At 37.5% G+C, this 57,671-nt stretch carries 47 protein-coding genes and 1 tRNA gene (2 of these 48 running past the window's edge); 34 read left to right on the forward strand and 14 right to left on the reverse strand.

Going from position 1 to position 57,671, the window contains the following annotated elements; genetic code table 11:
- The 7 genes from P8O16_RS06420 to P8O16_RS06450 all read right to left on the reverse strand — a co-directional run.
- On the reverse strand, nucleotides 1-829 hold the 5' portion of the coding sequence (locus tag P8O16_RS06420) for a hypothetical protein (RefSeq protein WP_300312184.1). The gene continues 338 nt to the left of window position 1, outside the view; 829 of the gene's 1,167 nt are visible here — the first part of the coding sequence; the start codon lies at nucleotides 827-829; its stop codon lies beyond the left edge, outside the window.
- Nucleotides 826-1,962 carry a hypothetical protein gene (locus tag P8O16_RS06425; protein WP_300312187.1) on the reverse strand — a complete coding sequence of 379 codons (1,137 nt, stop codon included), beginning with the start codon at nucleotides 1,960-1,962 and terminating at the stop codon, nucleotides 826-828. The genes P8O16_RS06420 and P8O16_RS06425 overlap by 4 nt, the downstream gene beginning before the upstream one ends.
- Nucleotides 1,959-3,152: a DUF4221 family protein gene (locus P8O16_RS06430; RefSeq protein ID WP_300312190.1), complete on the reverse strand. Its 1,194-nt coding sequence runs from the start codon at nucleotides 3,150-3,152 to the stop codon at nucleotides 1,959-1,961. The genes P8O16_RS06425 and P8O16_RS06430 overlap by 4 nt, the downstream gene beginning before the upstream one ends.
- A 157-nt stretch (nucleotides 3,153-3,309) precedes the next feature.
- Complete coding sequence (locus P8O16_RS06435; RefSeq protein WP_300312193.1) at nucleotides 3,310-4,011, reverse strand: gluconate 2-dehydrogenase subunit 3 family protein; 702 nt, start codon at nucleotides 4,009-4,011, stop codon at nucleotides 3,310-3,312.
- A 3-nt stretch (nucleotides 4,012-4,014) separates the two neighbouring features.
- Complete coding sequence (locus P8O16_RS06440) at nucleotides 4,015-5,757, reverse strand: GMC family oxidoreductase (RefSeq protein ID WP_300312195.1); 1,743 nt, start codon at nucleotides 5,755-5,757, stop codon at nucleotides 4,015-4,017.
- Nucleotides 5,758-5,879: 122 nt separating this feature from the next.
- Nucleotides 5,880-6,788 (reverse strand): 1-aminocyclopropane-1-carboxylate deaminase/D-cysteine desulfhydrase, encoded by a 909-nt coding sequence (locus tag P8O16_RS06445; protein ID WP_300312198.1) that lies wholly within the window; start codon nucleotides 6,786-6,788, stop codon nucleotides 5,880-5,882.
- A gap of 4 nt (nucleotides 6,789-6,792) precedes the next feature.
- Nucleotides 6,793-7,830: a sugar-transfer associated ATP-grasp domain-containing protein gene (locus tag P8O16_RS06450; RefSeq protein WP_300312201.1), complete on the reverse strand. Its 1,038-nt coding sequence runs from the start codon at nucleotides 7,828-7,830 to the stop codon at nucleotides 6,793-6,795.
- Between the two features lie 257 nt (nucleotides 7,831-8,087).
- Here P8O16_RS06450 and P8O16_RS06455 point away from each other — a divergent pair, with 257 nt between their 5' ends.
- From P8O16_RS06455 to P8O16_RS06470, 4 genes are read left to right on the forward strand one after another with little or no spacing between them, the layout of a single operon-like run.
- Complete coding sequence (locus tag P8O16_RS06455; protein WP_300312204.1) at nucleotides 8,088-8,960, forward strand: 3-keto-5-aminohexanoate cleavage protein; 873 nt, start codon at nucleotides 8,088-8,090, stop codon at nucleotides 8,958-8,960.
- Between the two features lie 9 nt (nucleotides 8,961-8,969).
- Nucleotides 8,970-9,812 (forward strand): glycosyltransferase, encoded by an 843-nt coding sequence (locus P8O16_RS06460; RefSeq protein ID WP_300312207.1) that lies wholly within the window; start codon nucleotides 8,970-8,972, stop codon nucleotides 9,810-9,812.
- Nucleotides 9,813-9,826: 14 nt separating this feature from the next.
- Entirely contained in the window at nucleotides 9,827-10,522 is a 696-nt protein-coding gene (locus tag P8O16_RS06465) for a hypothetical protein (protein WP_300312210.1), read from the forward strand.
- A gap of 16 nt (nucleotides 10,523-10,538) precedes the next feature.
- Complete coding sequence (locus P8O16_RS06470; RefSeq protein ID WP_300312211.1) at nucleotides 10,539-11,567, forward strand: ATP-grasp domain-containing protein; 1,029 nt, start codon at nucleotides 10,539-10,541, stop codon at nucleotides 11,565-11,567.
- Here the strand turns inward: P8O16_RS06470 and P8O16_RS06475 are convergent.
- Nucleotides 11,557-12,243 (reverse strand): arylesterase, encoded by a 687-nt coding sequence (locus P8O16_RS06475; RefSeq protein WP_300312213.1) that lies wholly within the window; start codon nucleotides 12,241-12,243, stop codon nucleotides 11,557-11,559. The two genes, P8O16_RS06470 and P8O16_RS06475, sit on opposite strands and share 11 nt — an antisense overlap.
- Before the next feature lie 244 nt (nucleotides 12,244-12,487).
- On the opposite strand from P8O16_RS06475, the gene P8O16_RS06480 reads away from it, so the two are divergent.
- The 4 genes from P8O16_RS06480 (at nucleotide 12,488) to P8O16_RS06495 (ending at nucleotide 17,938) form a co-directional block, all read left to right on the forward strand.
- Nucleotides 12,488-13,165 carry an ABC transporter ATP-binding protein gene (locus P8O16_RS06480; protein ID WP_300312216.1) on the forward strand — a complete coding sequence of 226 codons (678 nt, stop codon included), beginning with the start codon at nucleotides 12,488-12,490 and terminating at the stop codon, nucleotides 13,163-13,165.
- Nucleotides 13,158-15,680, forward strand: a complete 2,523-nt coding sequence (locus tag P8O16_RS06485; RefSeq protein WP_300312219.1) for an FtsX-like permease family protein — start codon at nucleotides 13,158-13,160, stop codon at nucleotides 15,678-15,680. Before P8O16_RS06480 ends, P8O16_RS06485 begins: the two co-directional genes overlap by 8 nt.
- A 185-nt stretch (nucleotides 15,681-15,865) precedes the next feature.
- Entirely contained in the window at nucleotides 15,866-16,225 is a 360-nt protein-coding gene (locus tag P8O16_RS06490) for a hypothetical protein (RefSeq protein ID WP_300312222.1), read from the forward strand.
- A gap of 462 nt (nucleotides 16,226-16,687) precedes the next feature.
- The gene (locus P8O16_RS06495; protein ID WP_300312225.1) at nucleotides 16,688-17,938 is read left to right on the forward strand and encodes a phage integrase SAM-like domain-containing protein; all 1,251 of its coding nucleotides are present in this window, start codon (nucleotides 16,688-16,690) and stop codon (nucleotides 17,936-17,938) included.
- Nucleotides 17,939-17,952: 14 nt separating this feature from the next.
- Here P8O16_RS06495 and P8O16_RS06500 read toward each other — a convergent pair whose 3' ends face one another.
- The 3 genes from P8O16_RS06500 to P8O16_RS06510 all read right to left on the reverse strand — a co-directional run bounded on the left by P8O16_RS06500 (nucleotide 17,953) and on the right by P8O16_RS06510 (nucleotide 19,900).
- Nucleotides 17,953-18,135, reverse strand: coding sequence for a hypothetical protein (locus tag P8O16_RS06500; RefSeq protein WP_300312228.1), 183 nt, complete (start codon nucleotides 18,133-18,135; stop codon nucleotides 17,953-17,955).
- A gap of 76 nt (nucleotides 18,136-18,211) precedes the next feature.
- A complete protein-coding gene (locus P8O16_RS06505) occupies nucleotides 18,212-18,736 on the reverse strand; it encodes a hypothetical protein (RefSeq protein WP_300312231.1) in 525 nt (174 codons plus the stop codon).
- Nucleotides 18,737-18,910: 174 nt separating this feature from the next.
- A complete protein-coding gene (locus P8O16_RS06510) occupies nucleotides 18,911-19,900 on the reverse strand; it encodes a WYL domain-containing protein (protein WP_300312234.1) in 990 nt (329 codons plus the stop codon).
- Nucleotides 19,901-20,054: 154 nt separating this feature from the next.
- Between P8O16_RS06510 and P8O16_RS06515 the strand changes: the two genes are divergently transcribed.
- From P8O16_RS06515 to P8O16_RS06595, 17 genes are all read left to right on the forward strand, one after another.
- Nucleotides 20,055-22,601 carry an N-6 DNA methylase gene (locus P8O16_RS06515; protein ID WP_300312236.1) on the forward strand — a complete coding sequence of 849 codons (2,547 nt, stop codon included), beginning with the start codon at nucleotides 20,055-20,057 and terminating at the stop codon, nucleotides 22,599-22,601.
- Nucleotides 22,588-23,742 (forward strand): hypothetical protein, encoded by a 1,155-nt coding sequence (locus P8O16_RS06520; protein WP_300312239.1) that lies wholly within the window; start codon nucleotides 22,588-22,590, stop codon nucleotides 23,740-23,742. Before P8O16_RS06515 ends, P8O16_RS06520 begins: the two co-directional genes overlap by 14 nt.
- 47 nt (nucleotides 23,743-23,789) lie before the next feature.
- Nucleotides 23,790-27,044 (forward strand): STY4851/ECs_5259 family protein, encoded by a 3,255-nt coding sequence (locus P8O16_RS06525; RefSeq protein WP_300312241.1) that lies wholly within the window; start codon nucleotides 23,790-23,792, stop codon nucleotides 27,042-27,044.
- Nucleotides 27,034-33,189 (forward strand): DEAD/DEAH box helicase, encoded by a 6,156-nt coding sequence (locus tag P8O16_RS06530; protein ID WP_300312244.1) that lies wholly within the window; start codon nucleotides 27,034-27,036, stop codon nucleotides 33,187-33,189. The genes P8O16_RS06525 and P8O16_RS06530 overlap by 11 nt, the downstream gene beginning before the upstream one ends.
- Nucleotides 33,190-33,373: 184 nt before the next feature.
- A complete protein-coding gene (locus P8O16_RS06535) occupies nucleotides 33,374-34,954 on the forward strand; it encodes a class I SAM-dependent DNA methyltransferase (protein ID WP_300312247.1) in 1,581 nt (526 codons plus the stop codon).
- A complete protein-coding gene (locus P8O16_RS06540) occupies nucleotides 34,951-36,057 on the forward strand; it encodes a restriction endonuclease subunit S (protein WP_300312250.1) in 1,107 nt (368 codons plus the stop codon). The genes P8O16_RS06535 and P8O16_RS06540 overlap by 4 nt, the downstream gene beginning before the upstream one ends.
- A gap of 16 nt (nucleotides 36,058-36,073) precedes the next feature.
- The gene (locus P8O16_RS06545; RefSeq protein WP_300312253.1) at nucleotides 36,074-36,718 is read left to right on the forward strand and encodes a hypothetical protein; all 645 of its coding nucleotides are present in this window, start codon (nucleotides 36,074-36,076) and stop codon (nucleotides 36,716-36,718) included.
- A gap of 85 nt (nucleotides 36,719-36,803) precedes the next feature.
- Nucleotides 36,804-40,232: a DEAD/DEAH box helicase family protein gene (locus P8O16_RS06550; RefSeq protein ID WP_300312256.1), complete on the forward strand. Its 3,429-nt coding sequence runs from the start codon at nucleotides 36,804-36,806 to the stop codon at nucleotides 40,230-40,232.
- 37 nt (nucleotides 40,233-40,269) lie between these two features.
- Nucleotides 40,270-41,208 (forward strand): hypothetical protein, encoded by a 939-nt coding sequence (locus P8O16_RS06555; RefSeq protein ID WP_300312259.1) that lies wholly within the window; start codon nucleotides 40,270-40,272, stop codon nucleotides 41,206-41,208.
- Nucleotides 41,205-41,375 (forward strand): hypothetical protein, encoded by a 171-nt coding sequence (locus P8O16_RS06560; RefSeq protein WP_300312261.1) that lies wholly within the window; start codon nucleotides 41,205-41,207, stop codon nucleotides 41,373-41,375. The genes P8O16_RS06555 and P8O16_RS06560 overlap by 4 nt, the downstream gene beginning before the upstream one ends.
- 69 nt (nucleotides 41,376-41,444) lie before the next feature.
- A complete protein-coding gene (locus P8O16_RS06565) occupies nucleotides 41,445-42,059 on the forward strand; it encodes a hypothetical protein (protein WP_300312263.1) in 615 nt (204 codons plus the stop codon).
- Nucleotides 42,060-42,354: 295 nt separating this feature from the next.
- Nucleotides 42,355-43,062, forward strand: a complete 708-nt coding sequence (locus tag P8O16_RS06570; RefSeq protein ID WP_300312265.1) for a tetratricopeptide repeat protein — start codon at nucleotides 42,355-42,357, stop codon at nucleotides 43,060-43,062.
- 320 nt (nucleotides 43,063-43,382) lie between these two features.
- A complete protein-coding gene (locus P8O16_RS06575; protein ID WP_300312267.1) occupies nucleotides 43,383-43,799 on the forward strand; it encodes a terminase small subunit in 417 nt (138 codons plus the stop codon).
- Between the two features lies 1 nt (nucleotide 43,800).
- Nucleotides 43,801-44,631, forward strand: coding sequence for a hypothetical protein (locus tag P8O16_RS06580; RefSeq protein WP_300312269.1), 831 nt, complete (start codon nucleotides 43,801-43,803; stop codon nucleotides 44,629-44,631).
- 69 nt (nucleotides 44,632-44,700) lie between these two features.
- Nucleotides 44,701-44,988 (forward strand): helix-turn-helix domain-containing protein, encoded by a 288-nt coding sequence (locus P8O16_RS06585; protein ID WP_300312271.1) that lies wholly within the window; start codon nucleotides 44,701-44,703, stop codon nucleotides 44,986-44,988.
- On the forward strand, nucleotides 44,988-46,544 hold the full coding sequence (locus P8O16_RS06590; protein WP_300312273.1) for a phage/plasmid primase, P4 family: 1,557 nt from the start codon (nucleotides 44,988-44,990) through the stop codon (nucleotides 46,542-46,544). Before P8O16_RS06585 ends, P8O16_RS06590 begins: the two co-directional genes overlap by 1 nt.
- Before the next feature lies 1 nt (nucleotide 46,545).
- Nucleotides 46,546-47,973, forward strand: a complete 1,428-nt coding sequence (locus tag P8O16_RS06595) for a DUF6371 domain-containing protein (RefSeq protein ID WP_300312276.1) — start codon at nucleotides 46,546-46,548, stop codon at nucleotides 47,971-47,973.
- Nucleotides 47,974-48,256: 283 nt separating this feature from the next.
- Here the strand turns inward: P8O16_RS06595 and P8O16_RS06600 are convergent.
- The 3 genes from P8O16_RS06600 to P8O16_RS06610 all read right to left on the reverse strand — a co-directional run bounded on the left by P8O16_RS06600 (nucleotide 48,257) and on the right by P8O16_RS06610 (nucleotide 49,497).
- Nucleotides 48,257-48,338 (reverse strand) — tRNA-Leu (locus P8O16_RS06600).
- 89 nt (nucleotides 48,339-48,427) lie between these two features.
- Nucleotides 48,428-48,727 (reverse strand): putative quinol monooxygenase, encoded by a 300-nt coding sequence (locus P8O16_RS06605; RefSeq protein WP_300312278.1) that lies wholly within the window; start codon nucleotides 48,725-48,727, stop codon nucleotides 48,428-48,430.
- Nucleotides 48,727-49,497, reverse strand: a complete 771-nt coding sequence (locus P8O16_RS06610; RefSeq protein ID WP_300312281.1) for an SAM-dependent chlorinase/fluorinase — start codon at nucleotides 49,495-49,497, stop codon at nucleotides 48,727-48,729. The genes P8O16_RS06605 and P8O16_RS06610 overlap by 1 nt, the downstream gene beginning before the upstream one ends.
- Before the next feature lie 105 nt (nucleotides 49,498-49,602).
- Between P8O16_RS06610 and P8O16_RS06615 the strand changes: the two genes are divergently transcribed.
- From P8O16_RS06615 to P8O16_RS06655, 9 genes are all read left to right on the forward strand, one after another.
- Nucleotides 49,603-50,589, forward strand: coding sequence for a PhoH family protein (locus P8O16_RS06615; RefSeq protein ID WP_300312284.1), 987 nt, complete (start codon nucleotides 49,603-49,605; stop codon nucleotides 50,587-50,589).
- Nucleotides 50,561-50,995: a GNAT family N-acetyltransferase gene (locus P8O16_RS06620; protein WP_300312287.1), complete on the forward strand. Its 435-nt coding sequence runs from the start codon at nucleotides 50,561-50,563 to the stop codon at nucleotides 50,993-50,995. The genes P8O16_RS06615 and P8O16_RS06620 overlap by 29 nt, the downstream gene beginning before the upstream one ends.
- A 29-nt stretch (nucleotides 50,996-51,024) precedes the next feature.
- On the forward strand, nucleotides 51,025-51,585 hold the full coding sequence (locus P8O16_RS06625) for a DUF3575 domain-containing protein (protein ID WP_300312290.1): 561 nt from the start codon (nucleotides 51,025-51,027) through the stop codon (nucleotides 51,583-51,585).
- An 85-nt stretch (nucleotides 51,586-51,670) separates the two neighbouring features.
- Complete coding sequence (locus P8O16_RS06630; RefSeq protein ID WP_300312293.1) at nucleotides 51,671-53,608, forward strand: ComEC/Rec2 family competence protein; 1,938 nt, start codon at nucleotides 51,671-51,673, stop codon at nucleotides 53,606-53,608.
- 62 nt (nucleotides 53,609-53,670) lie between these two features.
- Nucleotides 53,671-54,447: an enoyl-CoA hydratase-related protein gene (locus P8O16_RS06635; protein WP_300312295.1), complete on the forward strand. Its 777-nt coding sequence runs from the start codon at nucleotides 53,671-53,673 to the stop codon at nucleotides 54,445-54,447.
- Nucleotides 54,448-56,370: an ATP-dependent DNA helicase RecQ gene (locus P8O16_RS06640; RefSeq protein WP_300312297.1), complete on the forward strand. Its 1,923-nt coding sequence runs from the start codon at nucleotides 54,448-54,450 to the stop codon at nucleotides 56,368-56,370.
- Entirely contained in the window at nucleotides 56,363-56,956 is a 594-nt protein-coding gene (locus P8O16_RS06645; RefSeq protein WP_300312299.1) for a hypothetical protein, read from the forward strand. Before P8O16_RS06640 ends, P8O16_RS06645 begins: the two co-directional genes overlap by 8 nt.
- Nucleotides 56,957-57,508 (forward strand): NUDIX hydrolase, encoded by a 552-nt coding sequence (locus P8O16_RS06650; protein WP_300312301.1) that lies wholly within the window; start codon nucleotides 56,957-56,959, stop codon nucleotides 57,506-57,508. It abuts the gene before it with no gap.
- Between the two features lie 3 nt (nucleotides 57,509-57,511).
- Nucleotides 57,512-57,671 carry the 5' portion of a thioesterase family protein gene (locus tag P8O16_RS06655; RefSeq protein WP_300312304.1) on the forward strand. Its footprint extends 278 nt past the window's final position, so only the first 160 of its 438 coding nucleotides appear in the window; its start codon is at nucleotides 57,512-57,514; its stop codon lies beyond the right edge, outside the window.

Below are 57,671 nucleotides of genomic sequence, written 5' to 3' on the forward strand. Positions count from 1 at the left end.
TAAAGTTGAATTGACCACTAATGGTTTTTTCCGAGGGATTTTTTTCAAGAAAAGTAGGGAATGGAATAGTTTTCACGGAAGCAGGGGTGTCCAAATTCGTCAGTGAGTATCCAAATAGTTTAGGCTCTGTTCGGAAATTAATAAAAAGTGTATCTCCTAGCAGTGCCAAATTAGAATAAAGCTCAAGTTGGCCATATTCTTCCGTTGCACTACTCAATTTGGAAGCTTGAGGAAAAGGAGTGAAAGATTGGAAATTTCCAGATTCTAAGTCTAGCACTTCAACTTGCTTTGATTTTTGCTGAAGCGCTAAGCCTTGCTGACCAAGATCTCCATAGCGACCTAAAAGACTCATGTAAACTTTATTTCCCTTCACAAAATGAGTTTCATTAGAAGGAATTAGCAATTGTGACATTCCGGTAAAGTCAGGATTATACTTCCTTAATAGCTCCCCTTGCAAAGAATACTGATAAATTCCCTGACTACTAGGAATCAAATAATTCTTATTATCAATAAATTTTGCAACCCCAGATCGATTGCCAAGGATATTTTCAGGTCCCTCGCCAGTTCGTTTATATTGATGTAGAATAGATCCGCTTGCATCAGTGACAAAAATACTATCAGTGTTTTGATCGATAAGTAGAAAATGAGATTCATCAGGACTGATATCCATTAGCGTCACATTCCCCAAATAATCTACCACCAAGGAATCATAGATTTCAAATTCCAGGTTTTGCTCTGAAAGGGGAGTGGTAGGAATTTCAGGTTCCTTGCTTTGGCAAGAAAACATCACCAGTGTAAGTGCAGCTAAAATTAGGAGTTGGTTTTTCATTTTTTTACCAATTGGAGTTTGTAAAAAGTGAGGTAGTCTTGCTCTTCGCCAAGGTATTCGTCATCTCGAAGGGCATAGAAAGGCTTTTCAAGAGACTCGATGTTAAGAATATGCTTAATGGAATTTGGAATGGTTATTTCATTTGACCAGACAGAATCAGCATTTATGAATTTTAAAATATGCCGTTGAAACTCTCCATATTTTGGGAAATTTTTTGGGTTTTTCAATTCATTTTGAGTAAAAATTTCCTCGCTAATCCCTTCAGTATAAGTGACGAAAATCCCATCGGGGCGAGGATAAAAACCTGAGATCCGACCATCTAGCATACGATACCTAGAGATGTATTCATAAGGCTTGGAGTGCTCTCCGTTGTCAAAGAAAACCGACGGAGAGAATGAAAAAGTCCTAATGTATTTGAATTCGTTAGCCATATCATAGATATGGATTAGAGGTTCATTATTCAAAACCAGATATAATTTATTATTGACTATTCCGAAGCGTAAATTTGCTCTTTCATAATATTTGTCAGTTGTATATCTAGAAGTCGAAGGCAATTTTATAATTGGTTCTGCTTCTCCACTTGTGAGATTTAGCTTCTCCAGTAGGAAATGATCTCTGAAGAAAAATGGATCATATTGATCTGCTCCATCCCTTCCAGGATACCAGGCGATTAGGTGGCCATTCCATGGTTCGAAATTTCTCCCAAAAGACATCCCCTCATTTGAGATTGACAGGAATGGCATATCAACTTGTTTACTCAGTGTAAGGTCAGGATTGAATTCATAAAGCCAGCTTAAGAAACTCATTCCATAGAGTTTTCCCCGTTCATCATAGCGCAGTGTCGTAGGATAAATTACTGCTCCGGGACCTTCTTTTGGATAAGATTGCTGATTTAGAATCTCACCTGTTTCGTCAAATTCTACTAGACTATTTGGTTTAAAATCAAAAATCACACCTTTTCCATTTCTGAATTCTCCACCACTAACGCTCCCCAGATAATCCACCTGAATAGAATCCAAAATCATCAGTTCCCACTCATTGGAATCTTCTTTTGCCAATGAACTCTTATCTGCTTCTCCACATGAAAATAGTGTAAGCGCAAGTGCAGCTATTTGTAAGAGTTGGTTTTTCATTTTTGTACCAGTTTGAATTTATAAATCCGAAGAAAATCCTCCTCTTCTTCTTCATTTGGAGCTTTTTCCATCCAGAGATAACCACCTCCCGAAGTAAAACCTGCTCGGTTTACGCCTTTTGGAAATGGAATTTCAGCTTCCAGTTTTAGAGTTTTTTGGTCAAAAATTAGGATCCCTTGTGGTAATTCTGCTTCCAGTTTTTCATAAAGTGCTCCCGCTTCTTCAGCTTTTCCTTGCTCCCAAAGTGCATCCGCCTCTTTCATTTTTTCAGGATCCATGCCAGGATAATATTGCGCTAAGATTTTCCCATCTACTAAATGAATATTTCGGATCGCTGGCGTACTCCCATTTAGGGTAACTGATCCTTCGGAAAACTCGGAAAAAGCCTTTGACTCCAATGGCTCATAACCGGGAATTGAAAAACTCACCATGGTATCAAGCACAGTTCCTTCAGGAGATAGGTCATACACATATAGCTTTTGCTCCGCTCCCAGACAAATGTAAAGTTTGCCATCTTTTGCCTCGAATGCAGGAGAATAGTCACTTTCATAGTAACCTGTACCATTTAAAAACATACTCCCTTCTTCAAAAGGAATGATTTCTTTGGCTGTATTTGATTCCGGATCGATAAGCTCTAGTGCCTTAAAAGAAGTATAAAATTTCATTTCCCCTTGGAAGCTGTCGTGAGATCTAACCGATTTGGAAAGCAGGTAATCTTTCCCATCTAGTTTTGTGGATTCGGTTGATTTACCTGGAAAAGTCATAAAACCCGCCATTCCGACGGACTCAGGGTGATCGATTTTTTGGATCATATTTCCTTCCAAATCATATAGAAAGATGCCCTTCATCCCCATCACCACGATTTGATCTGATTTAAACAAGCCGGGAACTTCCATCATAAACCCGTAAGCATCGGGAGTATCTTCTTTTTTAGAAAATCTAGATATAATTTCACCTTTTTCATCAGTGGTGATGAGATCGCTGCTGGCGAAATCATAAAACAGAAACTTGCTGGCATCAGGGCTTACATCAGCGATCAATGGATCTCCCAAAATCTCCAAATCCAAGGAATCCAATAGTTCCAATGTATAAGAAGGTGGAGCACTCTCTAAATCGCTTTCTGTGGATTTTCCACAAGAAGAGAACAGGCATACTGCTAAAATCAAAATAAAAAAAAATCGAGTTTTCATGCTATAGTTGGTTTGCCTAAATATAAAAAGCCAAACCGCAAACTAAAAGTAAAAACTAGTTTAAAAATCTGTTTTGCTAAAATCTTCTTTTTGATTCTAAGAATTAATTTAAGTCAAAAAAAAACCTTCGAGAGGTTGAACCCTCGAAGGTTGGTGATTAGATCAAGTTGCCATCGGCATCCCATTCCGCTACCCTTCCCCGATCCTCGGGTTTCAGGTAGAGGGACAAGTATTGCTCGGGGAGAGAAACGCCGTGTTTTTGCATTACTTCAGCTGGAACACCATCCCATACATTAGCTTTATTTCCCAGATAGTCCATGTATTTCCATCCGGCTTCAGTAGAGAAGAATCCCGTTGCAGCAAAATTCCGAACTAGGTTAAACCATTTTACTCCGCCTTCAAACTCAGGCTTTGCAGTGTCCGGCCAAGCGACATCATCAATGATTTCCATGATCTGATCTTGGTTGAGTTCTAGAAATGTCTTTCCAAACCGCTCATCCGCTTCGTAATCCAGCCACATCAAACCACCTCGCATAGGAGTCTGATTGGATGGCTGATCGATCATCATGAAGTCGATGAAGTCCACTGTTCCTACTTCGGAGGCAGCTGGGGATTCAGCATCTTTTGGCATTACGATATCTACAAGGATAGTCATCTTTTTCTTTTCTTCTTCCGTGAAAAAGTGCTCGGCCATCAGTTTTTGATCGCGAAGTACTTCCTCGTCAGTTCGACCTCCAATGGTACCACTTACTGGGGGAGGAGGGGGGATTTTTTGTGCATCGGGTGTACAATTGGTCAATAGTAGCCCCGTTCCGATTGAACCAGTGAATAGCAGTTTTAGATTTTCTCTTCTGTTCATGGCTTAGATATTTTTTTGTTTCAATTGCTCAATAATGAAATCTGATGTTCTCCAGCTCAAAGCCAAGATGGTCCAAGTTGGGTTCTTATCTGCCTGAGAAACAAATGTTCCCGCATCGACTACGAATACATTTTTACAATCATGTACTTGAGAATTAGAATTACATACAGAAGTCTTTGGATCATTTCCCATTCTGGAAGTGCCCACTTCGTGGATGATTCTCCCTGGAGCAGCAAGTCCGTATTTTGTATCGGCACCTGGTTTAGTTCCTAATAAAGTTGCACCAGCATTGGTCAAAATTTCTTCGAAGGTGTCCTGCATGTGTTTGGCTTGAAGAATCTCTTGATCGGTCCAGTTATAGTTGAATCGAAGTACAGGGATACCATATTTATCAACCACATTTGGGTCTATTTCGCAGTAATTATCATAGCGAGGGATACTTTCACCTCTACCTGACATTCCCAAGGTCGAGCCATAAAGTGAACGAATATCTTTTTTCAACCCTTCTCCATAGCCACCGTTGGGACTAGGCTTTCCAAACTCGTCTATCACGTACTTTCGCATGGTATTCATTCCCATTCCAGAGCCATAAGAAGGTTGACCCATTCCACCCCAATATTCGATGTGGTAGCCACGTGCAAAATCTAATTTTTTGTTATCGAGCCACCACGGAGTGTACATGTGCATGCCACCAACTCCGTCTTCATTGTATCGATCTCGATTAATTAAATCAGGCATGATTCCCATTCGGTCAGCTCCAGTTGAATCGTGTAAGTAACGTCCAAGAGTTCCGGAACTAGCTCCGATTCCATCGGGGAAAGCTTTGGATTTGGAATTCATGAGAATTCTTGAAGACTCACAAGCAGAAGCTCCAAGTACCACGACTCTGGACTTGAGCTTGTATTCCTTCATATCTACTTTGCTGACAAAAGAAACTCCCGTGGCTTTTCCGGTATCATCTGCAGTTACTTTTCGCACCATACTATGGGTGTAAAGATCCACTTTACCTTTCTTCATCGCAGGATGAACTAGGCAAGTTCCTGCAGAGAAATCTGCATAAGCCTGACATGCTCTGTTACATTGATTACAGAAAAAGCAAACACCCCGCTCGTTATTTATCGGTCGGGTAAGCATCGATAAACGTGATGGGATCATCGGAATTGCAGCTTTATCCGTTCCTTTTTTGATTAAAAGTTCGTGCAATCGAGGCTTTGGAGGTGGAAGAAAAAAACCATCCGGTTCATTATAGATGCCCTCTTTTGTTCCAAAAACCCCAATAAGTTTATCCACTTTATCATAATATGGCTTAACATCTTCATAGCCAATAGGCCAATCATCCCCTAAACCATCCATACCTCCTCGCTTAAAATCATTCGGCCCGAATCGAAGGGAGATTCTGCCCCAGTGATTGGTTCGACCACCGACCATTCTAGATCTGAACCAGTCGAACTGAGTTCCATTTTTTCGGGTGTAGGGTTCTCCTTCGATATCCCAACCACCGATTGCCGCATCAAAATCACCAAAAGGACGAATTCGAGTACCAGCTCCTCTTCGGATTGATTCCCATGGTGGACGTAGCTGAGTTCGATCCTCTTCTTTAGCAGGATCAAAGTCCCCACCAGCCTCTACAACTGCCACAGATAGGCCTGCTTCGGATAATATTTTAGAGGCCATTCCTCCTCCTGCCCCGGAGCCTACTATGATCACGTCATAAGCCTCTCCTGAATTTTTTATTTGAAAGCTCATTAGATAAATTTTTTTAACAAGTTATTAAGATAGGATAAAAAATTCGAGGATCGAAATTGATTTATAGAATTGATAATTTTCCTCTAAAATCGAAAAGGTGGATCTTCCTTTCTTGACAATAGCTAGAAATTGAATATTCCTCCAGTGAGTAAGAAAACCACCTTTTTATTATTGAATTTCGTGTTATTCTTTAAGTGTTCGGTAAGACCAAAAAGTGCTTTTCCAACATAGATTTCATCTAAAATCAGACCTGTATTCTGCATGGTTTCCCTAATGAAATCTTGTAACTCTTTGTTGGATTTCCCATATCCTCCAAATGTGTATTGATCCAAAATTTGATCTTCAATTTCAAAACTTGAAATAGGTGGAGTTTTTAACTCAAAAAATTCCAAAAGATTGTTGGATACTATTGGTACAGAGATTTCATTTTTACGCGCAATACTTACCCCCAATAAAGCTGTTGTCGGCGAATACATTTGAACTCCTGCCAATAGACCTGAAAAGGTAGTGCCAGTGGCAAAAGTTGTTGCAATTAGGTCTGGATTTATTTGCGTGTTTAACTCCTGAACTACCTCAGCATATGCTTTTATTCCCTCATGAGATTTTCCCCCACCATAGATAAAAAATGCGTTCTCTCCGGCATTTTTGAGTTTTGTAATTTCCTCTTCGATCCTTTGCGCTACCTCATCAGGAGTACAAATTGAATATTCAACTCCAGCTTGATCACAGATGCGTTTGTTTAGGGATTCTTGATGGATATGGGGATTGTTATCATAGAGAACGATTCTCAATTTGAATCCCATTTTTTTCGACATTAAAGCTAAAGCTCTATTGAAATTAGAATGAGGTCCACCTGCAGTTACAATATAGTTTGCCTTTTGATTTTTAGCCTTTTTCAAGATTAAAGCGATCATTCGGGCCTTGTTTCCCCCTCCACCTTCTGGGAAAAGATCTTCTCTTTTGAGATAAAAATTTGTTTCAGTCAAAGAGGATAAATATTGTGAATATTGAAGAGGAGTAGCTTCGATCATTTATTTATCTATTTGGTTGATATCCTTTATTCTTAATGAATTCATTAAAGCCTGGATTCAAAAGGATGGGACCTCCAACCTGAGTTAGCCTTGCTTCTGGTTGAGAATTAATCTCAATGATTTTTATTCCCTTATCAGTGAAGGCAAGGTCAATTCCTGCAAATTCTAAAAAATCAAAATGGTTAACAATTTCTTGAATTTGCTTATAGCAATTTTCCCAGTCAGGGAATTTAACCCCAGCTATCTGCTTTCCTGAATCAAGATGTTTAGCATACCAGCCTGGTTTACCGGAGTAGGTGTATGCCTTCGACATTTCTCCAGATTGTGGATCGATACTACATGCCATTCCGCCTTTAGAAATATTATCAACTGAGCTAGATAATGAAGTCCCAAATTTTTGGGCAATCATGAGGATTTCATTTTGACCAGACGCATTTTTATAAAAAGTGACTCGGGTGGTATTCAAGCAACCCGGGAAAACATCGGATAAAAATTGGTTGTTTTTCAATACATTATTTATCACAAAATCTTTTTTAATTAAGTCTTTTATAATCTGATCAAAATTTTCCTTGGTCAGCAAAAATATCCCTCTCCCTCCACCATCAGAAATTGGCTTAACTATCAGATTTCCGAATGCATCAAGGGCGGATTTTAGGAATAATTCTAAATCCAGTAATTTATTGGGAATCCCTTTTTGGAAAATAATGGATCCTCGAGAACAGAAAGCAAAAAAATCCGGGAGCCATTCTTTTTTATCTCCCAGTAGAATTGGGAGATAACTTTTGTAGTCTATTAAGGTGGAAATTGACGGGTGATTTATTGGGTAGAGCTTAGCATAATCGCGATCATTTAAAAAAGAGTTAAATCCAAATTTCTGGAAATCTAAGACCAAATCTGAACTAGGAAAAAAACCATTTTTAATTAAAATCTTTTTTCTTTCTTCCGCTATAGAAATCTTGATGTCTTTTAGAAACCAATTACGCTTTTTTGAACTCTTTCTTATTTCTCTTATTAATGCATTTTTAATTCTTGACCAGTTCATAGTTTAAGTCGAGAAGTGGTATAGTTTTTTTTAAGAATTGCTTTAAAAATAGACAGTAAATTGTAAAACAAACTCATTTTTTGTTATTTGAATACGCTAATTCCGATAGTTGAAAATTAGTTTTTAAAATCCCTGCGGTTGAATAGAAGTGCTATTGATATGAAATGAAAATAGATTTAAAACTAAGTTTGTAGATTTTGAATACTTGAAACAGGTGTTAGAGGTTAAAATTGAAGAGTTCACAGTCAGAAATAGAAATGAAATTGAAAGATAAAATTATAGTTAATTTTTGCCCAACGGGCATGGTCCCTACAAAAGCTTCAACTCCTCATGTACCTATTTCGCCTGAAGAGATTGTGGAACAAACCCATCAAGCTTATGAGATGGGAATAACTATTGCACATCTTCATGCCAGAGAAGAGGATGGTACCCCAACTTATTTGTCCTCCACCTATAGAAAAATTTTTGAAGGAGTTCGAAAACACTGCCCCGATTTGATTATTTGCGGAAGTAGTTCGGGAAGGAATTTCCCTGAGTTTGAAAAAAGATCTGAACTGCTGGAGCTTAAACCTGATTTGTGCTCACTGACTTTATCTTCCTTGAATTTTCTTTCTCAGGCGTCTATTAACGCTCCAGACATGATAATTGCCTTGGCAGAAAAAATGAATGACCTGGGAATTACTCCTGAGCTCGAATGTTTCGATTTAGGTATGATCAATTTTGGGAAATACTTAATCAAAAAGGAGATTGTTTCCGGTCCATTTTATTGGAATTTGCTTTTTGGAAATATTGCAGGTTTTCAGGCTAATTTCTCTCAAATAGGGACAGCAGTGCAGGAAATCCCAGAAAATCATTTCATCAGTTTTGCCGGTCTTGGGGAGTTTCAACTCAAAATGAACGCTATGGCTATAGCAATGGGATATGGGGTGAGAATAGGGTTGGAAGACAATATCTGGTGGGATACTAAAAAAACCATTAAGGCTACCAATTTAGATTTGGTTAAGCGTGTTCATGATTTAATGGAAATTCATCAAGTTGAGTTATTTGAACCTTTGGAGTTGGGTAATATGGGGTTTTATAATAAGTATACTCAGAGAAGAGCATCTAAGAATGTGCCTGTTTCTCAATAAATTGTATTGATGGAATTTCTTGGACAAGGTAAATCAATCAACCAAGTAAACCCTTTGGTTTCTGTATGTGTACCCACGTTTAATCATGCAAAGTTTATTAGGTCCTGTTTAGAAAGTATCCTTATCCAAGAAACAGATTTCCCATTTGAGATTTTAATTGGGGAGGATGATAGTACAGATGGTACACGAGAGATTTGTTTGGAACTTGCACAAAACCACCAAGATAAAATCAGACTTTTTCTTCGAAAGAAAGAAGATAAAATATTCTTATTTGGTCGTAAATCCGGAAGAGGAAATCATCTTGGTCTCTATGGGTCAAGTAGAGGAAAGTACGTTTGTATTTGTGATGGAGATGATTTGTGGACTGATCCATTAAAGCTTCAAAAACAAGTAGATGCTATGGAAAAATATACCTCAGCATCTATGTGTATTACAAATTCTTATTTGGAAATGAATCCTGGGCAAAACCCTCCAGGGGTACCGGATCAGTTTAAGGTTTTCAATAGAAAGTCTATAAACAAAGTCTTTTACATGGGGCATATTTCAAGTTGGATGTTGAGGAATGAGATGAGTGAACTCCTTTCCAACGAAATTGTAAAAAAGCCAATTCCTTTAGACAAGGTGATTTTTTCATTTTATAAGAAAAAAGGAGACATCGTATATCTTCCAGAGATTACTACTACTTACAGGTATAACCCCAATGGAATCTATTTGAGCCAATCTAAAAAGAAAAACCATCGTGCTCTATTCCGACATAATTGGTATTTGTTTAGATTTATCCATAAGGACCCCATGCTTTTTTTGAGGTCAATTATTTATAATTTGGGACGATTTTTTGTGAATTTTAATTGAGAGAAATAACTGGAATGGATAAAATAGAACAAACTAAAAAACTGATTCTTCTGGGGCATAGTGAAGGGGGAATTGGAGTATTAATGGATTTAGCTAGTGAGTTAAGCGGCGTCAATCAATTTGATATTGTAAAGAATATTGATTTGCCTGACTGTGTCTTCTCCCCTGAATTATATTCTATTCGCCATTTTTTTGACTTTGAATATGACTTTGAATCGAATGTAAAACTGGGTGTTCAATTTGGAGTTCATCATTCAAATGTTAAGTATCTTCTCTATTTCCATTTTTTGAAAAAATTCGGAATTGAAAAAGAGCGATATATTTCAATAAAACATCCAAGCTCCTATATAGCTCCTAGTGCAGAATTAGGTGGTGCATTATTTTTGGAACCACTTTCTGTCATTTCTTCCTATTCTAAGCTTGGGTTTGGAGTGAGTATCAAGCGATCTGCATCTGTGGGACATCATGTTAATTTGGGTGACTTTGTAAATATAAATCCACGGGCAGTTCTCTCTGGCTATGTCAATATAGGAATGGGTACAGAAATAGGTGCCGGAGCAGTAATTTCTAATAATGTGAATATAGGGTCTAGGACTCTGATAGGGGCGGGAAGTGTAGTCACACGAGATATTCCAGATGGTGTCATTGCCTATGGAAATCCCTGTAAGGTGGTTAGAGAAAATGAACGGTGGGCAAAAATCACCTATTAAAGAAACCAGCGAATTTATGAACGTTTTATTGACTAGCGTGGGTCGGAGAAATTATCTCATCGACTATTTTAAAGAGGCGGTAGCTCCTTATGGAGGCAAGGTATACGCAGTCAACAGTCATGAAAATGCCCCAGCGCTGTATGTTGCTGACGAATTTAGACTGGCACCTCCGATTCATTCCGATGACTACATTCCTTTTCTGCTGCACTTTTGTATAGAGAAAAAGATTGAATTGATTGTTCCACTTCTGGATAATGATCTTCCTGTTTTGGCTCAAGCTAAAAGACAATTTTCCGAAGCTGGAGTTTACGTTTTAGTGGCCGATTTAAATTTGGCCAAGTTAGCCAATGATAAATTTCAGACTAGTTTATTTCTCAAGCAGGAAGGGTTTGATACTGTTGGTAACTATTGTGATTTGGATTCATTCGTTCAGGCAAAAGAACGCGGAGAAATTGATTTCCCTGTGATCATTAAGCCTAGATGGGGCATGGGTTCTCTTTCGGTCTATCTTGCTAAAAATAAGGAGGAATTAAATTTTTATTTCAAAAAAGCAAAAGAGGAAGTACTAAATTCATTTTTGAAATTTGAAAGCAAGCAAGACCCCGATAAGGAAATCCTGATAATGAATAAAATAGAAGGAGAGGAGTATATGCTGGATGTAATCAATGATCTGGATGGGAATTATCAGCTTACTATTGTCAACAAAAAGTTATTGAGAAAAGCTGGTGAAACTGAAGCGGTAGAGACAATCCGTCATGAGGCAGTGGAGCTGTTAGGGCAGAAGATTTCAGCATATTTTCGACATCCCCTAGTCATGGATATTGATGTGATCGTCAATGATAATGGGATTTATATCATAGAGTTTAATCCTAGGTTTAGCGGGGGCTATCCCTTTTCCCATGCAGCTGGAATCCATTTGCCAAAGGTATTGGTACGATGGCTGAAGAAAGAGCGTTTCGACTCAGTCGAATTCCTTACTCCGAGAATTGGTACTAGATCAATGAAGGGATTTGTAATGATCGAAGCGAGAAAATTTACTGATTGATTTCTTGCTCGATATAAGGCCAGATTGTCTTAAAAACGATTTTATGACCTTCTTCTGTCGGATGGATTCCATCTGGAAGATTCAGTTCAGGAATTCCTCCCACATTTTCTAAAAGGAATGGAATTAAGGTGACATCTTTTTCTTTTGCCACTGCCGGATAGATTTCTTTAAATTCATTCGAATATTCCTGACCCATATTTGGTGGGATCTGCATACCGGCTAAAATAATCTTTGTCTCCGGAAATTTTGTGCGAACCTTATCTATCATCGCAAGCAAATTGCTTTTTGTCTCGGACAATGCGATTCCTCTCAACCCATCATTTCCTCCTAATTCCAAAACAAAAATATCTGGTTGATCTTCCAAAAACCAATCCAATCGACTCAATCCACCAGCAGTAGTTTCTCCTGAAAGACCTCCGTTAATCACTTTGTAATCCAATCCGAGGCTATCTACTCGCTGCTGAGTCAACCCTGCAAAAGCATCGTCTTCGTCGATTCCGTAGCCTGCGGTAAGACTGTTGCCGAAGAATAGAATGATTTTCCGGTCAGATTTGATTGCCGGAGATTCAGTTTCCTGGATTTCAGAAGAAGCGTTTTCTTTCTTTTCAGAAGAGCAGGAGATAATCCCAAAACAACAGATGAATAGAAGAAGAATTAGATTTTTATTGGAATACATAAAATGTCGGACTTTAGAAATATGTAATGCAAATATTGGGAAAAAGTTCAGCCGTACCTGTTTTTTAGGAGATTGTAGATTCAATTATTTCTCAGTTAAAAATAAAAAATCAGACCACTAATCCCATTTTCTACTCAATATTCCATTGAATTGCTGTTATTTAGCGGTTGACTGTTCATTTTCGATCATTTAACAAAGTGACTTCATACCCGTTTTTAAGAGGTGTGTTTACATAAAAAAATCAATGACTATACTTTCTATAAAAAACCTTAGTAAAACATATCAAAGCGGTAGCCGAAAATTGACTGTTTTGGATGAGGTGAATTTTGATATCGAAGCAGGAGAGACTCTTGCAATTGTAGGACCCTCTGGTTCTGGAAAAACTACCTTACTCGGACTTTGCGCGGGTTTAGATTCAGGTTCCACGGGATCTGTCAATCTCAATGGCAATGCCTTGGAAAAGCTCTCTGAGGACCAACGCGCATCCGTTAGAAATCAGAATGTGGGTTTCATTTTTCAAAATTTCCAATTGTTACCCACGCTCACTGCGTTGGAGAATGTGATGGTTCCACTTGAACTTAAAACGCGAAAAGATGCGCGTCAGAAAGCTCAGGAATTGTTAAATAAAGTAGGATTGGGAGACCGAGCTTCTCATTATCCTACGCAGCTTTCAGGCGGGGAACAGCAGCGGGTGTCTATTGCAAGAGCTTTTGCCAATGAACCAAAGATACTTTTTGCGGATGAACCCACTGGTAATCTGGATACTGAGACTGGTGAAATGATCGAAAAATTAATTTTTGACCTGAATAAAGAGGAAGGAACTACGCTTGTTTTGGTCACCCATGATTTGGAGCTAGCAGCAAAAACGCAGCGAATCATCCATATCAAAGGCGGTAAAATACAGGAGGACGCTCATGCCTGATTTTGGATGGATTATTAAGATGGCTTTTCGGGATTTCCGGAAAAACATCTCTCGCTTGTTACTATTTGTTTCCTCTATCGTAGTTGGGATTGCTGCTTTGGTAGCTATTAGTTCTTTTGGGGAAAATCTTACTGCTGATATTGATAACCAAGCTAAGGAGCTTCTAGGGGCCGATCTAGTCTTGGAAAACAGTAAGCCGGTTGGAGATCAACCGCTCGATAGCTTGGCTTTAGAAATGGCTTCTGAAGTTAATTTTGCTTCGATGGTCGCTTTTCCAAAAACCGGCGCCAGTCGTTTGACTCAAGTGCGCGCATTGGAAGGAGCTTTTCCGTTTTATGGATTCTTTGAGACGATTCCTGCTTCTGGAGATGCAGATTTCCGCTCAGGTGGAAAAAAAGCGTTGGTAGAAAAAACACTTCTAGCTCAATTTAATGCACAGGTAGGCGATTTAATCAAGGTCGGTGAAGTGGAATTTGAAATTGTGGGAGAGCTTCAAAAAGTGCCCGGACAGACTGGGATCACAGCTACGGTGGCGCCCGCAGTTTATATCCCTCAAGCTTATTTGGAAGAAACTGGCTTGGTACAATACGGGTCTCGAGTAAATTACAACAGATACTTCCTTTTTGCTGAAAACACGGATGTTGAGGCTTTAATTAAGCCATTTGAAGACGCTTGGGAGGTCGATCGAATCGATGCTGATACAGTTGAAGATCGGAAGCGCTCTACTGGTCGTTCCTTTGCGAATCTTTCCAATTTCTTGAGCTTGGTTGCGTTTATCGCATTGCTTTTGGGCTGCGTTGGAGTTGCCAGTGCCGTCAATGTTTTTGTCAAAGAAAAATTGGCATCTGTAGCAGTCCTTCGATGTTTGGGAGTTGCCTCTAGAGATGTCTTGTTGATTTATTTGACCGAAATCATCATCATGGGCTTTATCGGAGCGATTCTTGGAGCATTTTTAGGAACGCTTCTTCAATTTGTGTTACCTGCGGTATTTGCTGATTTTCTCCCTGTGGAGGTATCTTTTGGTATTTCTTGGCTTTCGGTTGGTTTTGGCATAATCACAGGCTTATTTGTCTCTGTTTTATTTGCCCTATTGCCTTTGTTGAAGGTTCGGAATGTCTCTCCAATGGCGACCCTTAGACCCGAAACTGCTGATTCGACCCTACTTAAGGATCCGTTGAGATGGTTGGTGATTTTTGGGATTTTGGCCTTTATATGGGGTTTTAGCTTCTATTTATTGCAAAACGTCAATTTGGCATTTGGCTTTACAGGGTTTGTAGTATTTGCTTTTGGGATTCTCTGGGGAGTAGCTCAATTGATTATTTGGGCAGTGCGGCGATTTTTGCCGATTTCATTTGAATATACCCTTCGGCAATCTTTAGCAAATCTTTACAGACCAAACAATCAGACAGTTTCCTTGATTGCGACGATTGGACTTGGAACTGCGATGATTTCCACGCTCTTTTTTCTCCAAAATCAATTACTCGAGGAGGCAAAATTTGCAGACAAAGAAGATCAGCCAAACATGCTGATGTTTGATATTCAGACTGCACAGTTGGGTGATGTCCGACAGGCGATCGAATCAAAGGGGCTTCCAATTATGCAGGAGGTAGCCATTGTAACCATGCAACTTGATGAGATCAATGGGATTGATAAAAAAGAGAATGAGGAACTCTCGGATGAAGAAAATTATTCGAGGTGGCTGTATAACCGGGAGTTTAGGGTCACTTACAGAGACACCTTAATCGACTCGGAAACACTGACTGAAGGAGAGTTGATTCCAGTTGGGGCTCGAGGAGACAGTATTTTTGTCTCATTCGAAAAGGGTTTTGGAGAGGGGAATGGAATAAAGATTGGAGATGAAGTGGTCTTTAATGTTCAGGGCAGACCTATTAAAACATATGTGGGAAGTTTTCGAGATGTGAAATTCAATCAAGTTTCTACCAACTTTCTGGTTCTTTTTCCGGAAGGAGTTCTGGAGCAAGCGCCTAAATTTCATGTCTTGATCACGAAGACCAAAAATGATCGCCAAGCTGCAGATGTACAGGTTGAGATCGTGCGGAGATTTCCAAATATCTCGATTATCAATCTTGGAGCGATCGTGGAGACCCTAGAGGAAATCTTGGGAAAGATTAGTTTTGTAATTCAGTTTATGGCCTTCTTCAGTATTGCAACTGGGATTTTGGTACTCATTAGCTCTTTGATCATTAGCAAGTATCAGCGGATGCGAGAAAGTATATTATTGCGAACGCTGGGTGCGAGTTCGGCGATTGTAAGCAAGATCAATACATTGGAATATTTCTTCTTAGGAAGCTTGGCTTCGCTTTCTGGGATCATTCTTTCCTTTGGTGCGACCTGGCTTCTGAGTGAATTCGTGTTTAATATTCAGTTTAGAGGAGCTTGGTTGCCAGCTTTAATTCTTTATCTGGCAATTACTGGTCTTACCATAGTGCTTGGCTGGCTGAATGGCCGAAAAATCATCAATCAACCACCAATGGAGATTTTGAGGGGAAACTAAAAAATCAGAAAGCTAAAATGAGAAGTCTGAAATAATTGGAAGACTCGCAGGGATGCGGGTCTTTTTTTGTGATTAGAGGTATTCAGCGTTCAGAATTTCAATGGAAGTCGAGAGATTGGGAATTCATAAAAACCCTGCAGCGGGTATTTGCGATTAAAAAGTATCTTTAATTAAAAAAAATCGAAATGAAAATTTTTCTATCAGCGCTCTGTTTATTTCTGGTAAGTGTAACTTATTCTTTTTCCCAAGTCTACGTTGAAGAGGTTAACATCAACGAGTTGGATATCAACTATTGCGAATTGGTAGGGTTCAATAAGTACCTGCTTGGAAAAGTTAATATTACGATTGATTATGGACAGGAATACAAATTCTCAAAACTTCAACTCATCAAAGGACCAAGTGGGAAACCTGTGGAATTTGAGTCAATGGTGGAAGCACTGAATTTTATGGATAAAAATGGATGGGAATATGTGGATAACAAGGTGTTAACAGGTAGTAATGATGATGCTTTATCCAAGTATCTGCTCAAGAGAAAACTAAAATAAAATTAATCTGTCGAGAGTTTTATTATTTGATTCGATATTCAGACTAATTGGTCCGAATTTTATTGGAATTTAAAATATTTGCCAATAGTTTGCCAAAAAATGCAAAAACCCCTTCAAAATTGCTTCTGAAGGGGTTTTTTATACCTAGAGCCGGATTTCCCGATATCCGCTGCGCTACATCGGTATAAACTTCTCCTCCGGATTTTATCCATAAAAAAAGCTCCTTCTAGAAAGAAGGAGCTTTAGCAATGTACCCAGAGCCGGAGTCGAACCTATTGGATTTTGTTGTTTTTGAATTCCTGTCCTATTGCACAAATATTGCTATAAAAATACCCAAATAGACTATTATGACCACTTTTTGAAAATCAAACTAATAGCATGTAGTATCATGTGATTTAAAGAAATCCAGAAAATGTTTGCCAATGGTTTGCCAAAAATATAAATTTGGCAAACATCAATGAAATGGCGACAATCAAATTTCAGTTAAGAAGTGAGGCAAATAAGGCTGTTCCAATTTACTTTTATCTTTCTATGGGGAGAGGTTCATTTTTTAGAATACGAACAGGGTTCTCAATCCTCCCTTCCAATTGGAGCAAAGCAAAGGGGTTTCCAAAACAAAATGATACTGCCAATAAGAACACTGAGTCAAATCTCAAATCCTTGGAGAAGCATCTTCTTGAATGTATTAATGAAGCTCAGGCAAAAGGTGAGGAAATCAACAAAGAGTTTCTTGAAAGAAAAACGGACGCCTGCTTCCATCGGGAAATACAAACCGATGTATCTCTTGTTTCCTATCAGGTTCAATACATCATTGATCATGCTGATACAAGAAAAATCCAAGGGAAAAGTAAGATTGGCCTTGCACCTAATACCGTAAAGAATTACCAAACATTTAAAAATATTGTCCTCGAATTTGAAAAGTCAATAAAGAAACCTCTTCGGTTTCGTGATCTATCTCCAGAACTTGTCGAGAAATTCAAGAATTGGTTGTTGAAGAAAAAGGGGTATTCCGTTAACCACGCAGGAAAGTCTCTTGCATTCTTGAAGAGTGTTTCAAAAGATGCGGAAAAGCTTGGAGTGGCCATTCACCCTAATGCTTTGAAAATAGAAGCGTTTACAGAATCTAATGAGGATCGATACATCGTCACCCTATCTTTTGATGAACTTAATCGAATTGAAAAAGCAGAATTGACTAGAGATGCTTTGATCAATGCTAGAATGTGGCTTTTACTTGGATGTGAACTTGGTCAACGGGGAGAAGATTTGATGAAAATCAGGCTGTCAGATATCCGAACAACCCTTGATGGTCAGCTTATCGATGTCTATCAGCAGAAAGGTAAAAAGCATGTTTCAGTTCCAATTACCCCTAGAGCGCAGCGAATTTTAGCTCAGGGGTTTCCTGAGAAAATAGCGTTGTCAAACTTCAATGATTATATCAAAGATGTATGTAAGGAGGCAGGGTTGGATGAAATCACGGACGGAAAAAAAATGGATCCTGAAACCAAACGAAAAGTTTTCGGTAAATATCCTAAGCATGAATTAATCACCTCTCATGCCTGCCGGAGATCCTTCGCTACTAATTATTACAAAAGAATCCCAACGACAGTAATTATGGGGATTACTGGTCACACTAAAGAGAGTACCTTCTTACAATACATTAATAAGCCAAAGGATAAGGACGAGAATGCGAAGTTGTTTTTAAGTTATTTGTAGAATTACCCAATTTTTCATTTGCATCTAGAATCGATTTCCTTGTACCGCTTTAAATACTCTTCATAAACCCTGTCCTTAGCATCTTGATTGTCTCCAGCAAGTTTACTTTGCTCAACATACCATTTATCAGCATTCAAATAATCCTGAGTACATTCCTCACTATCCACACAAGAAATAAAAGTGACTAGGACCAGCATAATAATAAAACATGACGATGCCAGATGAATAAATTGTTTTTTTACGCCAAGTTGTAATTTCCACATAATCAAATTATTAATTTGATAACTCAGGGGACTTAGTTTTCTTTCTTTCATTTTTCATCATTTTTCCAGCCTTTCCTATTTTAGACCAACCATCTACCAAAAAACTTAAACTCCCTATTCCTCCTACAATTGCAATTACAGGGAATGCCCCTCCCGTGGCTACTGTTGCAATTATTGTAACAGCTCCAATGCCTAAGCTTAAAAGACCACTATTTGAAGCCTTTATTAAATAGTCTTCTGGGTAAATAATCGTTAAAGAAGGGGCAACAGTTTGAAGCGGATTAGAAAATACTTCCCCTTCAACTTCTCCCAAACTTTCCCCATTCCCATATTCTACAGGAAAGAATTTGGAAAGTTTAGCATACTGAGCCTCAAATTGAGGGTCAAATATCTCAAAAAATATTTTTTCAATTTCTGTAAGTTGTATTACACCAGATTCAGTGTAAATCTCTTTTGCTCCTATTGCAGAAATAACTGTTACAATTTCAGTTTTTGAAGTTTTGATTTTTGCTTTTTGGGCGAAGGTATTTCCCATAACAAAAAAAAGAATCATGATACTTAGAAAGGTAAATTTTGATTTCATCACGTCATAAATAATTTAATGGCTAATTTTTCCCAAGCGTAAAGAAATAAAAACTTAGTGCCTGAATACTAATTTCAAAGGAATAAAATTAAAAGCATAAAAAAAAATACCCTGCACAGGGTATTTTTAATATTTGAATTTGGATAGCCTTTCAATGATTTGCCTTCTTAACCTCAATGGAAAGAGAACTTCACAGCTTTCTCCATAACTGAAGATTAGGGCCTCTAATTCATTGTTTGGAATCACTTCAATTCGAACAACTAGACCATCCTCATTTTCTGAAATTACCTTTTGGCTTCCATGAATTGGTTTAGTTTTAATATAAGGTGCCTGCTCGGGAGTGAATTTTAATTGTATTTCAGTTAATACTCCATTGGATGGTCTTGAAACACCGATCATATCATCAAAATATTCATTCCAATTGTACAGTATGTTTGGTGTGAATTTATTGCTGCTAAATTCAATTGAATCGATCCTATCTAATGCAAGATTCGTCAATGTTTCAAAACCATTAACCTGTCCAAAAAGAAACCACCTTTGGTTGTATCGCTTCAGGAAATAGGGAGAGAGGTCAAATTCAATTGATTTCGATGATCGGAAGCTTTTATAGGTTATGATTAATTGTGTGTCGTTTTTGATGTAGGCGATTAATGGATTAAGGAATTCCAGTCCTTTCAGGAACGGATTGTCTTCAAATGCTATGATTTGTTTGGTTTGAGTGTCCAGGTCAAACTCTTTATCCAGCTTTGGTAATAATTCCTCCAACTCTTCTAATTGATGAAGTCCTTTAAACTGGAGTAGAGTGGAAAGACTATCCCTAATATCTTTGACTAAACTTATATCTAAAGCTTGGTTTTTAATGGAAAAGTTTGGATCATCGTATCGAATTCTTTTTGATTGTCCCTCTTGTTCACGGATAATGGGAGCTCCCAAGTCAAATTCCAGATAGTTCAAATCCTTGTGAAATTGTGTTCTACCTATGGGTTTTAGACTCTTTTCATCAAGTTTTTCATTAAGTTTTTCAAGGAGAGAAGTAAGAGTAAACCTTGCGAACCCATTTCTTAAACATTCATCAAGAATCAAAAAGCGGGTATATGCATTTTTATTTTCTGCCATTTCCAAAGGTGTTCACGCCTAGTGAACAAGTAAGCTATAAGTTTGTACTGTTCTATCAAAGGAGAATGTGAGAAAGCTCAGTAATTCAAAAGGTGATTAAGGAAGGCGAACCTAGTGAAATTACAGACAATAGAAATTTGGAATTTAGATGACTATGGAAGAGAGATTAGAGAGAAACTGGAAGAGAGTACTGAGTTTGAGAGGTAACATCACTGATACTGATTTAGCTAGCTTTGTCGTTTTTCTACTTTCATTTAATTATAAGCATCCTGTGGTTTTCAGTGAAATGAAAAATTCATTGGCACGGGAGGTAGATGTGAATTCTTTTTTAAAGAATGTGATTTCACAATTCTGTCGTGAAGACAAAATTGATGAAAGCCTGGAAAGGAACATTGGAAATCTAGTACAAGAGCATGGTTTTGTACTTCGACAAATAATCATCGACTGGGAATTTCTAGAATTATCAGAAAAGGAATATGATATAGCGTTCGATTATATTTTTGAAAAGATTAATACCACTGCTGGTAAATTTGGGGCATTTTCGACTTCTGGCTCTTTGCGAAAGCTAATTCAAGAATTAACTCCAAAGGATTTGTACTCTGCCTTGGATCCAGCTTGTGGGTCTGGCTCATTATTGGGGGATTTTCTTTCTAATGGTGGCCAGCGTGCTTTTGGTCAGGATATAAATGCAGGTCCTTTGAATTTTGCTAGACTTAGGTTTTTGGACCATCCTAGCGTCAATTTATCGTTGGGCGACAGTTTGACTTCTGAATTGTTCAATGGCAAAAAGTCAGATGTTGTATTGTGCAACCCTCCATACAACTTGAGAATTGATAGAGAGCAACTTTACCAGATCAATGAATCTTTCGGAGAGGGTTTGATTAGGTCAAGTTCAATAAATCTTGCTTGGGTAATGCTAGGGTTACATTACTTAAAGGAAGAGGGTACAGGGATTTTTGTGTTACCGGTATCTTCATTAAGCAATTCTGTTGATTATGATGTTAGAAAAAGACTTGTAGAATCTGGTCAAGTTCAGGCTATAATTTGCCTTCCAGGCAACATGCTCTTGTATTCAAGTGTTCTTGTTTGTATTTGGGTTGTCAAAAAAGTCTCATCCACAACTCATAGAGATGTTCTACTTATTGATGCCGCTAGTCAAGTGAGTGCTCAAGCAAGGAATCTTACTACCATTGATACTTCAGTTATTTCAAATATTGGGATGTTAGTAGAATCATTTAGGCAAGGTGAAGTCTTGACTAAATCTCCTGATTTTGACTTTGTAGTTGCAAGCCAAATTGAAATTGAAAACCAAGAATATTTTTTACAACCTAGTAGATTTCTTGATTGGAAAGAAATAGATGGGCCTAGTTTCATGCAATATGTTGAATTAGGAAGTGTCCTATCTCGACCATCTTTTATTCCAGCCGATGTTCCTCAAGTAGGTGTGAAAAAAATTAGTGTTCAAAATTTGAATGGATCACTATCAAAGGCATTTATTAATTATGAAGAATTAACTGGAGGTGGTAAAAGACCGATTTTTATTAATTCTGATCAACCAATCCTTTTAATTGCCAGAATTGGTAAAAGACTTAAACCAACAATTCTTTCAAATTATCAAGCTCTAGTTTTTGATTTTGTAAATGTGTTTTACTACGAGGTTGATACGTCCAAGGCGATTATAGAATATTTAATTATTGAGCTAGAAAAGCCATATGTGCTTTCTCAAATTGATCGGTTTCAATCTGGAGCTACTATACCTTCCATGAGAAGAAAAGATCTAGAAAGCTTAAAGATTAATCTCCCTTCGCTGGAAGATCAAAAGAATGCTGTTGATGAGGAAAAGCAAATGCTAGTCCGAGTTGCAGAGAAGGAATTACAGTCTTTAACTGAAAAGATTGGTCTAGAAAAAGCAGATGCAAATAGCTTTTTGAGGCATAAAATTGCTGGTCCGCTAAAGAATCTAAGGGGAGCTTTTAGTAATATTAATTTGATGCTGGAGGAACATGTGATTTCTCAATTTCCGGAACTTTTAGATAAAAAGATCAATGATAAAAGGACTAAAACCTTTAAAGATTATCTGGAGATTTTTGAAAGAGACTTAGAGAAAGTCACAAAACTTATAAATCAATCTAGTGATGAGTATGCCATTGAAAATAAAACATTAGAAGAGGTAGAATTAATCTCTTTTATTGAGAACTATGTAGGAGAGAAAGAGGGGACGGAAAAAGGAGTAAGCTTCAAGACGTTTATTGATAGAGATGTACTTGGTGAAGCTGATGCGGTGGATATTGTGATATTGTCAAATGGGGAGCTACTTAGTGATCTGCTGGATAATCTAATCAGAAATGCAGTGATGCATGGATTTAAAGGCTTTGTAGGTAAGAAAGAGATACACTTTACCATCTTGCCTATATTGGTAGAGAACATACTCAAGGTTCATTTGAATGTTTCCAATAGTGGGTATCCTGTAGGATCATCGTTTACTATTGAATTGTTTTCAAAGCAAGGAGCCAAGACTGGGAATAGTGAAGGAAATGGGTTTGGACTTTGGTATGTCAAAGAAATCATGAAGAAGCATAATGGCGAGTTGAAGTTTACTGATGAATCAAGGCTGGAAAGTGATATAGAAAATTCAATGGTGACAACCTTCGAATTGATTTTCCCAATCAAAGATTTAAAAAAGAATTATGGCGAAATATAAAGTGCTCTGGTTTGATGATGAATGGGAAGAGCTTGAAGAGATTTCAGAAAATGCTCTTGATCTAGATATTGAATTAATTGGGGTTTCAAATGCAAGTGATGGATTGAGCATACTTCAAAACGACCTTATGAATTACCAGGGGGTTATTTTGGATGGGAAATTCTACATGGATTCTACCAAAACAGGGGATGAGATAAATGATGATGCTTTTGGGGAAGTAGCTCGATTTCTTCATGATATTCATACACGAGGGGGAGTTTTGCCTTGGTTTATTTTATCTGGCCAGCCAACTTTTGTTCATGAAGTAAATACCAGTGTTAAGCTTTTGGGTATTTCTTCTTATGGCAACGGTAAAGTCTTTGATAAAAATAAAGATGAGGACAAAGAGTTGTTTGAATTGTTGGTTCAGGCTATTGATGCTGCACCAATGCTGAAAGCGGTTATGAAACATCGATTGGTTTTTGAGGCTTGTGAAGAATCGTATTTGGGCAATCAGAAAGAAAGACTTTTTGAAATGATCAAAAATCTTGAGCTAAATGGCCAGAAGAATTCGGAAGATCTTTTTACTCCGCTTCGAAAGATTTTAGAGAAAATGATAGATCGGTTAGTTGAATTTGGGGTTATAGCCGACGATCTAAGCTTGAATGATCTAAAATTCTTCTCTAAAGGAAAGCATAAGGATTATGAATTCCAGGGTGAAATATTCCCGCCGCTCATAGCACACCTTTTTAATTCAGTTATAGATGTCATTCAAGATGCTTGTCACTTGAAGGAAGATCTTAGATTCAAAGTGGATGAATTTATCAAAGGTTCAAGAACTTCTTATTTGTATCAATCTACCACATTAACCATTTTGGATTTGATCATCTGGTTTAAATCATATGTTGATGATTTACCTTCTCCAGAAGAATGCAAGAAAAAATGGAGTAAAATAAGCATTGAAGTAAATGAAAAATTAGGATGGATTCATGGAGAAATAAACAGCGTCAAGGATGCTTGGGGATCCTTTATTAGCGAGGATGGTACCATTCGAAAGTCAGTTCCTCCTTACAAGATGAAAGGCTTTCAACAAGGGGAGATAGTTAGAATAACACTCAAAGAAGATAATCAGGACCATATTAAAGATATAGAACACGCATAAATGATCACCAGAGGATTAAATTCATTTACAACCAATTCTAAAAGAAAATGCATATTAAAAATTGGATAAACGATTTTTTGAATGAAAGAGGGGAGTTTGAATTTACTGGTGAGCCAGTCTACCAATATAAAATAACCGATGAAGAATTTTCGGAATTGAAGGTTGCGTTAGAACTTGACCTAGATGAGCTTTGTGATATCGAGTCTTATTCTTTTACAACAGGCATAGTTCTGTATTGCTGCGAATGGTGGAGAAGGGAATATGAAGGGAGTAACTGGTCATGGACTCCGATTTTTGAAAGCTTAGGAGCAAAAACTCCAAACCCACAACTTCGAAACAAAATTGTCGAAAAAGGTTTAAAAAGGCTTAAAAGACCAATACTTCAGTCTCAAGGCGGAGAGAATGAGTACTTGGGCACTATTGCTTTTGAAAGTGGAATACCTAGAAGCTTGTTAATTGAAGATCATTATTTTTCAAAGGTCATTGCAGATGGATATCTTGAATTTTTAGAGTTATCAAGTTTCGATTTGACAGAATTACAGATTGTTGAAGAAATTTGTTCAAGGAGAAGAATACCAGTTACTTATAAAAATAGATACTTCTATCAGCTGATAAAAAAGGTTGTAGATGAGTTAATAAATTTGAATAATCGTTTTGACCTCAGATCACTTAATAACCCTGTAGAGTATTTAAATGAGAATTATCCCGAGTGGAAACACGAATTTCCAATTGCCCCTGATAGTGAAATAGCAATAAAATTCATAAATCAATTACTCTCCGATACATCCAGAAATCGGGATGTTGTGCCTCTAAATAGGTTGCATATTAAGTGTCGCTTGATCAAATTAGAAGATTCTTATTCTGTTCAAAAGATTTTTAATCTAGAAGAAGGAATCATAGATCATACGGTACTGGGAATAACCAAAGATGAATGGATGAATTTGTCTGATGTCCTGGAAATTTATTCTGAAAACGGAAATGGAGATCAACGGTGCTTAGGCAGTCTCTATAAAATCTCCAAAGAAGGAAAGTTTAGTTCTGGAGGTTTTTATAATATGATTTTATCAGAATCAATATTCGACACCCAAAAACTAAAACTTGAGGACCCGATCTCATCAAAAAGTATCGATTTAAGAGTAGATTCACCTAATTTATCTGATAATGAAAACCCTATTTTTTTCAGCAAAGTAAATGAGGATTGGGAACTTAAATCTGTTGGTTCCTCAAGATTAAAGGCTAGTACGTATCGAGTATTATTAAAAGACACCTATTCTCCAACTAATTATGAAAGCGAATTAAATTATAGGGAAGAGGGGGTTAATTTATTTCAAATAGAGGAACCTTGTAAAATAACGGATGGGTATAATCGATTCTCTATCAGTTTTACGAATAAGGAAGAGGAAATAAGGTACCATATTCTTCCATCAAACTCCCATTCAATCCCATATTACCCTAATAAGAACAAGGAGATTTTTTTAGGTATGCCCCGAATTTATCAAGTAAATTCTAGTGGAATACTGCTTGAAAGGGTACGTCATGGGATCGAGTATTTAAACTCTAGCGGTGAATGGAAACCTCTAATTGATAATATTTATGGAAAACTGAAAATTAGAAAAAGAGATTCAACAGGAACAACAATGTTCAATCTTTCAATTAATGTTCTTCCAAAAGATTTTCGAGTTGAGTTCCTCCCAGGAAAAGAAAAATCTCAAGTAGTCTTATTTGGCGCTAACCAATTTAAGAAGTCAATCGAAACAGCTACGAATTCTTCTATTGAAGATGATATTGTCGTATTTCATTCCTCATATCAAAACCAAGAGGATTTTTTTGTTTTGAAGCTTCATTCATCTTATTCATTAACTCCTGTAAAAATTCAATTTCCAATTCCAAAAGACATTACATCATTTAAGGATGAAGAAGGCAAACCTATTCCTACTGCAAATAATGTTTTTCTTGGAGGTCTTTTTGGGAAACGATTTATTACAAACAACCTCAAAAGCACAAGGCAAACTTGTTGTCTGGTTATCGCTCTTAATGACCCTAACATTTTTAAACAAATAACATCAAATTTTTATTTTGAATTAGAACCATTTGGTACTTATGAGATTCCATTAGTGAACCTAAAAAGACGTATTCAAACGCTCTTTTCAATTTCACCAAATAATGATTCTTTTGTTAGTTTAAGATTTGGTAATCAAAATCTTATAATTAGGCAATTTGATTCAAAACCTTACTTTTTGGAAGATTCTTTTTCATTTAAAAAACTAGTAGAGAGTGTAAATGCATTTCGATTAGATTTAGCCTTTAATAAGAATTCGGGGTCTTTTCGAGAACTACAAGTGTCATCTGAGGGATTATTGGTTGATAACTCAATAAACGATGGTTTATGGTTTATCTATCCTAAAAAGGATTCTGGAAACTTTTTTTGTCCTGTTGTCTGGATAAAAAGTTTTAATGCTAAGTCTTCAGATCAGCTTTCTTATTTACATGAGGCAAGTCTTGTTCGTGATTTCAATGACAGACAAGCTGCACTAATAAAATTACTATTAGAGCTAGTTAAGGACCCTGGAAATAGGGAGTGGAAACAGTTGGCGGAACTCTTTGAAGAAACGGAACACATACCATTGGCAACCCTTGATATTTGGAAAGCTTCTGCTAAATCCAATACCATACTTGCAAGTATGTTTTTTATTATGTCTGAAAAATTTATCCTGAGACTTACGGATGAATTTTCCATTTTATGGAGGACAGTGAAAATATCCGAGTGGGATTTAGCTTTCGAATACTACAGAAATTATATTGAAAATTTAGGCTTACCTGATGAAATTTCTAATGAAATAATTTTCAAGAAACTCGAATCTATCAATTCAATAATTGGGGTAATGACTGTTAAATCTTATTTGGAGAAAGAGGCCCAGCCAATACCTTTACAACTTTATGATTATTTAATAAATGAAGAATTAAATGGTTCTCATGGTAAACGAGGTCTTAGGTCAAGGAAGATAGACCAAGAGTGGCCAGATCATTTAAATGTTGAAATTAGACTATGGCTTAAATTTATACCCCTTGAATTCAAGGATATATTTAGTAATGTAAATTCTTACCAAAAAGCTGTAGTGTTTCTGCCTGTTATTTTAGCAGCTTCAACTGTTAACGATGAGTTTACGATTGAGGAACTAGCAGATATAAAAGTTAGATTTTTAATAGAGCAAATAAAGGATTTCGATTCAGAGTGGTTTGAAAAGATTTTTGACTTTACTCAAGGGTACCTCTTGACAAAAAAAATGCAAAATGGAAAATAAATACTATAAAGAGATTTTTGAACAAGTAAGTGAAAAGGCAACAAGAAGTACTCTTGGGATTTTGTCTCCTAAATCAGAAGCTTTAAGAAGGCATTTATCAAAGACATTTTCCGCAAATAATCGGTCAGGCCGATTAATTTCGGATCCTTTGTTTGAAGCAACTTTCCCTTGGCAAAAAGGAGATAAAACTTTCCATCAACTTCGTGGTAATCTATTAATAGATTCTCTTGTAACCTCTCTTGATGCTAGTCATAAAATAAAAATAGGTGATTCAGACCTTGACCTTACAAACCAGGCATTAAAATCAGACTGGTATCCGTATTGTCACCAAATTGATGCTTGGAAAAAATTGGCTGAAAAAGAACCAAAGTCAATAGTGGTGACAAGTGGTACAGGCTCTGGAAAAACAGAGTGTTTTATGGTACCTATCTTAAATGATTTAGTTGGACAATATGAAAGTTCAAAACAAAAGTTAGAAGGTGTTCAAGCACTATTTGTATATCCTTTAAATGCATTGATAAATAGTCAGAGAGAGCGCCTTTTAGCATGGACTTATAATTTTGCTGACAACATAAGGTTTTGTTTATACAATGGAAATACCCCGGAATCCTTAAAAAAGAAAGACTTAGAATTCTATCCTAAGAATGAAGTGCGTGATAGGAAATCATTATGGGACTCACCGCCCCCTATTCTTATTACTAACCCTACAATGTTGGAGTATATGCTCATTCGGCAAAAAGATTCCCCAATTCTTGATAAATCTAAAGGTAAATTAAAGTATATAGTTCTTGATGAGGCTCATACCTACATAGGCTCAGCGGCGGCAGAATTGTCTTTATTAATTAGGAGGGTAATGGAGGGGTTTGGAGTTTCATCCAAGCAAATCAGATTTATAGCTACTTCTGCCACTATTGGTTCAGATGATTCTTCAAAAGAGACTTTGAAAAAGTATCTAGCTGATATTGCAGGTATTGATGTCTCCCAAATTGAAGTTATCGAAGGGTTTAGAGAAATCCCTAAACTTCCGAATGTAGAGAAAACGATAGTAGATTCTTTAGGCAATCTAGTTGAGTTACCACCAAAAGAATTGATTAATAAATTAAAGTTCCATGAAATTGCTAGGGCAATTAGAAATTCTCTAGCCACTCCAAAATTAGTCTCGGAATTAATTTTAGAAGTTGAAAAAAAAGGATTTAAACTTTCAGAGCTGGAAGTTTTAGAGTGGTTGGACCTATTATCGAGGAAAGATCTATTAATAGATGATATAAGTTTCTTGCCTCTTCGGGGCCATTTCTTTCAAAGAACAATGTCTGGTCTTTGGACCTGTTCTAATAAAAACTGTTCTGAAAAAATGGGGTCGGCCTTAGAAGGTACAAACTGGAGCTATGGCATGGTTTATACCTATCAAAAGCAGCAATGTAGTTGTGGCTCGCCTATTTACGAACTGGTATTTTGTACAGAATGTAATCATGAACATTTGGAAGCTAGACAGGGAACGACCAATGGGGAGGTTGTTTTCACTCAAACTTTGAGTAGTATTTTCGATGAGTTTCAATTAGATGCAGAATATGATGATGAAGACAATTCTGATTCAGATGTTATTGCTTCAGAATCAAGGGTGACTTTTGCAACATCTGAAAGTGAAACCACTACTCCAATTAGGATAGATTCTTTTGGCAAGCAAGCTTTGCACGATGTTAATACTACCAAAGTATATAGGTCTTCATATAAGTGTTCTAGTTGTGGAAATCAGGGGAGAGGTGAAAAAGATCCTTTCAGACATTCATATTTAGGAATGGCTTTCTATTCTAGCAATGTTTTACCTCATTTACTAAGAAAAACTGATCCCCACATAAACCCAAAGAATCTACCTTTTGATGGTAGAAGGCTAATAACGTTTACAGATAGTAGACAGGGTACAGCAAAGATGGCAATTAAGGTTCAGCAAGACTCTGAAAGGATGAAAATCAGAAGTTTGATCTTATCCATAATTTCTAAAGAGATAGATTCTCATCGATTAGATGATTTGAATGAAAAGATTTTCAAATTAAAACCCTTAGAAGATCATCCGGGAATAGTTGATATTATAAAGGGTTATCAAAATGATCTTGAATTTTTGAAACCCGAGCCCACACCATACTCAGAGTTAAAAAGGAGTTTAAGAGAGAATGCTGAGATCAAGGATCATATTTTTTCATATTATAGAGATTTAGCTCCACTAATTTTTGGAGGATCAGAGGGTTTGGATAAATATATTGAGCTACAACTGATAATAAATTTCAGTAGAAGACCTAAAAGGCTAAATTCTCTTGAAACATTAGGTCTAGTTGAGATAGTTTACCCAGATCTAGAGAAAATTAAACAAGTTGAGGCTGAATGGCTGAATCATAAATTAACATTATCTGATTGGAAAGACTTTCTGAAAATCTGTATTGATCATCATGTAAGAAATGGAATATTTGTAGATCTAGACACTTATCTGCTAAGGTGGTCAGGAGGTAAATTTTCTCCTAAATACTTGGTGAATCCTCACGAGAAATCTGGGTCAGTACATAAGCCTTGGCCGCAATTCAGAAAAGGAAGACCTCTGCATAGATTGGTTATTCTTCTTTCAGCTGTTTTGAAAATTGATATTGAAAATCCAACTATTAAGGAAATAGATTTGATAAATCATTTCCTGGAGGCAGCTTGGGTTGACTTGGTGAGGAATTCTGGTATTTTAACGCCTGCAGGAGAAGGGTATCAAATGAGCCTCAAGAAGATGTCTTTTGCTATCCCCAAAAAAAGGTGGTTTTGTCCAGTTACACATAGAGTTCTAGATACAACTTTAAAAAATTACACTCCCTACATTAGTAAATCAGAACATGGTTTTGATAGATATCAATGTAAACCTATTGTCTTTCCTACTATCCCAATAAAAAGCCATCAACTAGATTCTGAATGGTATCAGGAAATGAAAGAATGGGTAGAGTTGGATGTCCATGTTGAAAATCTTAGACAGGAAGGATTGTGGACTGATCAAACGGATGAAATTGTAACAGGTAATAGATTCGTAAGAGTAGCAGAACATTCGGCACAACAATCATCCAACACGCTTAGCAAATATGAAGATTGGTTTAAAAAGGGTAAGGTCAATGTGTTGAGTTGTTCAACCACCATGGAAATGGGCGTGGATATAGGTGGATTATCAATAGTTCAAAACAATAATGTTCCACCACATCCAGCAAATTACCTTCAGAGAGCGGGAAGAGCAGGGCGGAGGAATGAAACACGTGCGCTTTCATATACAATTTGTAAGAATTCATCTATAGAGTTGAATGTTTTCTTCAATCCTCGGTGGGCATTCGATAAAAAACCCGTGAATCCAAATATTACTTTGGACAGTGATAAAATTATACAGAGACATCTTAACTCTTACTTATTTGGGTTTTACCTAAAGAATGAACTACCAGCAATTCTCTCAAGAAAAAATATTCTAACAACAAAGAATAAAGACTTTTTTATGCCTTTGGAAGGTCAAGAGTCCAGTGTAGCTGATCTATTTAGTGCATGGCTACTTTCTTTACCTTCTCAGACCTTTAGAGGATTAGATAACATTAGAGTGGGAACTTCCCTGAATATGAAGTCGTATGAACAGATTTTTGACTATGCAAACTCTGTTATTTTAGGGATTCAAAACGCTTGGAATACAGAATTTGAATATTTCCAAAATGAGCTTGGGCAATTTGAGGACGAAGAAGATAAAAAAGATGCTTTTTACCGAAAACTTAATGTGGAGGTAAATAGACATTTGAATGAATATTTAATTTCAGAATTGGTGAAGGGTAATTTTTTGCCTGGCTATGGTTTCCCTACTAACATTGCAACTTTCGATACTTGGAGTCTGGATGAATGGAAATCAAAGAAAGATGATTCAGGTTCAATTAGAGAAGACAACAGAATGAGCTTTAAAGGTAAGCCATCAAGAAATATGCAGCAGGCTTTAATGGAATATGCGCCTGGTGCTAAAGTGGTATTAGATGGTAAGGTTTATACCTCAGCAGGAATAACTCTTAATAGCCTCAATTTGAATGATCAGGCTAAAGATGAGATCAAGACTGCTTGGAGATGTACAAATTGTGGGGAAAATGGTGTTGAAGGCATTAGTTTTAAAGGCAATTGCATCAGTTGTAACAAAGCAATCTCACAAGATAACACAGAGAGATTTCTAGTACCTCAAGGATATAGGGTTGATTTTAATGTTTCACCAAATAACGATTTATCCTCGGTTCCTTATGCACCGGTAAATGAACCTTGGGTAAATGTACCATCCGATCTAAAGCCTTTTCCAAATCCAACTTTAGGTTACTACAAAGTGTCCGACAATGCTGTAATTTATTTTAGAAATAAAGGCCACCATGGTAAAGGGTATGCGCTTTGTCTTTCTTGTGGTAAGTCGGAAAGTATGACACAGGAAGGAGAAATACCGTCTGGATTTATGAGCCATCAAAGAATTCACGGTAAACTTAAAAATTCCGAAAGTACCGAATGTAATCCTAAAGATTCGCAGGTTCAAAAAGGGATTAACCTAGGCGCTTATCATTCAACTGATGCGTTTCAGTTATTCCTTACAGACACAGAATCAGGTAAGCTTCTTGAAGTTAATGAAGAGAACAGAGTATTGGCATGGTCGGTAGGGGCATCTATAAAAACTGGATTGGCAAGAGCAATTGGAATTAACATTGAAGAGTTAAATCTTACTGTTAAGCAATCAAGGATCGAGGTAACTAGCGTTCCAGTGCTCTCAATTTGCATTTTTGACAATACCACTGGTGGTTCTGGGTTTTCATCTATTGCTCCTCAAATATTAAATAAAGTAATAGATGAAGCGATCAACTTGACAAATTGCCCTTCAAGTTGCAATACTAGTTGTGAGAGTTGTCTCATAAGTTATGATTTAAGACAAATTGAAACTCTTCTTGATAGAAATATTGCATTTGCGTTTTTGGAAAGTTTCTCAAAAAAATTGAAGCTTCCAGTCGAACAGAAAATACTTGGAGATAATACCAAGCTATGCTTGAATGATTTTGCAACGGAGTTAGTTCTGGCATCTAAAAAGTATCCTTCTAAACTTCAGTTATTTGTAGCCGGCGATGAATCCAATTTCTCACCTTTAAACCCTACTTTTAATAAGTTTATAAATAATATTTCAATCTCTTCTATTGAGTTGTCCTTTCCCTATGGGTTTATAGAAAAGCTATCAGAAGAGCAATTTTTTGATTTGAGAGCTTTTTTAAAGGCTCATAATCATGTATTTGTAAGTAGATTTTCTATAAATGATAACTTCATGCTGTTAGGAGTCTTATCAAATGAAAATAATGATAAAAAAGTTTTTGCAAGTGCAATGGTTAAAATAGGAGAGATTAATGATGAATGGGGTAAGTCAAGCGCTGATTCATTTTTGCTATACTCAGATAGTTTTTCACAAATTCCAAAAACAGAATTATTTGAACTTCAGCTAAAGGCTAAGAGCCAAATCCAATTGGCAGAAATATTAATCTCCAATGAATTTAATGGTAAGATTAAACAGTTTGGTATAGCTTTTTGGGAAAGAATCAAAAATGAAATTGCTGATAAAAACCTACCAATCAACCTGGATTTAGCAGTTTCAAAGATTTCATACACCGATCGATATTTGGCAACTCCTTTTACAATTATTCTGCTTAATGAAGTATTGAATGCTATTCCGTTCAATCTTGACCTTGCTTGTAACTTAGAGGTTTATACTAAAACACCCGATGCCCAGAGCTACGGAGTGAACCTTAATCACAATTGGAGGCAGGGAGAAGAAAATTCAAAGTCTTTGTTAATAGAAAATTTGTTAGAACCAAAATTTAAAAATTTTAAGATTCATCAATTACAAAACAACAAAGATATAGCTCATAGTAGAGTAATGAAGTTATATTTTGAGAATGGAGCCTATTTGTCAATTAGGCTAGATCAAGGGTTGGGTTATTGGCAATTAGATGGATGGTCAAGTAATTTTCAATTTCCGTTTTATGGCAATATCCAGGATCAATTGGATGTCTTGAAAAGTGTAATTAAAAATGACTCTTTAAAGAATTATCAATCTCAACCTACCTATATCTATTTGACAGTAAGTTAGATGAATTGTAAATGTAAAATTGAAGTAAGATTACTTGAAAGGATTAGTTAAGTTTAAGCAAGTTCCAAAAATGGAGCCTTATATTTTTAAAAATATCTCATTCTTAACTTAGTTGATTGACTGAATAGTTTAAATATTTCAATTCTATAGATGGAATTCAACAACCTAAAATGACCTGCATTATATGATCACCGGAGAATTAAAATCACAAGTAGATAAAATTTGGAATTCCTTCTGGACGGGAGGAGTGGCCAACCCGCTCACTGTTATCGAGCAACTCACCTACCTCATCTTTATCCGAAGGATAGACGAGATGGAAACCCTCGAAGAGAAGAAGGCCAATCAAATGGGCATTGACAAGCAGCTGGAGTTTTTCACTGCCGAGCAACAGAATTTCCGATGGAGTCATTTCAAGGACAAAGATCCCGAGACTATGTATGCGCTCTTTACCCGTCCTGATGCCAATGGGCTAACTGTCTTTGAGCACATGAAGCAGATGGACAAGAAGGCTGGTGCTTTTGCCGAGTTTATGAAGGGAGCCACTTTTATGATTCCTACTGCTCGCTTGCTGGATCAGGTGGTGCAAATGGTCGATAAGATCGATATGCAGGATCGAGATACCAAAGGAGATCTGTATGAGTATTTGCTTTCTAAGATTGCCACCGCAGGGACCAATGGACAGTTTCGTACCCCAAGACATATCATCCGCATGATGGTGGATATGATGCAACCGCAACGGGAAGATACCATTTGCGATCCTTCTTCCGGTACAGCAGGTTTCTTGGTTTCTTCTGCGGAGTATGTGTATGAAAACCATGAAGATTGGTTCTTGTATAGCGACTTCCGAAAGCACTTCCACAACCAAATGTTTACTGGGGTTGAGTTTGATGCGACCATGCTACGTATCGGGGCGATGAACTTGCAATTGCATGGGATCGAAAACCCGCAGTTAATCGGGAAGGATGCACTCAGCGAAGCCAATGAGGATCAAACCAACTTGTATTCCTTGATACTGGCTAATCCACCTTTCAAAGGAAGTTTGGATTATGATGTAGTAGAAAGCTCTTTGCTGAGTGTCACCAAGACCAAAAAGACAGAGCTTCTGTTTATCTCCCTGATCTTACGGATGCTGAAAGTCGGTGGACGTGCAGCAGTGATTGTGCCAGACGGCGTACTCTTCGGTTCTTCCAATGCGCATAAAGAACTACGCAAAACGCTAGTGGAGGATCAAAAGCTCGATGCCATTATTTCCATGCCCTCAGGGGTTTTTAGACCCTATGCAGGAGTAAGTACAGCGGTATTGGTATTTACCAAAACCAATAGTGGAGGTACTGATAACGTATGGTTTTACGATATGCAAGCCGATGGTTTTAGCCTGGATGATAAGCGTACGCCGCTCCTTATCAAAAACGAAACAGTGGAAGAGGAAATAGCCGCTGCGTTGGGTTTGGGAATAGCCGCCGAAGAAAGAGTGCCTTACGGTCAGAAATCTTCTGAAGAAGCCCATGCCAAGAACAATATCCCCGATATCCAGAACCGCTGGCAAAACCGAGAAAAGGAAACAAGCAGAGCTCGAACAGAGCAAAGCTTCATGGTGCTCAAGTTAGAGATCGCTAAAAACGACTATGACCTCAGCATTAACCGCTACAAGGAGATTGTCTATGAAGAGGAGGAGTATGATAAGCCTGAAGCTATTATAAAGCAAATTGAATCTCTGGATAAAGAGAGGATTCAAATTTTAACTGAATTGAAAAGCCTTTTATGATTATAAGAAAATTCACATCACTTTTTAAGGATATAACTGGAGGAAATGTTAAGGTTAAGAAATCTGAATACTTGACTTATGGCAATCATCCGGTTATTGATCAGGGTAAGGGCTTAATTGGAGGGTATTCTGACCTTAATCGTACAGTTAATAGAAAAGGAGAGGTTATTGTTTTTGGCGATCACACCGGTTGCTTAAAATTCGTTGATTTTGATTTCTTATTAGGTGCCGATGGGGTTAAAGTAATTCAACCTAATTATGATGAGGTCGATACCAAGTATGCCTATTATTTGCTTCATAAAGTCCATATTCCTGACACTGGTTACGATAGAAAGTTCAAATATCTTAAGAGGACAGAAATCCCTATCCCTCCCTTAGCCACGCAAAAGAAGATAGCGGCCATTTTAGATGCAGCGGATGCCCACCGCCAAAAAACTAAGCAGCTCCTCGCCAAATATGATGAACTCGCCCAAAGCATCTTTTTAGAGATGTTTGGTGATCCGGTCACTAATCCGAAGGGGTGGGAAGTTAAGAAGATGGGAGAAGTGCTTGAATTAATTACTTATGGCCTTACTGTGAGACCTAAATATCATAAGACTGGTGTTCCACTTATTTCTGCAAAGGAAATTAGATCGGGGTATTTAGATATGGAAAATGCTGCTAGGATAAGCAAAACAGACTTTGATTCTTTATCTCAAAAAGGTAGACCAAATAAAGGTGATATTTTATTTTCTAAAACAGGTAGTATTGGACATTGTGCTCTGGTTGAAAATCAAGAATTGTTTGCTATAACTCAAAATGCAGCTCGGTTGGTATTCAATAAATCTGTTTACAGGAAATATGCGATTTATTACCTAAGGTCAGATTATGTCCAGAATTTATCTAAAAGACTGGCAAAAGGTAATGCTGTTAAAGATTTGCAGCTTGGAGATATGAGGGAAATTAAATTTTTAATGCCACCGGAAAATCTTCAATCGGAATTTGAAGAAATAGTCAATTCTGTAGAGGCTCAAAAAGAAATATTGAACCAAGAGATTATAAGTTCTGAAAACCTCTTCAATAGCCTATTACAAATAGCTTTTAAGGGGGAGTTGGTGAGTTAATTTATACTTTAAAAGCATGGATTCGGAAAAGGAACTTGAGGAGATACTAGATTCGATAAACGCTTATATCAAAGAGATATTTAAGCTAGGTAAATGGATGCTAGAAGCAAATCCAAACTTGTATTCTTATGACCTTTTTTGTACCGCCATCTTGAACCGAACGGTGAATTTTCACAAAGCATATATTTCTCTCCTCAAGGATAATAATTTTATTGCAGCAGCGCCATTGGTGCGAATACATATGGATTCCCTTCTGAGATTATTCGCTTCAAGGATAATTGATTACAATGTTGATGAATTTGCTAATAAGGTGTTGAACGGAATGCGCATTGTGGACCTAAAAGATAGAAACCAAAAAAAGATGATTGATGGACATTTGGTCAATGAGTTATCAAAATTACCGGACATGGCTTGGGTTAAAGGCATATACAAGCAGGGAAGCGGTTATGTGCATTTTAGTAATTTGGTTACTCAGCAGTCATTCGGAATTAATTCCAAGGAGAGTTTATTGAATGGAATTATAAGAATGAATGATGACTTGGTTCCTATGGAAGAAAAAATAGCAGCTTCAATTACCATGATGAAGATTTCGAATAAGATAGCTGAATTTATTATGGATTGGGTAGAACAGAAAAGATCTTATAATCAAGAAATCGAGTAAAATGCAAAAATGTAATCTTCAACAACCACAAATAGGAACGCTCTTGTCTTGCAGAGATTCAGGGGAAAATAGTATGCAAAGATAAATGAGCAATTTCCAGTTTATATCGACCGAATTTCCAGAAATAGCAGACCGGGCTATAAAGGCTGAAGCTTTTGCTTTGACCAGTCCCGTGGAATCTTGCTTCAATGCAAGAGCTGCCTTGGAATTGGGCGTAAACTGGATGTACGAAAATGATGCAGACCTGGAATGGCCCTATGATAAAAAGCTGGCTAGCCTGATGCATGAGGCAGGTTTCAAAGAGATCTTTGATCCCTATGGAAATCTGTTTCACGAACTCCATCTGATCCGAAAAATAGGAAACAATGCGGTCCACAATCAGAAAGTAAAGCCTGAAGATTCTGTTCATTTGCTGAAATGTCTGTTTCGATTTGCTGCTTTTTTGGTGGCTGCCTATGGAGAGGCCGAAGTACGGATTCCTGATTTTAATGATGGGTTAATTCCTACAGGGGATGAACTAAAGAAGAGCAAAAAAGAAATCGAGCTACTTCGTGAAAAGCTGGCGAAGCTTGAAGAACAAAATGATAAGAAGCGACTAGTTCTAGAAGAAAAAGAAGAGGCAAATGAATTGCTTCGCATTTCCAATTTAAAGCACCAAGAACAGCTCAAGGAACAACGGAAGGCCCGAGAAGTGGAGGCCATACCTCATGCTTTGCCAAAAGCTCCTTCGGAAGCCTACACTCGAAAGTTATACATCGATGCAGCCTTAAAAGATGCAGGATGGACCAAGCTTAGATCAGGCTATGAATTGGAGTTTGAAGTCAGTGGTATGCCGCTCTCCACCAACCCTACAGGGCTGGGCTATGTGGATTATGTGCTTTGGAGTGACAATGGTCTTCCTTTAGCAGTAATTGAGGCAAAGAAGACCACGCATGACGCTAAAAAAGGCCGACATCAGGCCTCGCTTTATGCAGATTGTCTGGAAAAGAAATTTACCCAGCGCCCATTGATCTATTATACCAATGGATTTGATTTTTACCTATGGGATGATTTGTTCGCACCGGATAGAAAGGTGAGTGGGTTTATGACCCAGAATCAGTTAGAGCTGGCTATCAGAAGACGCAAGGACCGAAAAGACCTGAGAGACTTCAAAGTAGACCTTGCTATTACGGGTAGACCTTATCAGACAGAAGCCATACAGCGAGTGGCGGAAAATCTCTCTGTCATCAAAGACGGTAAGCTCAAGCAAAGGCATAGAAAGAGTTTGCTGATCATGGCCACCGGGAGCGGGAAGACTCGGACAGCGGCATCTATTGTAGACATGATGGTGAAGTGTAATTGGGCAAAGCGAATACTCTTTTTGGCTGATCGGAATGCCTTGGTCACCCAAGCAAAAAATGCGTTTACAGAGCATCTTCCAGAGCTCACAAGCATCGATTTGACCAAAGAAAAAGAGAATGATTCCACTCGATTGGTATTCTCTACCTATCCGACTATGATGAATCTGATCGATAGAGCTAGAAATGGAGAAGGTCGTTTTTATGGCGTAGGGCATTTCGATCTGATTATTATTGACGAAGCGCATCGATCCGTTTATCAAAAGTACAGAGCCATTTTCCAATATTTTGATTCTTTTCTTTTAGGCTTGACAGCCACTCCCAAAAAGGATGTGGATCACAATACCTATGAACTTTTTGATATTGAAGATGATAATCCAACTTTTGCCTATGAGTTGGAAGAGGCAGTTAAGGATGGGTTTTTGGTTCCACCCAGAGCGATAAGTGTCCCACTTAAATTTATGCGAGAGGGTATCAAATATTCTGAGCTATCCGAAAAAGAGAAGTTGGAATACGAGGAGAAGTTTGGCGACCCGACCAATGAGGAAGCAGAAGCAGGAATTGATAAGAGCCAATTGTATAAATGGCTATTTAATTCCAATACAGTTGATCAAGTCCTGAATCATCTGATGACCTCAGGGATCAAAGTGGATGGAGGAGATAAGATCGGAAAGACCATCATCTTTGCAAAGAATCATAAACATGCGGTTTACATAGAAGAGCGGTTCAATAAGAATTACCCGGAATATTCAGGGAAGTTTTGTAGGGTGATTGATAACCAGACAGAGAAAGCACAAGATATTCTCGAACGCTTCAAACTCGACAAGGAGGAGAAAGAGCCGCAAATCGCTATTTCTGTAGATATGATGGATACTGGGGTGGATGCTCCACGAGTGGTGAATTTGGTATTCTTTAAGCCGGTAAGATCGGTAGTTAAGTTTTGGCAAATGATCGGGCGAGGCACTCGATTAAGGCCTAATTTATTTGGCCCGGATCAGCATAAGGATAGTTTTTTGATATTTGACTACTGCGAAAACTTCGAATTCTTTGAACTCAATCCAGAAGAAAGCAAAGGTAGCGTTGGTATTTCTTTGACCCAGCAAGCCTTTCAATTGAGACTAGACTTAGCGCTAGCACTCCGGAAATCGACAAGTAAAGAAGAGAATGAATTTGCAGAGGAGTTGATTGACTTGCTTCATGCTCAAGTGGCCTCCTTGAATCAGGATCGATTTGTGGTCCGACATCATTTAGAATTTGTAGAGAAATACAAAGCAAAAGACCAGTGGGCAGACTTGGGGCCTTCGAAGCTTCAGGAAATAGGGACACATATCATCCCCCTTATCCTATCAGATGAAGATGACGATGTATCAGCCCGAAGGTTTGATGTCCTGATGTTGAACTACCAATTGGCATTGATAGGAGGAAGAATAACCAGCAGATATGAAAATAGAATAACCACAGCCTGTAGGATACTCGAAAGGAAAGGTAACATACCTTTGGTAGGCGCAAGAATGCCGATGATCAAGAGTGTCTTGAATGGCTTCCTACAGCAGGCGAGTGTGATCAATCTGGAAAAGATTCGGGATACGCTTCGAGAACTGATGCAGTTCTTGGATGCGATAGATCAGCCAATGGTTGAGACGCATTTTCAAGACTATTTGGATCTTACAAAAGTGGAGGAAAAAAGCCTTGTAAAAGAAGCTCCTCTGGAACCGTATAGAAGGCGGGTGGAACGCTACTTAAAAGAGCACAAAGATCATTTGGTGATCAGTAAAATCAAATCCAATATACCCATCACAGAAGCGGAGCTAGCCCAACTTCAGGAGATTTTCTTTAATGCAGAAGAAGTCGGATCGAAAGAGGAGTTTGAAAAAGAAGGCAAAGGAAAAACCTTGGGACTTTTCATACGGGAATTGATTGGATTGGATAAAGAAGCTGTACAATCAGCCTTTACGGATTTTATACAAGCTCAAAACCTAAATGCAACGCAAATCAAATTTATGGATCTGATCATAGGTTATCTGACTCAAAATGGAGTGATCGATAAACGAGCGCTGTTTGAATCTCCATTCAAAGACTTGAATGATAGCGGACCATTTGGCCTGTTTGACGATGCCCAGGTGACGAAGATCATTAGCATCTTGGATAGGATTAATGGGAGCGCCGGTGTGGGTTAGGGAGAATGATTTTTTTAGTGAATTAAATGTTTGAAATATGAATATATATAATAAAAATTATAATTTTATTCTTTTAGAATGGTATACATTTGAAGAAATACTTCCGGATTTTTTTAGCGAATTGCCTTGGGATGAAATATCAAGAGATGAGCATATAGATTATATTTTTGATAGATATTTAGATTATTGGAATATAGAAATTTTGATTACTAATAAATTTATTAAATGGGATCTTCATAAAATTAGTCTTTTCAAGGATCAACTTTTTGGCCGTATTGAGTGGTCAAATAATTTATTTTTATGTGATTATTTATATTTTTTTAAAGATAAAATTGAAGTTCCGGTAAGGATAAGAAAAGAGCTTTCTGTTAAAAAAGTAGAACTATGTACAATAGATAAATATCCTCAATTCTTTGAATTTGGAATTAATTCGGAAAGTTATTCTATTTCTCGATTGAAATCAAATAAACATTTTTTTTTTAGGGATGCAAACATATCTTTTAATTCACAAATTTCTGCGGGATCTAGCGACATAAAATTTTTACAAAAATTTAAGCAACAATTGGACTTTTGGTCAATTGCTCTTTTTTGGAGATTAGATATTGAAGTTATAGAAGAGTTTGCCGACTGTTTTGATGTTATTCGACCATTTTCCCATTATTTGCAAAAAGATAGTGATTTTGGATTTAACCATAAGTATTCCTTTAGATCAGGATGGGAAAATTTATTAACCAATCCGTATACGCCACTAGATGGGAAATTTTTTAAATTATTTGGAGATAAGAAAATAAAAAACACAAATACTTTATATGAGCGACAGCTTACTTGGTACTTTGGCTCCGATCAAGAACTAGACAATTATATAAACGAACAGGAGAAATCAGATTTCAATTGGATAACAGTAAACGATTTGAGTGTAAAAGTTTTAATAGGATCAAGGGATTACTTTGGAATAAGAATAAATACCTTGGAATGATATTTTTGGACCAAGGGATGAAGGTTATGAGGCTTGGAACGGAAGATGGAAGGATGGCAATTATCCCGATAGCTCCTACAGAGGAGCAAAAAGCCATTGTAGAAAAAGTAGAATTATTTATGGCAAAATGCCAAGAATTAGAAAAAGAAATCAGTAAAAGTAAGTAACATGCGCAGATGCTAATGCAGGCAGTGCTGAAGGAGGAGTTTGAAGAGTGAAAAAAGATGGATAAACTGTTGAGTTTTATTTTAAGATTTGGAACATGGTTGTTTGAGACATATGAGATCATAATTATATTAATACCAACCATCCTAATTATTTCATACGGTACAGAATTAGGTGCTGAAGGAATAGCACTTTGCGGAGGAATTATGCAGGTTGGAGGAGCATTATATGGAATCTTAATTTACTCAGATTTAAGGCAATATTTTTCAAAACCTACACTTTGGAAACTTTTAAAATCATGGGTTAAAAGATGTCCATTTTTGAAAAAGGATATCACAGTAATGGCTGGAAATGTTGTTGGGTCAATGAGCATTGGAAGTGCAAAAGCTTTAGTTTGGAGCTCCGATGATCCTAATTTGCCACTTGAGGAGCGAATTAACCGAATGATAAGAAATCATAATTACTTAAGGATAAACTTAGATTTAGCTGAAGAAACTATTTCCAAACAAAACTTAGCAATTACAGGACGAATCGAAAAATTAGAAAGTACTCTTTCTTCAGAAATCAGCCAGGTAAACTCTAAACTTGAATCCATTCATACGGAGGATTTTCTCTGGGCGTTGACAGGTTTACTTTATATCCTTATTGGAACTGTGTTTTCAAATTTTGCTGAATACATTTTATGATTAACATAAATTTTAGTTTTAAGGTAATATAAAAAAAACAGAAATGCTTATTAAAAAAAAATGAGCTCTGGAGGGCAAGATCGGCCAAAGTGAACAGAAATTTAAGAAAATTTATAGGGATATTTCCTTTCTTGAATTTTACTGCGGTTAAATGAAAACTAGTGAAATTGTTTTATCAATAAATCTCAAAACTGCTTGATTTCAACCGAAAGTGACAAGTGAATTACTCTTTAAGAATAAATTTGAATTCAATTTCAAAGGTACTACAAGCGTCTTTAAAAAATTACATCTTAATATGAAGTGGACTATTTATGTATTAATCTCATTTTGTGTTGGTTTAATTTCCTGTGGAAGAACATCGCAAGAATATGTTTTAAGTCAAAATGATGAACAGATTGTTGATAATTCTTCAATTGATAGTGCCCTTAAATCGGAGTCAAATAAAATCGATTTAAAAACTGCGGAAGAATATGTTGAAAGAGGTATTTTAAAAGATGAACACTTGGATCACAATGGAGCAATTGAGGATTTTAATAAAGCTCTAGAGCTTGACTCAACCTATGCAAGGGCTTATAATAATAGAGGAATTTCTAAAGGTTACTTGTTGGATTATATTGGGTCAATTGCTGATTTTAACAAAGCTATAGTTATTGATCCAACCTATACAAGTGCTTTTAATAATAGAGGGATTTCAAAAGCTTACCTTTTTGATTTTCGAGGAGCAATTTTAGATCATACTGAAGCTATAAAAATCGATTTAGAATTTGCTGAATCATATTACTATAGAGCAACTGTTAAATGTAAACTTCATGATTACGTAGGAGCAGTGGCGGATTTTACTATTTCTATAGAGTTGAATCCAAATTATGCTGAAGCGTACTATGACAGAGGTGTGGCGAAACATATCTTACAACAAAAGGAAGCTAGCTGTTTGGATTTTTCTAAAGCGGGTGAATTAGGTCTTTCCCAAGCATATGATGAAATTAGGAAATTTTGCAACTAATAGGATGAATTTTGTACATGGATCTAAAAGCTAGGAAATCATTCATATGCAAAACGATTATTTTTGGTATTGGCAAAATACCCTAGCGAATATTTACCTTTTGTATATTAAGAGACTGAAATCTGGAGAAAAGTAACAATTGTATTACTAGCATGGACTTCCACAGGATTGGGAAGAAATGGAGTATATGGAACTCTTAGAAGAGTGTAGGAAATTGATTTCAAAGGTGATTCGGGATGCGTATTTTATGGTGAGGGGCTGATCTTCCTTTATTGACAATCTAGTTTAGTTTTGGTAAATTATAACAAATTAAGCCCTTTATGACAGCCAAAGAAATCTCCTTCGCAGAAAACTACCTTTGCACCTTCAATGCAACTGAAGCCGCAAAAGCAGCCGGATACAGCGAGCGGTCTGCAAGACAGATTGGTTGTGAAAACCTGACAAAACCTTACATTCAAGCATACATCAAGAATAAGAGTCAAGCAAGTCTTGAGAAGCTTGAAATTACTCAAGAACGAGTATTAAAAGAATTAGCAAACATTGCCTTTTCAAATGTTACCGATTTTTTTGAAGACGATTGGGCTCTGAAGAAATTGACAGATATACCTAAGTCAAAATCTGCAGGCATCAAAACGCTAAAGAAAACCCAAACAGGGGTGATGGTGAATATGCATGATCGACTCGGTGCTTTATTGAAACTTTGGGAGTTGGTGAAAGATGAACAAGACCGAAAGTGAATTGGCTAAACTAGGCGAAGGAATTCTTCACCCGATTGACCAAGCAATAGCGTATTGGGTGTCAAAGAATTCTCTTTATAAGGAGTTTTTTTATCAAAGGAAGTTTGTTTCCCATTTGGTAAACCTTGTAAAATTATGTCCGTTTGGCATGAAGTTTTTTGAAGATCAATCTGAATCTTTTATTGATGGTTTGGTGGTATTTAGTAAGGGGTATAGCAGGAATATCCCTAGTAGCATGCAATTAGGTGAGGATTTAATGAAGCCTATGATGGATAAAGTTATAGGTTACTTATCATCTGAATCTTTTCAAAAATTTGTTTTAAGTCAACATATTTCCGGAGATGAGAGGGTTCCCGTTAAAATCCCAGAAATTTTTATAACTGTCAATGAATTAATTCTTTTTCTTAGGAGAGAGAATTCGATAGTTTTTGAAATTGGAGGTATTAATAAATTGAAACAAGATTACGTTTTGGATAAAATTGATGGCTGGGGGCTGAACGGTGAATTTGGAGAAAAGATAAAAAAGCTAGAATCCATATTGTATCCTAATATATTTAATCCTAATGGTTTTCTGACTTTTGATTTAATCTTTCGTGATCAAAAGCAAAGCGGGAAAGGTGTTCAATCGGATATTGTTTATTTCTACCATAGATTGAAAAATGACGGGCTTATCCATGCTAAAGTCGAAGTGTTTAAGACATGGTTTGAAAGGATGTACCCTGAATTTCCATTGATTGAGCGATTTCACTCATTAGATAGAATTAAGGGTACTTTTGAGAGAAAAGAAAGGTATTCAAGTGCTTTGAATATTATTAAATCTAAAGAAGTATAATTTTTTTCTTTGTACAGCAAACTGTACAAACTGGTTAATTTCTTGCTGCCTCATCAGACATAATAGGGTATGCAAACCATCCAAATCACTCAACTATCACCGGAACAATTCGAAGAATCAATCCGGAATGCGGTTAAATCCCAAATTGATTCCTTAAAAAAGGAAATCAATCCAGTTAAGCCAAAAGAAGAGTATCTCTCTAGAAAAGAGGTAGCAGAGCTTTTAAAGATCGAATTAAGCACTTTACACAATTGGTGCAAGAAAGGAAAGCTCAAGCCTTATGGCATAGGGAATAGGGTTTACTTCCTTCGGTCTGACATTGAGAAAGCATTGGTTCCACTTAATCAGGTAAAGTGATGCAGGCTTCTAAACACTTAGACGGGCAACAACCATTTTTATCCGCAGATAAAAAACTTAATCCCTTCAGGGAAAATAAAGTAATTAAGATTGATCCTCAGTTTGAGGACTTACAGAAACCTGAAACGTTTATAAACCATGTTCTGGAATTAACCAAAACAACAGCTCCCCCACACGCTGAAATATTAGGGCAGTTACTTGAACAGTTTGAACCTTTGGACTTTGAGGCAATGGCAAACCCTCATAATGCCGAAAACTTTAAACTAAACAATAAACATTACACCGTTTTATCCATAGAAAATGTATTACAAATAGCTGAAAAAAACCGTTGGGGATTGTGTAAAAACCACGATTTCATTTATCTATTTAATGGTACTTTCTGGGATGTGCTTGACAAAGAAACATTCCAAAAATTTTTGGGGATAGCAGCCGAAAAAATAAGCGTCCCTGAAATTACTGCTAAATACCACCGATTTAGAAAAGAGCTTTACGAACAGTTTTTAGCAACAGCCTATCTCGAACCAAAACCGACGTTGGCTGATAAAGTATTAATCAACCTACAAAATGGTACGTTTGAGGTAAGCCCAAACGGTACACAGTTAAGACCGTTTGACCGTTCAGACTTTCTTACTTATCAATTGCCATTTGAATACAACCCACAAGCAAAAGCTCCTTTATTTGAAACTTATTTAAATAAGGTCTTGCCCGACGGAGAACGCCAAAAGGTTTTAGCTGAATATTTGGGTTTTGTGTTCATTAAACACGGGAGTAATAGACTGAAAGAGGAAAAGGCGTTGGTACTTTACGGTACTGGGGCAAATGGTAAGTCCGTATTCTTTGAAATTGTTAGTGCTTTACTAGGATCAGAAAACACAAGTAATTATTCATTGCAAAGCCTTACAAATGATAACGGCTATTTCAGGGCGAAATTAGCCAACAAGTTAGTAAACTATGCAAGTGAGATAAACGGCAAACTAGAAAGTTCAATATTTAAACAGTTGGTTTCAGGCGAACCAGTTGAAGCCCGTTTACCTTATGGCGAACCTTTCACGCTGAAACAGTACGCCAAACTAATATTTAACTGTAATGAGTTGCCCAAAGATGTTGAACATACTAACGCCTATTTTAGAAGGTTTTTAATTATTCCTTTTGATGTAACCATACCTCCACAGGAACAAGATAAACAACTACACACCAAAATAATTGAAAAGGAACTTTCAGGCGTTTTTAATTGGGTATTAGACGGCTTAAATAGACTATTGAAGCAAAAGCGTTTTACAGATTGTGAAGCAGTTAAACAAGCCGTTGAGCAGTACAAAAGCCAGTCAGATAGTGTAAAAATGTTTATTGATGAAAACGAATACCAAAACAGCCCAACCGATTACAGGCTTATAAAAGAACTTTATACAGAATACAGGGGCTATTGCATTGAGGACGGTTTTCATCCCGTGAACAAATCTAATTTCATCAAACGTCTTTCAGGTTTCGGGGTGTTAGTTGATAGGCTTAACGTGGGCAATGTAGCGTATCTGTCAAACGGTAAAAGACCTTTTTAATATGAATACTGAACACCGTTACATATTTGAAAAAGGCAGTAAAAAGAGCCATTGCCCTGAATGTACTAAAAAGCGTTTTGTAAGGTACATTGATACAAAAACAGGTAAATACTTACCCGAACAGTACGGGCGTTGTGACCGTGAAAGCAAATGCTGTTATTTCTTAAACCCATACCAAGACGGTTATGCAAAATCTATTTGGGAGCAGGAACAAGGAAATAAAACAAACTGGAAGCGACAATTTCCAACACAGAAAAAGAGGCCTTTAAATAAGCTAAAAAGTGTATTTATTCCCTTAGAAGTTTTCAGCCAAACCCGTACAGGATATGAAAACAACGTATTTATTCAAAACCTACTAACGCAGGTTCCCTTTCCTTTTGAAGTGCAGGATGTTGAAAAGGTTATTTCATTGTATCATTTAGGTACGGTTCAGAACGGCTACAGGAAGGGCGCAAATACTTTTCCTTTTATTGATGTAAACAACAATGTAAGAGCCATTCAGGTAAAGCAATTTGATGAAACAAACCACACCATTGGCACGGATTTTTTACACTCAATAATAGAGAAACACTACATCCGAAATAATGAGCCATTGCCGAATTGGCTGGAAGCTTACAATAAAAATGAAACAAAGGTTTCCTGTTTGTTTGGCGAGCACATGTTAAGTAGATATCCAGACAACCCTGTAGCATTGGTTGAAGCCCCTAAAACAGCCATTTACGGTACGTTGTATTTTGGTTTCCCTGAGCAGCCTACAAACTTACTCTGGTTAGCTGTTTACAATTTGAGCAGTTTAAATCTGAACAAATGCAAGGAGTTGAAAGGTAGAAGTGTTTTTTTGTTCCCTGACTTATCAAAAGAAGGTAGAGCCTTTAACTCATGGTGCGATAAACTAAACAAGATCCAGAAAAATTTACCTGGCACATACTTTCAAGTATCGGAATTACTTGAACAGTTAGCAACTGAACAGGACAAGGAGAAAGGAAAAGATATTGCTGACTATCTCATAGAACAGGATTGGCGACTTTTCAGAAAGCACTACAAAAGAGAAGAGCCAAAAGTGAAGTTGGTATCCATTGAGACCTCAATCCGTGAAAAAAGTGAAAAAAGTGAAGCCTTAGAAAAAACTTTTTTTTCTCAGCCTGCTAATGAAATTTTAACAAAAGCGAACGTCCAGAACCTAACAAAACTTACCATTAGAAATGAGGTTAAAGAAAAATATAAAAACTGGGATCAAGAAATTGCAGAAATAGAAGGTTACTTTTCTAGAAATGAGGGTTCTAAAATTCCGGTTAAGCTGAATGATTGGAGTACAATTACCAATTTTAGTCAATTTCTTGAAAGCCATCTTTCAATGGTTAAATCAAATAATGGAAATCCAACATACAGGGTTTACTTAGAAAGATTGATAGATTCCATGAATATCTGATTCGAAAAAAAGTTTTTTAATCACGTTCACTTTTTTCACCATTTTCACATATAATTAAATGAAGAGATATGGACTCTTCCTCGCTTTTTTAAGCCCGAGATTAGTTTAAGTAGAATTGCTTCCTGTTTAAGTCTGGACATCAACTGGGTATTATTTGAAAGAAAAATCTCCACTACCATTCGGGAAGCCATACGACAGATTTGAGGAATTTCTGAAATGTTTGCCAATAGTTTGCCGAAAAATGCAAAAACCCCTTCAAAATTGCTCTTAAAGGGGTTTTCTGTACCCAGAGCCGGAGTCGAACCGGCACGCCTTGCGGCATTGGTGTTTGAGACCAACGCGTCTACCGATTCCGCCATCTGGGCATTCGGTAAGTCTTGCTATTCGCTTGACTCGGCCCCGTTTCTTATCGAACGGGCTGCAAATATGAAAACAATTTCTTTTTCCTCCAACCTCAAGGATTCACTTCCTGCAACTTTTTTGAGCTGAAAGCTACTGGTCTTGCTGCGAAAAGCGCCTTTGTAAAACCCCATACTGTTTTAAAAAGCTCAGAATCACGGTATTGGTTTAGTGCTTTTTCACTTTCCCAGTGGCTGTAAGTCAAGAAAATATTTTTTGCATTTTCATCCTGCCATAGCTCTAAATGATCACATCCTGGGAAATTCCTGATCGACTGCTTGTTATTCTCGAAATTCTCAAGAAAATCTTCCACCCGATCTTCCTGAAATGTCATCCTGACTATGCGTACTAACATTAAGCTTCAAAATTTATATATACTACACTGTCGTATTTTAAACCAAGCAAACTGCCTCCTTGTCCATGATAGATTCCAATTTCCAAAAGATCCAAACTATTAAAGAATGCAAAGCAATCTCCTGGCTCCACCTGATCGTACCCCTTGTTGAGTTTTGTCAGTGTTTCTCTTCCAAAATCAATCGTGAATTTTCCGGGATTTAGTTTGTCGAAAATATCTTTGCGAATGTTGGTAATGAGATTACCATATGGATCTACTCTCAATACATGACCGATGATTTGTTCGCGAGTTGCCTTTGGTTGCCGAGACATCAACTTTCTGAAATTGGTCAATGGCCCGCCAAAATCATGAATTGAAGCTCCGTTAGCTACTTTACCAGCGATTGGGGCTAGAATATCCTTGGCGGGAAAAGTCGAATCTTTTAAATGTATATCAGCAAATTGGACCATGATACCAGGATCTTGATCCGCTAAAAGGCTTAGGATCCCATTGTTTGGCCCGATAAAAATATGCTCTTCCAGCTTTATCCCGATGTACCCATGTGTGATACTCCCTGTTGTATTCACTGCGACGAGGTGAACCGTGCCTTTCGGGAAATCCCGAAAAGAGGATCTGAGAACAAATGCTGCATGAGCAATATCAAATGGCGCGATATTATGAGATAAATCAATAATGTTTAGCTGCGGATTAATTGCCAATAGTTTGGCTTTCACCGCAGGTACGTAATAATCTTGATCCCCAAAATCTGAGAGGAATGTCACTAATGCCATAGAAGCAAGTAAATTAAAATTTTGTACTTTTGTTAAGGAGGGATTCGAACAAAAATAGAAATTTTAATCTTTAGCCCTTAAAGAAAATTTAATCAATATATCAGCTTGGTCGAAAAAGTAATCACTTTAGAAAATGTCCCCCTGGCAGAATTTTTAGGTCAGGCAAATGAGAACATTAGGCAAATTGCCGCAGCATTCCCCCAAAGTAAAATAATTTCAAGAGGTAATGAAATTCGAATTCAAGGTGGAGCCCCTGAAATCCTTCGGATAAACGATGTTATCAACCTTTTGCTATCCCATTTTGATCGATTTGGTCACCTTACTCCTGAAAATGTTAAAGACTATCTCGATGTGGAAGGAATTCCTTTTGAGGAGGCTAATCGGGATCAAGTTATTGTTTTCGGAAACAAAGGCCTTGTCATCAAACCAAAGTCCCCTAATCAAAGGAAGCTTGTGGAAGCTGCCATGAAAAATGATCTGGTCTTTGCGCTGGGACCTGCAGGTACTGGAAAGACCTATATCGCTGTAGCATTGGCGGTGAGGGCTTTGAAAAATCGCGAAGTGAAGCGAATCATCATTACTAGACCTGCGGTTGAGGCTGGAGAAAATCTAGGTTTTCTCCCAGGGGATCTCCAAGAAAAGTTAGACCCATACTTGAGACCAATCTATGATGCACTCCAAGATATGGTTCCTCCGGAAAAGCTTAAATATTACCAAGAGACAAGGGTGATTGAAATTGCTCCTCTGGCTTACATGCGTGGTAGAACGCTACACGATGCGTTTGTCTTGCTTGATGAGGCTCAAAACACCACGAGCGAGCAGATTAAAATGTTCTTGACTCGAATGGGGCCAAACTCCAAGGTAATTATCACCGGAGATCAAACACAAGTGGATTTGCCAATAAGGCAGAAATCTGGTTTATCAGAGGCGCTCAAGATTCTGAACGGAGTAAAGGGAATAGGTGTGGTGAGTCTTAGCGGCAAAGATGTGATTCGACATAAATTGGTAAAAGCCATTATTGAGGCTTATGAAAAAGATGAAGCAGTCAAAGAAATAGCGAAAAGTGAGTCTACAAGTAGAAAAAATAACTGATCAGAATGAGTTAAATTCTGCTTTTAAGATCCGTAAAGAGGTTTTTGTAGTAGAACAGAAAGTGAACGAGGTAGATGAAAATGATGAATTTGAAGATTCAGCTTTTCACTTTTTAGCTAAGCTTGATGAAACTCCGGTTGGCACGGCCAGATGGAGATTTACTGAAAACGGAGTTAAACTAGAGCGATTTGCCGTTTTAAAGGAATTCAGAGGAAGGGGCATTGGTCAAGCATTAGTCAGATCGGTAATGGCTGATATTTCTACTCATCCGAACACACATTCCAAAACAAAATATTTAAACTCCCAATTGATAGCAGTTCCTCTCTATGAAAAATTCGGCTTTCAGAAAGTAGGAGATATTTTTGAGGAATGTAATATCTTGCATTTTAAAATGGAACGGAGCTAGGTTTTCAACTTTACCTAAACGAAATAATCATGAAAAAAATAATTTTATCCTTTACGTTAATTTTGGCTTTCGCTTTCAGCGGATACAGCCAGGATGTTATTTCGAGTAGCAGCAGAAATACAGGTGATTTCTCCAATGAAGTAAAAGTCAATTTTTTGAATCTGATCGTATTAGCATCCATTGAATTTGGGTATGAAAAATATTTATCAGAGGATCATTCACTGGATTTACAACTTCACATCAACGATCGATTTGGTTACAATTCTCAAGGCGGAGATAAGAACTACAAGACAAACTCGGTTCAAGCTTCCATGAACTTTTATTTTGGAGATAATGAAAATGGGAGATTTTATATTTACCCAATGGCGAAGCTTCGATTTGGAGATTTTGAGGAAGTGTTAGATGGGGATTTGGTGACTACCAATATGAACGCATTTATTCTTGGGGCAGGAGCAGGTTATAAGTGGGAGTTTTCAAATTTTGCTTTTGGACCTTATGCAAGTGTAGCACGCGGATTTAGCAGCGAAGTTTCTGACCGGTTTTCAGCGGTAGAGGCAAATGCTGGGTTTAGCTTAGGTTATAGATTCTGATCTATCTATAAAATTATTTTGAGGCCCTGTTAAGGGCCTTTTTTTTTGAGACTTTAATTGTAAATTAAGGTTTTAATTTTTTACAATGAGGTTTGCTGACTATCCATTTTTAAGATATCTCCCCATTTTGATTGGTGGGATATTACTTTCCAAGAGGATTTCATTTCCGGATTTTGGTTTGGTTCTCATTCTTTTGGGTGCAGGTTTATTGATATATGGTCTCATTTTATATAATTCGAAATTTCCAAGAAAAGGGCTTTTATTAGGAGAGATTGGGTATGTGTTACTTTTTCTGACTGGAATTTTTTTAGTCAGGTTAAATGAAGCTTCGAATGCTGCTTTTCAAAATTTTGTAACAGTTGAAGAATATGTAGCCGAAGTGACTCAATATGATGTAGCGAAACCCAATTCTTTTGAAAATTTGCTTCAAATAAAGGCGATTTTAAAAGATGGAGTTTGGATTGAATCGGATGAGAAAGTTCTGGTCTATCATCAAAGTGAAAGCCCGTTTTTGCCAGGGCAGATCATTTGGGTAAAGTCAGAGCCAGAACCTGTTTCGGCACCTTCAAATCCAAATGAATTCAATTACAAGGGGTTTCTAGCTAGAAAAGGAATCTATTCGCGGCAGTTTTTATCTAAAAATTTTGTCTTTTTAGATTCTTCCATTTCCACAAAACCTCAGCATGTACTTTCACACCTTAGGTTAAAGATAGGGACGCTTCTTCAGGATAAAATCCCCGATCCTGATTCAGAACAAATAGCTCTGGCACTTTTGCTTGGACAAAAACAGTATTTGGATCCAGACATCCGGGCTGGTTACGTTCAAGCAGGGGTGATGCATATTCTAGCTGTTTCAGGATTGCATGTTGGGATTATTTATGCGCTTTTTTTAATGCTTTTGAAGCCTCTGAAATTGAGTAAAAAATGGGCGAAGATTTACCTTCTTTTTGTAGTTCTTCTGATCTGGATTTATGCATTTTTAACTGGATTATCCCCATCAGTAGTCCGTGCAGCGACTATGTTTAGTTTGCTGTCATTGGGTCAAATGCGCGAACGAAAACCTTCTATTTTCAATATTTTGGCCTTCTCTGCCATGCTCATGATTGCCCTAAATCCAGATGTTATTTTCGAAGTAGGATTTCAGCTCTCTTATCTTGCAGTAGGAGGGATCGTTTTGATCCAACCTTTGATTTTGAACTGGTGGCTTCCATCCAACCGTTTTTTGGAGTACCTATGGCAGCTCACAAGCGTCAGTCTGGCTGCTCAGTTGTCCACATTTCCCCTATCCGTTTTTTATTTTCATGTTTTCCCCACCTATTTCCTACTTGGTAATTTATTAATCATTCCACTTGCCTTTATCATCATGCAAGTGGGTGTTCCGCTAATGCTGCTTGGTTGGATCCCTATAGTTGGGGATATTCTAGGTTGGATTTTATCCTGGCTGATTTGGCTACAAAATTCTGTCATACAATTAATTCAAATGATCCCCGGCGGAAAATTGGATCGCCTTACTATCGATTTCTCCAGTATGATTTTGATCTGGATATTTTTATTAATCTGGGCTTCTTGGGCTATGTCCAAAAGGAAAAACTTGATCTATTTTTTGGTTGTTTTAACCCTGATTTGGTCTGGAATTCAGTTGGAAAAAGAGGTTTCCAAGCCGTCTCAAGAGCTTTTAATCTACCAAAGCAAAGAGGGGTATGCCATAGATTATCATTTTGGGGGAAAGCTGTATTCTTGGAATCAAGGAATAAAAGCCGAAAGCTTAAGCTATTTGGTAGATCCAAATAGGATAGCAAATCAATGGAGTAGATTCCCCAATCCAATGTTTATAGTGTTTTCAGATATTGGTAAAAAATCAATTTTTCCTTCCCAAATCTATCTTGATGATTCTAAGAAGATAATCTACTTTGTCTCTCAAAAACCGAAAACAATGCAAGTTTGGACGGATGGAAATTGGGAGAAAATGAATCTAAGAGACTCGGTTACTATTGGAGATTCCGCTATTAGGATAGTTTTTTAGGCTTCCTTTTTGGCTTTGGATTTTTCTGAACCTAACTTCATGCAAAACAAGAATTAACCCAAATGAACGAAGCAGTACTCACCCATGTCGCCGATCGAATCGGTTTTATCACGCTTAATCGACCAGAAAAGCGGAATGCTTTAAGTCCTGAACTGATTTCCGGTTTGATTGCTGCTTTTGAAGCAATGAAAATCAATGATGAAGTAAAGGTGGTCATCCTTAGGGCGAATGGGAAAGCATTCTGTGCAGGAGCGGATTTGGCTTATTTACAGCAATTGCAGGATTTTACCTTCGAAGAGAATCTGGAAGACAGCCAAAGATTAAGGGGGTTATTTGACCTGATTTACAGTTTTCCCAAAGTTGTCATTGCTGAGATTCAGGGTCATGCTTTGGCAGGAGGTTGTGGGTTGGCAACGGTCTGTGATTTTGCATTCGCTGTTCCAGATGCACTTTTTGGCTACACAGAAGTGGCGATAGGATTCGTGCCGGCATTGGTTTCTGTATTTTTGCAGGAGCAAATCGGAGGTGCCAAAACCCAAGAGTTGTTACTTTCAGGTCAGTTGATTTCCTCTTCAAAAGCTGCAGAATTGGGACTGATTACAGAAGTTGTCTCCTCAGAATTTTTGGAAAAGTCTGTCCGTGATTTTGCGGATAAATTAATTCTTAAGAATTCAACTTTTTCCTTGCGTGAGACGAAACTTCTCTTGAGGGAATTGAACCGAGAATCCCGGGAAAAATCCCTCGATTATGCTGCAGAATTGAATGCAAGAGCAAGGGCTCATCCGGATTGCAAAAAAGGAATCTCAGCTTTCCTTCAAAAAACTAAACCTGAATGGTAAATGCTTCAAAAAGCTAAAGAAATCCTTCAGCAGGTTTTTGGTCACGCTGACTTTAGACCTGTTCAAGACCAGATTATCAAATCAGTCTTGGAGGGGAAGGATACGCTTGCGCTTTTGCCAACGGGTGGAGGAAAATCCCTTTGCTTCCAAATTCCCGGCCTAGTTGCTCCAGGGATTTGCCTAGTGGTAAGTCCCCTGATTGCCTTAATGAAAGATCAGGTAGATGGACTTAAGGCAAAAGGAATAAAAGCTTCAGCCATTTATTCAGGGATGAGTTTGAGAGAGATTGATCGGGTACTTGACAATTGTATCTATGGGGATTATAAATTCTTATATGTTTCTCCAGAGCGATTGAAGTCAGATTTATTCTTAGAGCGCTTTAAGCAGATGAACATCAATCTTATCGCAGTAGATGAAGCGCATTGTATTTCCCAATGGGGATATGATTTTAGACCATCTTACCTGGAGATCGCCGCGATTAGAGTATACCACCCTCAAGTTTCCGTCTTGGCCTTAACTGCTTCGGCCACGCCTCAAGTCTGCGAAGATATTCAGGAAAAGTTGGAGATGAAAAGGCCTAATTTTTTCAGGAAAAGTTTCGCTCGGGAAAATTTGAGCTATAGTGTTCGGTTGATAGAAAACAAACTTGAGAAAGGATTGGAGATTCTGAGTAGAATCCCGGGTTCGGCTATTTGGTATGTGCGAAATCGACAGGCAACTCACCAGATTGCAAAAGCACTTTATCAAATGGGGATTTCGGCTGCAGCCTATCATGCAGGTCTTTCGATGGAAGATCGAAATCAAAAACAGGAGGCATGGAAGACCAATCAGGTTCGGGTTATCGTCAGTACGAATGCCTTTGGAATGGGCATTGATAAGCCGGATGTGCGTGTGGTAATTCATAGTGATATTCCTGAAAATCTTGAAAATTACTATCAGGAAGCCGGCCGTGCCGGAAGGGATGGAAAGAAAGCCTATGCTGTTTTGTTGGCAAATGAGAATGATTTTGAGCAGATCTTAGAGCGGGCGGCTCTCGTTTATCCGCCTGTTGATTTCCTAAGAAAGGTGTATCAATGCCTTGCGAACTACTTTAGGGTCGCTGTTGGAAGTAATATGCTTAGTAGTTTTGATTTTGAATGGAACGAATTTGCTCAGACCTATAACCTGGGAATTCTAGAGACATTTTATGCGCTTAAAGTTTTGGAGGAAGAGGGCTTTATAGGCTTGAGCGAAAGTTATTATTCTCCTTCAAAAATCCATTTTTCGGTAGATCCCTCAAGGCTCTATGAAGTTCAGATTGCTTATGCAAAATTAGATCCGGTGGTAAAAATCATCATGCGAACTTATGGTGGAAATGTATTCTCAGAATACATCACTATCAATGAATCTAAACTTGCAAAAAGCTTAGAAATGAAGGAGCATGATCTGATCAAATCGCTCAAGCAGCTAGAGCAGCTAGAGGTTATGGTCTATGATCAGCGAAAAGACAAACCCCAAATCACTTTTCTAACTCCGAGATATGATGCGGGAAAGCTACCGTTGAACTTTAACCGAATCAAACTAAGGAGGGAACTGACCTTAGAAAAAGCTACAAAAATGGTGGCCTATGGGCATCAAAATCAGATTTGCAGAACGCAATTTATTCAAGAGTATTTCGGTGAAAGTGCTGATAAGGGTTGTGGTATCTGCGATTGGTGCATTTCCGATAGGAAATCAAAGTCCCCAGAAACAGTCGAAATCAAGCTTAAAAACAAGATTGTCGAAACTTTAACCAATCACAGGGAGTTAACAGAACGTCAGGTATTCGATACTTTGAATCTGCCTGCCTCTGAAAAAAACCTAAAAATTCTTCGACTTATGGAGGATGAAGGGATTGTCAACCAACTTGCTTCCGGCAAATTTACTTTAGTAACAAATGGGTAATTTCTTCGATGATTTGTATCAAAAAGTTTTTAAGTCATCGGAAAAGATTCCTTTGAATCATAAGGAAAACTTTGAGTTGAAAGAGCTTGATAATGAAGTAGCAGTGACTTGGTCTAAAAGCACAGAGGGGATTGAAGTTTTGGAAAAAATATACAAAAGCTACGCTTTCAAAAAACTTCAGCTCAATGAATCTCCTCAGGTGCATATCTTGGATTCTAAATATGCAAAAGGCTTTGCGGTGACTTATGAAGAACCGTTGACTCCTAAAACATTTTCTATGCTTTTCTTGGCTTTCGCCCAGCGAGTTTTAGCTTTGGGTTATAAGCAAGTAAGTCTTGATCGCAAATTGGAGGAAATCAATGAGCAGGTGAGATCTACGGAGAAGTTTTATTTCAAGCCTCCCTTGCAAATACCCGAAGAAAATGCCCTAATTTCTCAGCTTTATGGGAATGTGGCTATTGAAAAAATAACCCTTAATAATCAACCTAGTTACTTAAAAATTTTGGCGACCTTTTACTCAGATCGCTTGTATGAGGATCCCAAGCCTTTTGATGAGTTTTTGGATGGATTATTTGAAAAAAGATAAATGGATAGAATAGAATTTAGTAAGCAACTTAGTAAGTATCGGACTCCCTACGAGGAAGAATCAAGTTTCATAAATGATTTTTTGAAATTGACTGAAGATTCACTCGCTTATAAAAGAGAACGATTGGAGGGTCATTTTACTGCCTCAGCTTGGATAGTAAATCGCAAGCGGACGCATACCCTATTGACTCTTCACCGTAAGCTGGGTCGCTGGCTTCAGCTTGGAGGACATGCAGATGGGAATGAAGATTTACTTGAAGTGGCCATGAAAGAAGCTACTGAGGAGAGTGGTCTAAACAGTTTGAGATTTGTGGACGAGACCATTTTTGATTTGGATAAGCATATTATTCCGGAGCGACCGCATGTACCGGAGCACTTTCACTTTGATGTCCGATACATTTTGGAAGCAGATATCGCTGAACCTTTGCAGAAGAATGACGAGAGTATTTCCTTGGCATGGGTTGCCTTTGACTCTGTTCAGGATGTGATTGGATACAATCCGTCAATTATTCGAATGCTTGAAAAAACCAGTAAATCCGAAATTTTATTATAATTCATGCATAAAGCTGATCCTGCGACTCTTGCTCAAGAGTTTGACTTTTCGATTCCTATTCAGATTCGTTTCTCAGATATTGACGGCTATATGCATGTCAATAATGGGGTTTATTTTAGCTATTTTGAGCATGCCCGAGCTGCTTTTCTCAATGATTTCTGTG

This window comes from Algoriphagus sp. (assembly GCF_029254265.1).
Classification (GTDB): Bacteria; Bacteroidota; Bacteroidia; order Cytophagales; family Cyclobacteriaceae; genus Algoriphagus.

Bases quoted from the DNA above. Each gene is read 5' to 3' on its own strand.
- P8O16_RS06425 (WP_300312187.1), bottom strand. From the start codon at position 1,962: ATGAAAAACCAACTCTTACAAATAGCTGCACTTGCGCTTACACTATTT.
- P8O16_RS06430 (WP_300312190.1), bottom strand. From the start codon at position 3,152: ATGAAAACTCGATTTTTTTTTATTTTGATTTTAGCAGTATGCCTGTTC.
- P8O16_RS06435 (WP_300312193.1), bottom strand. From the start codon at position 4,011: ATGAACAGAAGAGAAAATCTAAAACTGCTATTCACTGGTTCAATCGGA.
- P8O16_RS06440 (WP_300312195.1), bottom strand. From the start codon at position 5,757: ATGAGCTTTCAAATAAAAAATTCAGGAGAGGCTTATGACGTGATCATA.
- P8O16_RS06445 (WP_300312198.1), bottom strand. From the start codon at position 6,788: ATGATCGAAGCTACTCCTCTTCAATATTCACAATATTTATCCTCTTTG.
- P8O16_RS06450 (WP_300312201.1), bottom strand. From the start codon at position 7,830: ATGAACTGGTCAAGAATTAAAAATGCATTAATAAGAGAAATAAGAAAG.
- P8O16_RS06455 (WP_300312204.1), top strand. From the start codon at position 8,088: ATGAAATTGAAAGATAAAATTATAGTTAATTTTTGCCCAACGGGCATG.
- P8O16_RS06460 (WP_300312207.1), top strand. From the start codon at position 8,970: ATGGAATTTCTTGGACAAGGTAAATCAATCAACCAAGTAAACCCTTTG.
- P8O16_RS06465 (WP_300312210.1), top strand. From the start codon at position 9,827: ATGGATAAAATAGAACAAACTAAAAAACTGATTCTTCTGGGGCATAGT.
- P8O16_RS06470 (WP_300312211.1), top strand. From the start codon at position 10,539: ATGAACGTTTTATTGACTAGCGTGGGTCGGAGAAATTATCTCATCGAC.
- P8O16_RS06475 (WP_300312213.1), bottom strand. From the start codon at position 12,243: ATGTATTCCAATAAAAATCTAATTCTTCTTCTATTCATCTGTTGTTTT.
- P8O16_RS06480 (WP_300312216.1), top strand. From the start codon at position 12,488: ATGACTATACTTTCTATAAAAAACCTTAGTAAAACATATCAAAGCGGT.
- P8O16_RS06485 (WP_300312219.1), top strand. From the start codon at position 13,158: ATGCCTGATTTTGGATGGATTATTAAGATGGCTTTTCGGGATTTCCGG.
- P8O16_RS06490 (WP_300312222.1), top strand. From the start codon at position 15,866: ATGAAAATTTTTCTATCAGCGCTCTGTTTATTTCTGGTAAGTGTAACT.
- P8O16_RS06495 (WP_300312225.1), top strand. From the start codon at position 16,688: ATGGCGACAATCAAATTTCAGTTAAGAAGTGAGGCAAATAAGGCTGTT.
- P8O16_RS06500 (WP_300312228.1), bottom strand. From the start codon at position 18,135: ATGCTGGTCCTAGTCACTTTTATTTCTTGTGTGGATAGTGAGGAATGT.
- P8O16_RS06505 (WP_300312231.1), bottom strand. From the start codon at position 18,736: ATGGGAAATACCTTCGCCCAAAAAGCAAAAATCAAAACTTCAAAAACT.
- P8O16_RS06510 (WP_300312234.1), bottom strand. From the start codon at position 19,900: ATGGCAGAAAATAAAAATGCATATACCCGCTTTTTGATTCTTGATGAA.
- P8O16_RS06515 (WP_300312236.1), top strand. From the start codon at position 20,055: ATGGAAGAGAGATTAGAGAGAAACTGGAAGAGAGTACTGAGTTTGAGA.
- P8O16_RS06520 (WP_300312239.1), top strand. From the start codon at position 22,588: ATGGCGAAATATAAAGTGCTCTGGTTTGATGATGAATGGGAAGAGCTT.
- P8O16_RS06525 (WP_300312241.1), top strand. From the start codon at position 23,790: ATGCATATTAAAAATTGGATAAACGATTTTTTGAATGAAAGAGGGGAG.
- P8O16_RS06530 (WP_300312244.1), top strand. From the start codon at position 27,034: ATGGAAAATAAATACTATAAAGAGATTTTTGAACAAGTAAGTGAAAAG.
- P8O16_RS06535 (WP_300312247.1), top strand. From the start codon at position 33,374: ATGATCACCGGAGAATTAAAATCACAAGTAGATAAAATTTGGAATTCC.
- P8O16_RS06540 (WP_300312250.1), top strand. From the start codon at position 34,951: ATGATTATAAGAAAATTCACATCACTTTTTAAGGATATAACTGGAGGA.
- P8O16_RS06545 (WP_300312253.1), top strand. From the start codon at position 36,074: ATGGATTCGGAAAAGGAACTTGAGGAGATACTAGATTCGATAAACGCT.
- P8O16_RS06550 (WP_300312256.1), top strand. From the start codon at position 36,804: ATGAGCAATTTCCAGTTTATATCGACCGAATTTCCAGAAATAGCAGAC.
- P8O16_RS06555 (WP_300312259.1), top strand. From the start codon at position 40,270: ATGAATATATATAATAAAAATTATAATTTTATTCTTTTAGAATGGTAT.
- P8O16_RS06560 (WP_300312261.1), top strand. From the start codon at position 41,205: ATGATATTTTTGGACCAAGGGATGAAGGTTATGAGGCTTGGAACGGAA.
- P8O16_RS06570 (WP_300312265.1), top strand. From the start codon at position 42,355: ATGAAGTGGACTATTTATGTATTAATCTCATTTTGTGTTGGTTTAATT.
- P8O16_RS06575 (WP_300312267.1), top strand. From the start codon at position 43,383: ATGACAGCCAAAGAAATCTCCTTCGCAGAAAACTACCTTTGCACCTTC.
- P8O16_RS06585 (WP_300312271.1), top strand. From the start codon at position 44,701: ATGCAAACCATCCAAATCACTCAACTATCACCGGAACAATTCGAAGAA.
- P8O16_RS06590 (WP_300312273.1), top strand. From the start codon at position 44,988: ATGCAGGCTTCTAAACACTTAGACGGGCAACAACCATTTTTATCCGCA.
- P8O16_RS06595 (WP_300312276.1), top strand. From the start codon at position 46,546: ATGAATACTGAACACCGTTACATATTTGAAAAAGGCAGTAAAAAGAGC.
- P8O16_RS06605 (WP_300312278.1), bottom strand. From the start codon at position 48,727: ATGTTAGTACGCATAGTCAGGATGACATTTCAGGAAGATCGGGTGGAA.
- P8O16_RS06610 (WP_300312281.1), bottom strand. From the start codon at position 49,497: ATGGCATTAGTGACATTCCTCTCAGATTTTGGGGATCAAGATTATTAC.
- P8O16_RS06625 (WP_300312290.1), top strand. From the start codon at position 51,025: ATGAAAAAAATAATTTTATCCTTTACGTTAATTTTGGCTTTCGCTTTC.
- P8O16_RS06630 (WP_300312293.1), top strand. From the start codon at position 51,671: ATGAGGTTTGCTGACTATCCATTTTTAAGATATCTCCCCATTTTGATT.
- P8O16_RS06635 (WP_300312295.1), top strand. From the start codon at position 53,671: ATGAACGAAGCAGTACTCACCCATGTCGCCGATCGAATCGGTTTTATC.
- P8O16_RS06640 (WP_300312297.1), top strand. From the start codon at position 54,448: ATGCTTCAAAAAGCTAAAGAAATCCTTCAGCAGGTTTTTGGTCACGCT.
- P8O16_RS06645 (WP_300312299.1), top strand. From the start codon at position 56,363: ATGGGTAATTTCTTCGATGATTTGTATCAAAAAGTTTTTAAGTCATCG.
- P8O16_RS06650 (WP_300312301.1), top strand. From the start codon at position 56,957: ATGGATAGAATAGAATTTAGTAAGCAACTTAGTAAGTATCGGACTCCC.